Annotated in this window: 61 protein-coding genes and 3 pseudogenes (1 of these 64 cut by a window edge); 45 read left to right on the top strand and 19 right to left on the bottom strand. The window is 50.2% G+C overall.

The window, feature by feature from the left end:
• The first annotated feature begins 171 nt into the window (after window positions 1-171).
• Window positions 172-600 carry a MarR family winged helix-turn-helix transcriptional regulator gene (locus tag NP165_RS07105; RefSeq protein WP_257083286.1) on the top strand — a complete coding sequence of 143 codons (429 nt, stop codon included), beginning with the start codon at window positions 172-174 and terminating at the stop codon, window positions 598-600.
• Window positions 601-683: 83 nt separating this feature from the next.
• Here NP165_RS07105 and pilW read toward each other — a convergent pair whose 3' ends face one another.
• Window positions 684-1397, bottom strand: coding sequence for a type IV pilus biogenesis/stability protein PilW (gene pilW, locus NP165_RS07100; RefSeq protein WP_371133709.1), 714 nt, complete (start codon window positions 1395-1397; stop codon window positions 684-686).
• A gap of 158 nt (window positions 1398-1555) precedes the next feature.
• Window positions 1556-2497, bottom strand: a complete 942-nt coding sequence (metA, locus tag NP165_RS07095; RefSeq protein ID WP_257083284.1) for a homoserine O-acetyltransferase MetA — start codon at window positions 2495-2497, stop codon at window positions 1556-1558.
• Between the two features lie 131 nt (window positions 2498-2628).
• On the opposite strand from metA, the gene NP165_RS07090 reads away from it, so the two are divergent.
• From NP165_RS07090 to NP165_RS07080, 3 genes are all read left to right on the top strand, one after another.
• A complete protein-coding gene (locus tag NP165_RS07090) occupies window positions 2629-3030 on the top strand; it encodes an ATP-binding protein (RefSeq protein WP_257083283.1) in 402 nt (133 codons plus the stop codon).
• On the top strand, window positions 3000-3437 hold the full coding sequence (locus NP165_RS07085; protein WP_257083282.1) for a DUF3859 domain-containing protein: 438 nt from the start codon (window positions 3000-3002) through the stop codon (window positions 3435-3437). Before NP165_RS07090 ends, NP165_RS07085 begins: the two co-directional genes overlap by 31 nt.
• Window positions 3438-3644: 207 nt before the next feature.
• The gene (locus tag NP165_RS07080; RefSeq protein WP_257083281.1) at window positions 3645-4265 is read left to right on the top strand and encodes a porin family protein; all 621 of its coding nucleotides are present in this window, start codon (window positions 3645-3647) and stop codon (window positions 4263-4265) included.
• A 134-nt stretch (window positions 4266-4399) separates the two neighbouring features.
• On the opposite strand, the gene NP165_RS07075 is transcribed toward NP165_RS07080, so the two are convergent.
• Window positions 4400-4921: a DUF2058 domain-containing protein gene (locus NP165_RS07075; protein ID WP_257083280.1), complete on the bottom strand. Its 522-nt coding sequence runs from the start codon at window positions 4919-4921 to the stop codon at window positions 4400-4402.
• Between the two features lie 146 nt (window positions 4922-5067).
• Here NP165_RS07075 and NP165_RS07070 point away from each other — a divergent pair, with 146 nt between their 5' ends.
• Window positions 5068-5331 (top strand): Rho-binding antiterminator, encoded by a 264-nt coding sequence (locus tag NP165_RS07070; RefSeq protein ID WP_257083279.1) that lies wholly within the window; start codon window positions 5068-5070, stop codon window positions 5329-5331.
• Between the two features lie 213 nt (window positions 5332-5544).
• On the opposite strand, the gene NP165_RS07065 is transcribed toward NP165_RS07070, so the two are convergent.
• The 3 genes from NP165_RS07065 to cspE all read right to left on the bottom strand — a co-directional run bounded on the left by NP165_RS07065 (window position 5545) and on the right by cspE (window position 6492).
• Window positions 5545-5745 carry a hypothetical protein gene (locus NP165_RS07065; protein ID WP_257083278.1) on the bottom strand — a complete coding sequence of 67 codons (201 nt, stop codon included), beginning with the start codon at window positions 5743-5745 and terminating at the stop codon, window positions 5545-5547.
• Window positions 5746-5758: 13 nt separating this feature from the next.
• On the bottom strand, window positions 5759-5908 hold the full coding sequence (locus tag NP165_RS07060; protein ID WP_257083277.1) for a hypothetical protein: 150 nt from the start codon (window positions 5906-5908) through the stop codon (window positions 5759-5761).
• Between the two features lie 371 nt (window positions 5909-6279).
• Complete coding sequence (gene cspE / locus NP165_RS07055) at window positions 6280-6492, bottom strand: transcription antiterminator/RNA stability regulator CspE (RefSeq protein WP_257083276.1); 213 nt, start codon at window positions 6490-6492, stop codon at window positions 6280-6282.
• A 324-nt stretch (window positions 6493-6816) separates the two neighbouring features.
• Here cspE and NP165_RS07050 point away from each other — a divergent pair, with 324 nt between their 5' ends.
• Window positions 6817-7218 carry a hypothetical protein gene (locus NP165_RS07050; protein ID WP_257083275.1) on the top strand — a complete coding sequence of 134 codons (402 nt, stop codon included), beginning with the start codon at window positions 6817-6819 and terminating at the stop codon, window positions 7216-7218.
• Window positions 7219-7603: 385 nt separating this feature from the next.
• Here NP165_RS07050 and NP165_RS07045 read toward each other — a convergent pair whose 3' ends face one another.
• Window positions 7604-7936: a hypothetical protein gene (locus NP165_RS07045; protein ID WP_257083274.1), complete on the bottom strand. Its 333-nt coding sequence runs from the start codon at window positions 7934-7936 to the stop codon at window positions 7604-7606.
• 246 nt (window positions 7937-8182) lie between these two features.
• Here NP165_RS07045 and NP165_RS07040 point away from each other — a divergent pair, with 246 nt between their 5' ends.
• On the top strand, window positions 8183-8566 hold the full coding sequence (locus tag NP165_RS07040) for a hypothetical protein (RefSeq protein ID WP_257083273.1): 384 nt from the start codon (window positions 8183-8185) through the stop codon (window positions 8564-8566).
• 183 nt (window positions 8567-8749) lie between these two features.
• Here NP165_RS07040 and NP165_RS07035 read toward each other — a convergent pair whose 3' ends face one another.
• The 8 genes from NP165_RS07035 to NP165_RS07000 form a co-directional block, all read right to left on the bottom strand.
• A complete protein-coding gene (locus tag NP165_RS07035; protein ID WP_257083272.1) occupies window positions 8750-9901 on the bottom strand; it encodes an ABC transporter permease in 1152 nt (383 codons plus the stop codon).
• Complete coding sequence (locus NP165_RS07030) at window positions 9898-11094, bottom strand: ABC transporter permease (RefSeq protein WP_257083271.1); 1197 nt, start codon at window positions 11092-11094, stop codon at window positions 9898-9900. Before NP165_RS07030 ends, NP165_RS07035 begins: the two co-directional genes overlap by 4 nt.
• Window positions 11095-11105: 11 nt before the next feature.
• Complete coding sequence (locus tag NP165_RS07025; protein WP_257083270.1) at window positions 11106-12083, bottom strand: HlyD family secretion protein; 978 nt, start codon at window positions 12081-12083, stop codon at window positions 11106-11108.
• A 9-nt stretch (window positions 12084-12092) separates the two neighbouring features.
• Window positions 12093-13499 (bottom strand): TolC family protein, encoded by a 1407-nt coding sequence (locus tag NP165_RS07020; protein WP_371133708.1) that lies wholly within the window; start codon window positions 13497-13499, stop codon window positions 12093-12095.
• 137 nt (window positions 13500-13636) lie between these two features.
• Window positions 13637-15163 carry a tripartite tricarboxylate transporter permease gene (locus NP165_RS07015; protein WP_257083268.1) on the bottom strand — a complete coding sequence of 509 codons (1527 nt, stop codon included), beginning with the start codon at window positions 15161-15163 and terminating at the stop codon, window positions 13637-13639.
• 15 nt (window positions 15164-15178) lie between these two features.
• A complete protein-coding gene (locus NP165_RS07010; RefSeq protein ID WP_257083267.1) occupies window positions 15179-15700 on the bottom strand; it encodes a tripartite tricarboxylate transporter TctB family protein in 522 nt (173 codons plus the stop codon).
• Between the two features lie 196 nt (window positions 15701-15896).
• Window positions 15897-16868, bottom strand: a complete 972-nt coding sequence (locus NP165_RS07005; protein WP_257083266.1) for a tripartite tricarboxylate transporter substrate binding protein — start codon at window positions 16866-16868, stop codon at window positions 15897-15899.
• Between the two features lie 274 nt (window positions 16869-17142).
• Entirely contained in the window at window positions 17143-18927 is a 1785-nt protein-coding gene (locus tag NP165_RS07000) for a M28 family peptidase (RefSeq protein WP_257083265.1), read from the bottom strand.
• 365 nt (window positions 18928-19292) lie between these two features.
• Here NP165_RS07000 and NP165_RS06995 point away from each other — a divergent pair, with 365 nt between their 5' ends.
• The 11 genes from NP165_RS06995 to queC all read left to right on the top strand — a co-directional run bounded on the left by NP165_RS06995 (window position 19293) and on the right by queC (window position 33517).
• Window positions 19293-19997: a GntR family transcriptional regulator gene (locus NP165_RS06995; RefSeq protein WP_257083264.1), complete on the top strand. Its 705-nt coding sequence runs from the start codon at window positions 19293-19295 to the stop codon at window positions 19995-19997.
• A gap of 12 nt (window positions 19998-20009) precedes the next feature.
• Complete coding sequence (gene prpB, locus NP165_RS06990; protein WP_257083263.1) at window positions 20010-20906, top strand: methylisocitrate lyase; 897 nt, start codon at window positions 20010-20012, stop codon at window positions 20904-20906.
• 132 nt (window positions 20907-21038) lie between these two features.
• Window positions 21039-22166 carry a bifunctional 2-methylcitrate synthase/citrate synthase gene (gene prpC / locus NP165_RS06985; protein ID WP_257083262.1) on the top strand — a complete coding sequence of 376 codons (1128 nt, stop codon included), beginning with the start codon at window positions 21039-21041 and terminating at the stop codon, window positions 22164-22166.
• Window positions 22167-22240: 74 nt separating this feature from the next.
• Window positions 22241-24826: a Fe/S-dependent 2-methylisocitrate dehydratase AcnD gene (acnD, locus tag NP165_RS06980; protein ID WP_257083261.1), complete on the top strand. Its 2586-nt coding sequence runs from the start codon at window positions 22241-22243 to the stop codon at window positions 24824-24826.
• Between the two features lie 11 nt (window positions 24827-24837).
• Complete coding sequence (gene prpF / locus NP165_RS06975; protein ID WP_257083260.1) at window positions 24838-26025, top strand: 2-methylaconitate cis-trans isomerase PrpF; 1188 nt, start codon at window positions 24838-24840, stop codon at window positions 26023-26025.
• 53 nt (window positions 26026-26078) lie between these two features.
• On the top strand, window positions 26079-27956 hold the full coding sequence (locus tag NP165_RS06970) for a propionyl-CoA synthetase (protein WP_257083259.1): 1878 nt from the start codon (window positions 26079-26081) through the stop codon (window positions 27954-27956).
• 124 nt (window positions 27957-28080) lie between these two features.
• Window positions 28081-28545, top strand: a complete 465-nt coding sequence (locus NP165_RS06965) for a GNAT family N-acetyltransferase (RefSeq protein WP_257083258.1) — start codon at window positions 28081-28083, stop codon at window positions 28543-28545.
• A gap of 208 nt (window positions 28546-28753) precedes the next feature.
• A complete protein-coding gene (locus NP165_RS06960; RefSeq protein ID WP_257083257.1) occupies window positions 28754-30343 on the top strand; it encodes a trypsin-like serine protease in 1590 nt (529 codons plus the stop codon).
• A gap of 287 nt (window positions 30344-30630) precedes the next feature.
• Window positions 30631-32052 (top strand): bifunctional NUDIX hydrolase/phosphatase PAP2 family protein, encoded by a 1422-nt coding sequence (locus tag NP165_RS06955; protein ID WP_257083256.1) that lies wholly within the window; start codon window positions 30631-30633, stop codon window positions 32050-32052.
• Between the two features lie 107 nt (window positions 32053-32159).
• Window positions 32160-32810, top strand: coding sequence for a 7-carboxy-7-deazaguanine synthase QueE (gene queE / locus NP165_RS06950; protein WP_257083255.1), 651 nt, complete (start codon window positions 32160-32162; stop codon window positions 32808-32810).
• Window positions 32811-32821: 11 nt separating this feature from the next.
• Window positions 32822-33517: a 7-cyano-7-deazaguanine synthase QueC gene (queC, locus tag NP165_RS06945; RefSeq protein WP_257083254.1), complete on the top strand. Its 696-nt coding sequence runs from the start codon at window positions 32822-32824 to the stop codon at window positions 33515-33517.
• On the opposite strand, the gene NP165_RS06940 is transcribed toward queC, so the two are convergent.
• The 4 genes from NP165_RS06940 to NP165_RS06925 form a co-directional block, all read right to left on the bottom strand.
• Window positions 33489-35447: a tetratricopeptide repeat-containing diguanylate cyclase gene (locus NP165_RS06940; protein ID WP_257083253.1), complete on the bottom strand. Its 1959-nt coding sequence runs from the start codon at window positions 35445-35447 to the stop codon at window positions 33489-33491. The two genes, queC and NP165_RS06940, sit on opposite strands and share 29 nt — an antisense overlap.
• A gap of 151 nt (window positions 35448-35598) precedes the next feature.
• On the bottom strand, window positions 35599-35952 hold the full coding sequence (locus NP165_RS06935; protein WP_257083252.1) for a DUF2750 domain-containing protein: 354 nt from the start codon (window positions 35950-35952) through the stop codon (window positions 35599-35601).
• A gap of 90 nt (window positions 35953-36042) precedes the next feature.
• Window positions 36043-36654, bottom strand: a complete 612-nt coding sequence (locus NP165_RS06930) for an OmpA family protein (RefSeq protein WP_257083251.1) — start codon at window positions 36652-36654, stop codon at window positions 36043-36045.
• A 1-nt stretch (window position 36655) separates the two neighbouring features.
• Entirely contained in the window at window positions 36656-38017 is a 1362-nt protein-coding gene (locus NP165_RS06925) for a TolC family outer membrane protein (protein ID WP_503169881.1), read from the bottom strand.
• A gap of 362 nt (window positions 38018-38379) precedes the next feature.
• On the opposite strand from NP165_RS06925, the gene NP165_RS06920 reads away from it, so the two are divergent.
• The 27 genes and pseudogenes from NP165_RS06920 to NP165_RS06800 form a co-directional block, all read left to right on the top strand.
• Window positions 38380-39999: a VCBS domain-containing protein gene (locus tag NP165_RS06920; RefSeq protein WP_257083249.1), complete on the top strand. Its 1620-nt coding sequence runs from the start codon at window positions 38380-38382 to the stop codon at window positions 39997-39999.
• Entirely contained in the window at window positions 39936-47414 is a 7479-nt protein-coding gene (locus NP165_RS06915; protein WP_257083248.1) for a VCBS domain-containing protein, read from the top strand. Before NP165_RS06920 ends, NP165_RS06915 begins: the two co-directional genes overlap by 64 nt.
• A complete protein-coding gene (locus NP165_RS06910; protein ID WP_306439750.1) occupies window positions 47351-47755 on the top strand; it encodes a VCBS domain-containing protein in 405 nt (134 codons plus the stop codon). The genes NP165_RS06915 and NP165_RS06910 overlap by 64 nt, the downstream gene beginning before the upstream one ends.
• A complete protein-coding gene (locus tag NP165_RS06905) occupies window positions 47752-48027 on the top strand; it encodes a VCBS domain-containing protein (protein WP_257083247.1) in 276 nt (91 codons plus the stop codon). The genes NP165_RS06910 and NP165_RS06905 overlap by 4 nt, the downstream gene beginning before the upstream one ends.
• Window positions 47964-48328: pseudogene (locus tag NP165_RS06895) on the top strand (VCBS domain-containing protein). Before NP165_RS06905 ends, NP165_RS06895 begins: the two are co-directional and overlap by 64 nt.
• The gene (locus NP165_RS06890) at window positions 48292-48636 is read left to right on the top strand and encodes a VCBS domain-containing protein (protein ID WP_257083244.1); all 345 of its coding nucleotides are present in this window, start codon (window positions 48292-48294) and stop codon (window positions 48634-48636) included. Before NP165_RS06895 ends, NP165_RS06890 begins: the two are co-directional and overlap by 37 nt.
• Window positions 48600-48941 carry a VCBS domain-containing protein gene (locus NP165_RS06885; RefSeq protein WP_257083243.1) on the top strand — a complete coding sequence of 114 codons (342 nt, stop codon included), beginning with the start codon at window positions 48600-48602 and terminating at the stop codon, window positions 48939-48941. Before NP165_RS06890 ends, NP165_RS06885 begins: the two co-directional genes overlap by 37 nt.
• Entirely contained in the window at window positions 48878-50176 is a 1299-nt protein-coding gene (locus NP165_RS06880; protein WP_257083242.1) for a VCBS domain-containing protein, read from the top strand. Before NP165_RS06885 ends, NP165_RS06880 begins: the two co-directional genes overlap by 64 nt.
• Complete coding sequence (locus tag NP165_RS06875) at window positions 50113-50484, top strand: VCBS domain-containing protein (RefSeq protein ID WP_257083241.1); 372 nt, start codon at window positions 50113-50115, stop codon at window positions 50482-50484. Before NP165_RS06880 ends, NP165_RS06875 begins: the two co-directional genes overlap by 64 nt.
• Window positions 50421-50563 (top strand): annotated as a pseudogene (locus tag NP165_RS20075) (VCBS domain-containing protein); the annotation flags it as partial. The gene NP165_RS06875 and the pseudogene NP165_RS20075, both read left to right, overlap by 64 nt.
• Window positions 50543-51100 (top strand): VCBS domain-containing protein, encoded by a 558-nt coding sequence (locus NP165_RS20070; protein ID WP_371133707.1) that lies wholly within the window; start codon window positions 50543-50545, stop codon window positions 51098-51100. The pseudogene NP165_RS20075 and the gene NP165_RS20070, both read left to right, overlap by 21 nt.
• On the top strand, window positions 51037-51408 hold the full coding sequence (locus NP165_RS20065; RefSeq protein WP_257083241.1) for a VCBS domain-containing protein: 372 nt from the start codon (window positions 51037-51039) through the stop codon (window positions 51406-51408). Before NP165_RS20070 ends, NP165_RS20065 begins: the two co-directional genes overlap by 64 nt.
• The gene (locus NP165_RS20060) at window positions 51345-51812 is read left to right on the top strand and encodes a VCBS domain-containing protein (RefSeq protein WP_371133662.1); all 468 of its coding nucleotides are present in this window, start codon (window positions 51345-51347) and stop codon (window positions 51810-51812) included. Before NP165_RS20065 ends, NP165_RS20060 begins: the two co-directional genes overlap by 64 nt.
• A complete protein-coding gene (locus NP165_RS20055) occupies window positions 51730-52329 on the top strand; it encodes a VCBS domain-containing protein (RefSeq protein WP_503169890.1) in 600 nt (199 codons plus the stop codon). The genes NP165_RS20060 and NP165_RS20055 overlap by 83 nt, the downstream gene beginning before the upstream one ends.
• Window positions 52248-52601 (top strand): hypothetical protein, encoded by a 354-nt coding sequence (locus NP165_RS20155; RefSeq protein ID WP_503169880.1) that lies wholly within the window; start codon window positions 52248-52250, stop codon window positions 52599-52601. The genes NP165_RS20055 and NP165_RS20155 overlap by 82 nt, the downstream gene beginning before the upstream one ends.
• 154 nt (window positions 52602-52755) lie before the next feature.
• On the top strand, window positions 52756-52890 hold the full coding sequence (locus NP165_RS06860) for a VCBS domain-containing protein (protein ID WP_306439749.1): 135 nt from the start codon (window positions 52756-52758) through the stop codon (window positions 52888-52890).
• On the top strand, window positions 52854-53141 hold the full coding sequence (locus NP165_RS06855; protein WP_257083239.1) for a VCBS domain-containing protein: 288 nt from the start codon (window positions 52854-52856) through the stop codon (window positions 53139-53141). Before NP165_RS06860 ends, NP165_RS06855 begins: the two co-directional genes overlap by 37 nt.
• A 56-nt stretch (window positions 53142-53197) precedes the next feature.
• A pseudogene (locus NP165_RS20150) lies at window positions 53198-53787 on the top strand (VCBS domain-containing protein).
• Window positions 53684-53941 carry a VCBS domain-containing protein gene (locus NP165_RS06840; RefSeq protein ID WP_257085605.1) on the top strand — a complete coding sequence of 86 codons (258 nt, stop codon included), beginning with the start codon at window positions 53684-53686 and terminating at the stop codon, window positions 53939-53941. The pseudogene NP165_RS20150 and the gene NP165_RS06840 overlap by 104 nt, the downstream one beginning before the upstream one ends.
• Window positions 53938-54114: a VCBS domain-containing protein gene (locus tag NP165_RS06835; RefSeq protein WP_257083238.1), complete on the top strand. Its 177-nt coding sequence runs from the start codon at window positions 53938-53940 to the stop codon at window positions 54112-54114. Before NP165_RS06840 ends, NP165_RS06835 begins: the two co-directional genes overlap by 4 nt.
• Before the next feature lie 2 nt (window positions 54115-54116).
• On the top strand, window positions 54117-54452 hold the full coding sequence (locus tag NP165_RS06830; protein WP_257083237.1) for a VCBS domain-containing protein: 336 nt from the start codon (window positions 54117-54119) through the stop codon (window positions 54450-54452).
• On the top strand, window positions 54370-54642 hold the full coding sequence (locus tag NP165_RS06825; RefSeq protein ID WP_503169889.1) for a VCBS domain-containing protein: 273 nt from the start codon (window positions 54370-54372) through the stop codon (window positions 54640-54642). Before NP165_RS06830 ends, NP165_RS06825 begins: the two co-directional genes overlap by 83 nt.
• On the top strand, window positions 54552-54950 hold the full coding sequence (locus NP165_RS06820) for a VCBS domain-containing protein (RefSeq protein WP_257083235.1): 399 nt from the start codon (window positions 54552-54554) through the stop codon (window positions 54948-54950). The genes NP165_RS06825 and NP165_RS06820 overlap by 91 nt, the downstream gene beginning before the upstream one ends.
• Window positions 54914-55204, top strand: a complete 291-nt coding sequence (locus tag NP165_RS06815; protein ID WP_257083234.1) for a VCBS domain-containing protein — start codon at window positions 54914-54916, stop codon at window positions 55202-55204. The genes NP165_RS06820 and NP165_RS06815 overlap by 37 nt, the downstream gene beginning before the upstream one ends.
• A complete protein-coding gene (locus NP165_RS06810) occupies window positions 55167-55286 on the top strand; it encodes a VCBS domain-containing protein (RefSeq protein ID WP_257083233.1) in 120 nt (39 codons plus the stop codon). The genes NP165_RS06815 and NP165_RS06810 overlap by 38 nt, the downstream gene beginning before the upstream one ends.
• Before the next feature lie 12 nt (window positions 55287-55298).
• Window positions 55299-57368 (top strand): VCBS domain-containing protein, encoded by a 2070-nt coding sequence (locus NP165_RS06805; RefSeq protein WP_257083232.1) that lies wholly within the window; start codon window positions 55299-55301, stop codon window positions 57366-57368.
• On the top strand, window positions 57305-57671 hold the start of the coding sequence (locus NP165_RS06800) for a VCBS domain-containing protein (RefSeq protein WP_306439746.1). The gene runs 2693 nt beyond the window's last position; the window shows 367 of its 3060 coding nt (coding positions 1-367); it begins with the start codon at window positions 57305-57307; the stop codon falls past the right edge of the window. The genes NP165_RS06805 and NP165_RS06800 overlap by 64 nt, the downstream gene beginning before the upstream one ends.

The following is a 57671-nucleotide window of genomic DNA, read 5'->3' as shown; positions in this document are numbered from 1 at the left end:
AATTAGGTATTATTAGCTGGCAAATAATTTGCGCACAAACAATTTGCAGATAAGTTAACTGGGATGAAAAGAGAATTCAATAGGTTTGCTCAAAAATATTTTGCGCACAAAGTATTTTAAACTTATCAAAATTTGATAACATGGCGGGACGATAAAAGATTGGACTAACTCATGACCCAGAAACTCTCTGACAACGTGTGCTTTGCTTTATATACCGCGACGAATTCCTTGGTACGTGCGTTCCGCCCTATTCTGGATGAGTATGATTTGACCTATCCTCAGTACATCGTGATGCATTCGCTTTGGTGTGAGAACAATGTGAGCTTAAAAGAGTTATCTAATGATACGCACTTGGACTCAGGGACATTAACGCCAATCGTTAAGCGACTGGAATCAAAAAACTTGTTGACGAGAAAAGTGTCTGAGCTAGATGAGCGCAAAAAGGTCATCTCGTTGACTGATAAAGGCTGCCAACTACAGGAAGAAGCACAACAGTTGACAGCGAAATTGGAGTCTCGATCCAGCATGAAAGCAGAGAGTATTGAAGCGTTAAGAGCGTTGTGTTTGGAGTTGGATAAAAACTTGCGAAAGAGTGACTAACTAACTTCCTCAGATCACCCTTTGTTTTAGCCGTTTTGCCTTAGCAACATAGACACTTAAACAAGCGCTGACGTTAAAAACGCTTAGCTCATTTGTTTGATCTTTTGGCGATATTTTTCTTCTAACGCCTCGTTGCCAGCTTTGGCTTCAAGTTCCGCAAGCAGTTCAAGAGAAGTTTTTTGAACACCGTAACGCTGGTGGAATTTCATTAAGCGAATTCTTGCTTTAACAAAATCGCCATCTTCAATTTCTAACTTAGCAAGGTGAAGAAGTGCCCTCGCGCGGTGCGGGTCATGGTCAAGTGTTCGCATGAAGTAGGTTTTCGCTTGTGCAGTATCACCGGATTTTAGCGCACAGAAAGCGGCATTCTCATAACTAGCGGAAGTGAGATAGTAGTAGGGTTGATCAATGGCTTTATTGAAGAACTTGTCGGCTCTTTCATAATTCCCATGTTTACAAAGAAATGTTCCGTAGTTGTTTAACACATTTCCGTTTTGCGGGTGTTGCTTTAGGGCCGTTTCATAGATTTCGGTAGCCGCGTCTTTTTCTCCCACTTTTTCGAAGTAATGCGCCATGGAAAGTTGTGCGCGATAGTAGCCCGGGTAGTGAGTGAGCGCTTTCTCTAGATTCTCTCGTGCTTTGACCATGTTGCCTTGATTTAGGTAACCAATCCCAAGCTCTATACGTGCTTCTGCTCGCTCCTTAGGTGACGCTGAGCTTCCTGGATTTTGCGTAGATTCAACGGTAACACAACCTGTCAGCGTAATAGCGAAAAGTATGGATAGACGGCGCATAATATCTTTCTTATTGAACAACGTGACTGCATGTATAACGTAAAGAAAGGGCGGTGGTGAGTTGCAACCAGAAACAATGCGACTGAGTCGGCAATTATAACTTTTGACCCGTTTGATATAAAAACGAAAGGGTTCAAATTGAACCCTTTCTCAAACACTTCTTAATCATCTTTGGTGAAATTAGCTTCACTAAAGTGCTCAAGATCATAAGGCGTTTGCTGGTAAACACAGTAATTGAGCCAATTTGCAAAAAGCAGGTGACCGTGACTACGCCAACTCGCCACGGGTTTATTCTCTGGATCGTTGTTTGGGTAGTAGTTGACGGGAATAGCAGGCTCCATTCCTTCACTCAAGTCACGAACATACTCGTGATGTAATGTAAGAGGATCGTACTCTGGGTGGCCTGTAACAAATACGTTTCGTTTATCTTTTGTGGCGGCTAAGTAGACACCAGCGACATCAGATGTGGCTAAGATGTCAAGATCCGTATGTTCTTCAAGGAACTGAGGAGAAAAGTCCGCATACCTAGAATGCGGTGCTAAGAAGGTGTCATCAAATCCTCGTAAAACAGGATGATACTGGTGGTGAATTTGGTGGTGATATACACCAGATAATTTCTCTTTACGCGTTCGCTTTGGCAAATTGTAAAGCAGTTTTAGCCCGGCTTGAGCTGCCCAACAAACGTAGAGTGTAGAGGTAACGTGTTCTTTCGCCCAATTCATGATGGTCTGCAAGTGATCCCAGTAGAGCACATCTTCAAATTGAACCAAACCAAGTGGTGCACCAGTGATAATCAGGCCGTCGAAGTTACGCTTTTTTACCATCTCGAATTGGCGATAAAAGTTATCAAGGTGCTCAGTCGGTGTGTTTTTACTTGGCCTGTCGTCAATTCTTAGCAGCTCAATATCGACTTGTAGAGGGCTATTCGACAATAGACGCAAAAACTGAGTTTCCGTCTCAATTTTTTTAGGCATCAGATTGAGGATCAGTACCTTTAGTGGGCGGATCTCCTGAGTTGACGCGCGAGACTCGGGCATCACAAAGATATGTTCCTGTCGCAATACGTCGGATGCAGGTAACTGATCGGGGATCTTAATTGGCACGGCTTACTCCCTAAGCATTTCTTATAGACGTCTATACATCTAAACTTAACTCAATCTAACTGGCTTGTCGATAGCAATTTAGGGCCATTTCGTATTAAGATCTCGTCATACCTCCCTAAATAATGACAACAATGACATTCAAATTGACTCTAATACGAGGATTGCCTGGTTCAGGAAAAAGTACGCTTGCTAAATCACTCAATGTGAATCACTACGAAGCCGATATGTATTTTATGGATGAAGCGGGTAGCTACTGTTTTAAGTCAGATGAAATCGCTCAAGCTCATCAATGGTGTCAAACGATGACGTCAAAAAGCCTAGCTAAAAAGCAGAGTGTTGTTGTTTCTAATACTTTTGTTCGACGCTGGGAGATGACTCCTTACTTGAAGTTGGCGAACCGATACGGAGCCAAATTTGAAGTGATTGAATGTAAAAATGATTTTGGCAATATCCATGGCGTGGAGCCAGCAACAATTCAACAAATGAAAAAACGGTGGCAAGAATGGCAAAGCGTTCCCCAATTGTCGAAATGACCTCTTATGGAATCTATTCAAACTGGGACTCTAACTCTCGGCATTTACCTAAAATTCAAGAGTTCACGACACAAGTTCCAGCAGATGAAGAGGTGGAATTTGGCTACATCATAAATATTAAAAAAGCCAAAGGACGTGTAATCGAGTATTGCATTTCGCATCCCGGGGTATTAGGAAAGAAAGGGCAAGTTTTAGAACCGTTTACCGGTGACATCCACGTAGGAAGCAATGATTGGGACTTTTACTTAGGAGATACAATCCAACTACTTGACCCCATCAATGGCTATGAGTCGAATATAGGTAAATGGCGTATGACGGTCAAAATGGATGGATCAGTCATTGCAGATAAAACGTTCGATGTCTATGCCCGCGACGAAGGAGAATTTTGGAAGCGTAGGGGGTTTTGAGTATTCAGAGTTCGAGTGCTCAGAGGTGAATAAGCACCTCGATGATTATACAACTTTTCTCATAAATCAAGTCTTTATTTCTATTTGTATCAATAATATTACGTACTTCTTGTTTCTAGACCTTAAGGGTGAGTGTTAGGAGAAATGCACTAATATTTAATTACCAGTTTCATATTGGTTTTTTACTACAAGAAATAAGGAAATGCGATGAAGTTAGCAGTGAAAGTTGGGACTTTTTTATCCGTACTCGCCATGTCGAGCAGCGCGTTGGCGAATAACCACTATGTAAAATCAGATGGGTATAATGACTTTTATTTTGGTGTAGGTGGTTACTTTCTAGATATCGATGCTGACGCCAAGCTTTATGACGCGAATGGCGATCCATTGATGTCTACTAAAGAGAACATCTCCGATGTATCAATGATTGGTGGACTCGCGGGCTACAGGTTTAATCCTTGGTTGTCAGTAGAGGCTCGAGGCGCTTTTAATAGTAGTGATGGCGACTTTTTAGATGAGTCTATGGAAATTAGCAAGTACTTTGGTGTATATGCTCGTCCTACTTTTCCTTTCCATGAGCACTTTTCTCTTTATGGTCTTCTTGGTTATGGGAGAGCAACTGCAGAATTGGGAGGAGCGAGTGACACTGAAAGTGGTTTTGCCTACGGCCTGGGTATGGAAATTGGAAATGGGAACCAAGTGAGACTGCAAGTAGAGTGGGCAGTGCTACAGGATGAGACATTTTCATATAGCTATGCTGGTGGCGAAAAATTGTCTGCGGATTTTGAGATAAATAGCATAAACGCGAATTTAGTTTGGTATTTTAATTAGAGCCAAACTGTCGCAAACACTATGCTTGATGTTTGAAAGCCCGTAGAACATTGTTCAATTTTTCATTATGAACTCCAGAAGCTAACATTAACGCTTCTGGAGCTCTCAGTATTTGGGCAATACGCTTTAGGCGATTACCACATTAAATCATCTGGCACGACAAAGTCAGCGTATGGATCATCTTCAGCGACCACATCCGCTTCAGCTGTTTTCTGCTCGATGATCGTTTGTTCATCACGTTGCGCTATTTTGTTTGCTACGCTGCTTGGAATAACCACGTAAGTTTCTTCATATCGAGCAATGGCCAATATGCCTTTTGCCAACTGGTCACGAACCATTGAAGGAACATAGAGAGATTTAACAAGCGTACCGTCGGTGAAATTGTATTTAATATCGCCGTCTGCGAGATCCAGTTTGTTCATTTCGATTAGCTGTTTGATCTGCGCTTGGATTTCTTTCGTCAAACGCTGCTCTTTTTGCTGTGTGCTCAGCTCTTTGTCACGCTCTTGCTGTAAACGCTTGTTTTCTTCAACGGCTGCTTTTACCTCACGCGCTTGTACACGAGATTTCTTTGAACCTTTCTTCGCCTTTTTTAGTTTTTTCTCATTCACTAGGCCAGCTTTTAGCATTTGCTCTTGAAGGGTTAGTTTTGCCATGATATTTCCGTACTAATCAATTTTGTAGCATTGTATAAGTTCGTACCTGTCAAATAAAGAATAGTAGTTAGGAATCTTTGACGCAGCGGTTGTGCTCTTTACTACGGATAGGGCTATACCATGTATAGGAGAGAAAGGAGACGCTCATGATCAGTTGCAGCGAATACGATTATATTGAAATCGTCTGTATGTACCAATACCCAATTCGGCTCACGTTGAAATCAGGAAAAGTGATGGAATGTAAAGCGCTTGATACCGCGCGAAACCAGAATCGGGAGGAGTGCATTAAAGTCGAACTACAAGGTCTGGAAACGCTTGTTGAGTTAAGTCAGCTTTCTGTGATGGAAGTGCTGATTGATAATCCTCACTTTCGTGAAGTTCGTTTTGGGCCTTCTATTCTAACCAAGTAACTCTATGGCAGTAGCGGTAATGATCCTGAGTAGCACGGTCAGTGACGAAAGCATTGACTGATGAGCGGTATTTGGATTTTTAAAGTTAACTGGATTCAGATGTTTTCATTAGCTAACACTTATAGAGCACCTAATGATTGTGGTGTGCCCCCTTGCCTAGGAATAGTTCAAATAAGAATGTTATACAAAGCAGAGGGATACCATTGAGACTCGTTAATTTTTATTAATATATCGTTCAGCACTAGCAAATAGCTTGTCACATACTTTTTTCTGAGTTTGATACTCTGAAGTACCTTCTGGCATAGAATCAAGAACGTCTTTCGCCTTTTGATACTCTCCAACCATCAGAGCAAATCGCTCTTCAAAGTTGTTTTTTTGTGTTTTTTTGCTCGATTTTCTTACTGGCTTTCTCATATAGTTCTCTACTTTATAGATCCCAAAGTTTTTTTTGTTCTCGTTCTAACAAAATGTTTTCGATTTTTTTTCTTATCTTATGAATGCTATCAGAGCTTTCATCTTTACTAGGATCTTTGACTTTGACAGTCTTGGATTTAGAACCAGTTGATGGCTTTTTCAAAGTTCAATTTCCTTCTTTCATTGGATAGTAAAACCCCAAAAATTCTTCCTTTATCCATCTTTAATTTCACTAGTGTTTCTCAACTCGAAAAATGAAAAAATCAGATTAAAAAGATAGATGCTTATGCTAGGTAGAATATGACGTCTTAATACATCGCTATTTAACAGATGCATGGTAGCAGACCAAGAAGTCTTACTATGATGAAGGCAATATTTTATTGTGAACAATTAAATTTTGTCCTTTGATTGTTCTCTGAACAAGCAGGGCATCAACCAATATACCTTTCGATTGGTTTTTCGAGTCATTTGACTCCTTGGTAAGTATCTAAATAAAAAGATCTCACCAATGAGGAGAGATCTTTTTAGAGATTCTTATACTAAAGTAACGTTGCCAGCTTGTGGGCCTTTGTTACCTTGTTCCACATTGAATGAAACTTTTTGCCCATCAGCTAATGTTTTGAAACCTTCGCTAGCAATTGATTTGAAATGAACAAATAGATCTGCACCACCGTTATCAGGTGTGATAAACCCAAAACCTTTTGTTTCATTAAACCATTTTACTGAACCAGTTGTTTTATTTGACATATATATCTCGATACATTGATTAAATTAAAAAGAAAGCTACTAAATAAGGAATGAAGAAAAAGGTATCGCAGGATAGATATGACGAATTTAATCGAAAAAAAACTGAGAAGATCTTGAACTAAATATTCTATCAATAGCTCACTACTAGAGCTGACGCCACTATACACTATGTACACATAATAGATACGTATTTCGCAACTAAATTTTATTTTTTATTAAATCAAATAGTTAACAGGATTGCTCTAGTGAAAAGTAAATTTTAGTGCACTTCAGTTCGTCAGCATCATTAGAATAATTATTGCAAAACTGAAGTTCGATGTGACGATGACACCAGATAAATACCTGAATGTGACAGCAGGCATGCGTTTTATTAATGAGTTTGACGAGCAAAACGTCTATAGCCTGAACGATGCGGTGAGCGAGAGTGATAAGCATATTGCGGCGGAAGAACACTATGGAAAAATTCTGTTTTCAGAGCCTGTCAGCTACAAAAAGCTCGCAAGCCTAATCAACCAAGGTGCCGAAATAAAACACACTAAGATCAGCGACGCATTCAGTTTTGATGACTACCAAAGTCAATATAAAAACTCGCATTTGTTACCGCTATTTGTGGTTGATGCTCGAAACAACGTGCGGATCTTCAGCACATCAAACCAACCAGAGATCGCTCCCGGCTCGACGGTGGTTGCTCGCGTAAAAGATAACGAGAGCAAAGAAAACGCATAGGGCGGGATAGGGTAAGGAGATTGCTCTATTTGCTTGCTATTCTCTGACGGGCAATGAAGGTGAAAAGGCTTGGAGAGTTTCTAAGCCTTTTGAAAGATGGTGGTTGAGGCATTGTTTTGGATAAAAGTTTGCTATCGACTTTGCTAAATTGGCAGTTTGTTAATAACTACAGATATGGAAGAATGGGGTTAATGAATGTTCAATATTGAGGGTGTAGATCACGCACGTTGTGAAGCGAATACTATCGTTCAAATGTCAAAAAGCCTCCAATTTGAAGGCTCATTTAAAGTTTTTTAAGGTTTCGTCTAACTCCGATTGAGCTTGCAATACATAGAAACTATAGCCACCATCAGTATGCACCTAATCGTAAAAGTACCGTTTCAGCTTAACTTTTAACATACCCATTTCTTTTCATGATCTCTTTGCCTTTAGGAGTATCAATAGGTATCAGAGCCTTTCGGTCACACTTTTTACAGTATGTTGCCGTTGCCATCGTGGCGAATCCAAAAAAGGCGCTTTTATTTTCAAAGGCAGGAGAAAAACAAGATTTACAAACATGAGTAAAATACTCCGTTCCATCAGCCCCTTTTGGATTCTGACCACCTTGAGTTTCCTCTTGCCATTGCTGAGCTTTCTTGTCTGAACATACGTTACAAATGTCCATCGGGTTACTATCCCATCCTGGTAATGTTGGTAAACCACAATGTTTACATGTCATAAAATCGAACCTTAATCTACTTCAGTAGCCTAATTTTATCACTTGGAATAATCATACATCCAACAATTGAAAAGTCATTATAATTCAACTGAATGCGACTTCTATTGTAGGAATATTCCAAAAAGAAAATAGAAAATATTATTTCGGTAGCATTCTACATTATGCTGCCAGACTAAAAGCTAACCATATGATATAGCTGTGATTTGTTATTTTCCCACAAGTAATTCTCACAGGATAGTAAATCCAATGATATTTTTAAAAAAATCTATCGCATTTTCACTTATCGTGATGATGGCTGGTTGCTCGATGACACCAAATGAACCGGCAGTAATGGCCCAGGAATATGAACAATCATTTGTCGATTATGATCTGTCTGAAACGAACCATAGCGATGCTATGCAAGTGATGCATCTTGTCTCCCAACGGGCTGTAGCAAGCGCTAATAACATTGATGCGTTTACCAAGCAAAACCACAACATGTTTCTTTCTGCTACTCAAGGCGTCGCTGTAGGTGCCGCTGTAGCAGGATCTCTCAACCCGTTTCAGTTAGCGACGAAATTTATTGGACTTGAGGCTACCAAAAGTAGCATTGACTACCAATACTCTGATCTCGCTTATTCCAGTAAATAACTCTCGAGATACCAATCAGCTTAGAGAATTAATTGAGACATATCGTTTTGAACAGCTACCAGCAAGATAAACACTTCATTCCATACTAGTGGTATTAGATTAATTAAGCCAAAATATGACTTGTGCGTTTATTGGAAGTGATAGCTCTAGCAAGAAAAGGGGCATAAACTTCAGCCCCCCAACTCAACCCTGATACTCTCTAAAATCTTCCCTTAAACTTCTTCGATACGCGAGATAAGCAAATACGCTCCACACAACCGCCAAAAACCAAATCTGAAGATAACCTTCGCGGATTTGTGTCCAGTCAGCGCCCATTTGATTTAAAGCCAGAAAACTCTGTATTGCTGGCGTGCTTGGGAACAGTTTAGACAGCCAGACGATAGGTGACGGGATCATTTCGACTGGCCAGATAAACCCGGCGCTGAAGATAAGGGGCATGGAGCTAATCAAAACCACTAACGTGACTAACTCGCGCCTTGGGGTGACAGAGCCTAGCCAAATACCGATCGCGCACGATGCTATTAAAAACGGCAGAAGTAGCGTTAATAACTGGCCTGCATGCGCGAGCTGATTCACGCCTTGCATGGTAAAGCTTGCACCAAAATAGTACATGCTGAGTAGGTAATAGATAACGATCAAAACAGTAAAACGTACGGCGAGCAATTGAGCTGGTGGTACGTTACGCCAGTAGCCTTTGCCGAGCTTTTGTGTGCCAACCATCAAGCCTGCCGCCATCGCCATAGTTTGTTGCAGAATAAGCACAAATACCGCAGGAACAACGTAATCCACATAACCCATGCGAGGGTTAAATGTCGGTTTTAAGTTGAGTTTGGTTGCGGCGTATTGCTCTTCTGCCAGTGAAAGAGGTTGGCCTTCTAAAAGCAGTTTGGAGACAGTGGTTTGCGCGGCTAGCGTACCGCCTGCTTTCGCTAACCCTTCAACAATGGTTCCGTAAACCAAGAAGTAGGAAGCGTCACCTGCGTAGGCAAGGGTGGGGCTTTTACCTAATAAAATGTCTTTGTAGAAGTGTTCTGGGATAACCAAAATACCGCTGATTTCACCGTTTAAGAATGCGTTACGGGCTTGTTCGAGTGAGTGGTCTCGCCGAACAACGTTGACTTGTGGCGTGGCATCTACCATGCGTTCCAGTTTAAAGCTGGTTTGGCTCATATCCAAGTTAACGACACTGATTGGTTGTTCGCGTGGCGTTTGGTTGCTGTACGGCAGTGGGTAGAGAAATGAATAAAACACCACACCACCGAACACGGTGAGTACCACAACAGGATTGCTCAGCAGTGCTTTCAGTTCTGACTTTATCAATGTAAGCAAGTTCATACTGACTCCTCCAGCGCTGCTTGTTTGCTGGCTTTTACGTGCTTACTGGCTGCAGAGTGTTGGCTAGATTGTAAATGCTTGTGGATCAATAACACGCTGATTGCCAATGGAAGAATATACCCCAGCATAGGAACTAAATGAGTGAGAGATTGAACCCAAGTATGACCATAACTCACTTGGCTCACTTGAACCTCTATATAGTGGCTAGCGGGTAAAAGACTCCGCCACCATTGCGCCAGACTGCTCATATCGGTAACTGGGAAGGTGATTCCCATGAATGCAAAGCTTGGAGCAGTAAATGCACCTGCAAAACTCATTGCACGCGCTGGATCTAAGGTGAGGAAGAAGAACGCACTCCCCATGATCATACACGCGATTAGGGTAATCCACTGCGCAAACAAAATGACTGCAAAACTGCCATTCATTGGCCATTTAAACCCAAGGTAAAACCACACTAAAAACGCAAACCCTTGCAGAGCAAATACAATTGTGTACGGGAGCAGGGTATGTACGACTGACTTTACTGGGGATGAACCAAGCCATGGTTGCAGCCCTTTATCTCTATGATTAGCGGCCAACACCAAAATAGTGCTGACTACCACAACGATTTGCCAGAGAGCAGGAATAATGGCAGGCACAAGAAACTGTGCGTAGTTGGAGTTTTTGTTAAACAGTGGCGTGATTTGAGTGCGAACCGGCACCGCTTTACCCATGGCAGACAGTAGTGTGGCGTCGCCTTTTGAAAGGTGGCCTAAGGTGCTTAGTTGTGCGTTAAAGGTTCCTTGCGCTTGGGTAAAAGCAGAGCTTAGCAGCTTACCAACCAAAATCATCTGGCTGTTGTAATATACGCTCACTTGCGGTGCGAGTTGTTTATAGATTGACTTGTCAAACTGAGATGGGATGACCGCATAGGCGTAAATCTCGCCGCGAACGAGTGCACCTTTTGCTTGGGCGACATCTGAATATTGCTTGTGCACTCGCATGGTTGATGTGGCGTCATAGTAACGGATCAACTGCTGAGAGAGTGTTCCCGGTGTTAAGTTGACCACGCCAATAGGCAAGTCTCGGGCAATCCCTTGTGAAAAGATCGCCCAAATCATGATCGCCAAAGTAACCGGTATCCAAGTTAAGCAGGAGAGTAACCATTTATCGCGGCGGATTATCGCAACCTGTGAGGTAATAAGTTCACGCATCGCTCTGCCAACTAGTTGAGTTGAACGGCTAAGCTCATACCCATTCTCAATCCATTAATAGCTTGAGTCGGGCGAGCTTCAACTTCAAAAGTACGCAGATCGAAGCCCTGAGAAGCATCTGTCGAGCGCCAAGTGGCGAAATCTCCCATTGCGGCAATGTGCGTGACTTTAAAATCCACATCTTTATCTAGCGCTGGTACGTAGGCGCTAAATGTGGTGTTCTTCTTAAAGTGTTTTAAGTAGTCTTCACGCACATTTAATACCGCCCAAGAGTCTTGAGTATCTATCACAGTGACAACGGGGAAGCCTTGTGGCGCTAACTCACCGCTTCGTAGCAATACCTGCGACACTTCACCGTTGAACCAGCTTTTGATTGAGGTATCTTTTGCGTAGGCTTCAACTTCTGCGACTGCGCCAGCGGCCATTCTCGCTTTTTCTGCGGCGGCGACTTTGGTTTCGTTACGCGCGCCTTCTTTCGACATTTGGTACATTTGAAGCGCAGCACTTTCGGTGTATTTAGCCGCATCCCACTGTGTTTTGGCTTCATCACGTTTTTGTTCCGCGACAACGCCATCTTTAAATAGGTTATTAACGCGAAGGTAAGTTTTCTCTCTCAACGCCGTCGCAGCTTTTGCTTTCAACCACTGATCTTTCGCAGCTTGTACCTGTTGAATACGCGCACCTTTTTCTGCCTCCATCGCGAGTGCATCAGCGGCTTTTTCTCCCGCTTTCGCTTGCTCTAACTTCGCTTCAATCTCTGGGCTGTGAATGGTAAAAATCAGCTGGCCTTTTTCAATAGCATCGCCTTTACGAACGAGGACTTCATCAATTCGTCCCGGGACTTTCGACGAAATACTGTATTGCTGAGATTCAATCTGTCCTTGCAAACGAATCGGCTTAGGTTGATAAGCCTGATAAAAGCTGTATCCAACCCAAGATGCAAGGGCTAACGCAGCAGCCGTGAGTACAAGTGGTTTTGCATTGTTCATCTTGGGTCCTTACTGGTTTGAAATCGTGATTGCGTTGTTTTGATACTGGCTAAATGCGTCCATTTCACTGGAAAGGGCAAGTAGCTTTGAGAGCGACAGTAAATAGTGAAAACTGGCGGCGGCTTTTTGAGTTTGTACTTTGGCAACGTAGAGCTGGGCATCAACAACATCAGTTGATGTAGACAACCCCTGCGAGAAGGCTTTTTGTCTCAGTTTGAGATTCTCATCAGCCAGCAAAATAGAAGATGCTAGTCCTTTGACCTCTTCTTGTGCTTGTTGAGCTTCAAGATAGGTTTTTTGAACCAGCACGTTTAAGTCCTGCTTGGCTTGCGCTTTTAAGTACTTCACTTGTGAAACGGCACTGTGTGCAGCGCGAACTTGGTCGGTTCGTCCACTTGATTCAATCAACGGAATACTCACACCGACGCCCACCAGCCAATCAGGCTTCATTTGGCTGGCAAGAGAGTCATCTTCATGCAGGCTATAATCGCCATACAGGTACACTTCGGGGTAGTACTTGCCTTTTTCTGCTTTGATTAGGCTGTTCGCTTGCTGTTCTTTGGCGTCCAGTAAATCAAGGCCGGGATAGGTTTCTAATGTGCGATCGACGAACACATCCAATGGTGGAAGTGTTGAGTTGATGAACAGGGTGTCTGAAGGCTCCACCGCAGATGTTTGATTTAAGATTTGGGTGAGGGCAGCCTTAGTGATCTCAAGGTCTTTTTCCGCTTTTTTTCGCTCGATGGTTGCCTGATCCAACGAGGATTCTGCTTGCAAGCGTTCCACGCGGGCGATTTGGCCTTGTTGTTCTAGTTTAAGTGCGTTATCTCTGTGTTTTGTTAGCCCTTGTTCAACCAATTGGCGTGTTTGAACCACCTCTTCAGCGAGCAAAACGGAGAAGTAATATTTGCTTAAATCTTCAAATCGGGCTTGCGTTTCCATCGCCAGTTCACTTTGCGCTTGGGCTTTTTTACCCTCAGCTGCGGATTGCGCGGCATTAATGCGACCACCCGTGAATATCGGCCAAATCGCTCTGATTGAAGAGGTGAAAATATTGCGCTCGGTAATCGTCGATGTGGTTGCCGCCGCGCCGGCGATCAGATTCGCTATACCGGGAATGGGGATAGCACTTACGTCCGGCAGAGAGCCACCAGTGCTTTCAAAAAGTTGTTTACCGGAGACAGTCACATCGGTGTCTAGGCGCGTGTAGTTTGCACCAACAGTAATAGAAGGAAGGTTAAGATTGTCGGTCGCGTTTTGCAGATGTTGGTAGCGCTCAACATTGGAACGCTGTGCTGCCAGTGAGTTGTTTTCTTGCTGCAAGACTTGCCAAGCTTGAACGAAACTGATTTCTGCGCCTTGCGTAAATGGCGCATAACACCCTAAGCAACCAATCAACAAAGCAATAGGACGCATCGACATGGAATTGTTCTCTAATTGTGAAAAATTAGAGTATATGCTCTATTGGTTTGTGGAGCAATATGATTCAAAGGAATCAAAGGCACAAAAAAAGGGACCGAAGTCCCTTTAGTCATTAGTTATTGTTGAAAAGCTTACTGTTCCACTTTCACCGGTGTCGGTTTTAGTTTTTGAAATACTTTAACCAAAATAGGGCTTGCGAGTACTAATACCGCCAATACAGTGAATGTGAACGTGATTGGGCGTTCCCAAAGGAAGCTTAGCTCACCATCGCTGATCATTAACGCACGACGTAGGTTTTCTTCCATCAATCCACCTAAGATAAAACCAAGTAGTAGCGGAGCCAGTGGGAAGTTAGCCAGTCTGAGCGCGATGGCCGCCATCGCAATCAACAACATGATAAATACATCCATGGTGTTGAACGAGACGAGGTAAACGCCAGTGATCGAGAAGAACAAAATCATCGGAAGCAATACTGTTCTTGGCACAGCCAACAGCTTAGAGATGTACGGAATAAGCGGCAGGTTCAAAATCACCAGTACGATGTTACCAAAGTACATAGAGATGATGACCGACCAGAAGACATCTGGGTGCTCAACAAACAGGCGTGGACCTGGTTGAATACCGTACGCGATAAGTGCGCCAAGCATAATAGCGGTCGTACCTGAACCTGGGATACCCAGTGTCAGTAGTGGTACGAATGAGCCGCTTGAAGCTGCGTTGTTTGCCGATTCAGGCGCAACCAGACCGCGAATGCTGCCTTTACCGAATTCTTCTTTTTTACCTTTTGGCGCTAGGTTACGCTCCATACCGTAGCTCAAGAACGCCGCGATCGTTGCACCTGCACCCGGAAGTACGCCTGTAAAGAAACCTAAAATCGAAGAACGGATAGACACAGGAGCCACTTCTTTGATCTCTTCTTTGGTGACTTTCATGCTGCCGATGTTGCTCATCTTCTGTTGCTCTTCAGCGCTGGTGTCTTTCTCAGGCTTTAGAATGCCCATTAAAGTTTCACCGAGTGCGAACGTCGCCATCGCAAGTAGCAAGAAGCTAAAGCCATCCATCAAATCCGTTAAACCAAAGGTAAAGCGTTCAACGCCGACGCCTTTATCAATACCAACGGTAGAAAGCATCAAACCAAGAATGGTCATCATCCAAGCTTTGATTACTTGACCAGGGCCTGCAAAAGCCGCTACAGCAGACAAGCCTAACAGCATAAGTGCAAAGTAGTCAGAAGACTGGAAGCTCAGTGACACACTTGCTAAAGCAGGTGCTGCAACAAGCAACATGATTGCCGACAGCGTACCACCAGTAAATGAAGAGTAGGCTGCCAGTGCGAGTGCTTTACCTGCCTGACCTTTTTGCGCCATTGGATAGCCGTCAAACGCTGTAACCACCGTTGAAGAACAACCCGGAGCGTTAATTAGGATTGAAGATGTAGATCCGCCGAATACCGCGCCGTAATAGACACCTGCCATTAGGATAAGACCGGAAGAAGGGTCTAAGCCGTAAGTGATTGGGATCATCAACGCGATAGCAGATATAGGCCCCAGACCCGGAAGCATACCGATGAAGGTACCCACGAAACAGCCAACGATCACCATCATGATGTTCATTGGCATTACTGCGGTCGAAAGACCTTGTAAGATTCCATCTAACATATTGTGTTCCTTACCTTAGTTCGACCACATAGTGAAAATAATGCCCGGCTCAAGATAGATATCCAAACCCTGAGTCAGCAGTAGGTAAAACGCAATGACAAACGGGAATGAAGCGCCAAACAGAATGTTTTTACGTCTTTCACCAAGGATGTAAAAGCCAGCCAGCAAAAAGAAGCCAGTTGCCAGAACAAAACCTAAATAGGTTAGGCCAACGCCATACAAAGCCATCAACACTAAGAAACCAATAAGCAGCTTCCAGTTGAAGCCCATTACAGCGCCGCTTTGTTTATCAGGTTTGCCTGTGACAAGCAGTAAAAGTGACAATCCAATACCGGCAAAGGTCAGTAGAGTGGGTAACGTGCGTGCGGTAAAGGGTTCGTACTCATCGCCGGGAAATAGTGGGATTTGTGTCGTTTGGTAGCCATAGCATAGGCAGACGATCAGGAATATCATCGCACCAACACGATCGCGGCATAGGAGGTTCTCTTTGGAAAAGAAATTTCCTGTATTGAAAGAGTTCGTTGGCAAGTCTGACATATCCAACTCCATTTGCTTCTAGGTAATAAAAGGCCGCGTACGAAGATTAATGAGCATGTTTCATTAACAAGGTAGCCAATTTGCTGCTAGTCAAACCAGCTAGTTTGCTTATATAAAGCCATAAACAAGGAGATTGAAGTTATCTCGAACGCGGCGAAAGGGTATGGGCAGCGTTTGTCTGCCCATGTTTACTGGGTTACTTCAGGAAACCAAGCTCGCGCATCAGGTCGCCCATCTGCTTCTCTTGGTCTTCCAGGAATGCGTAAAAATCTTTATCCGCTTTGTAGTTGTCAATCCAACCATTGCGGTCACGAACCACTTTCCACTCATCCGTTTTGTACATCTTCGTCAGAGCCGCATTCCATTCGTCGATCTTTTCTTGGCTTGCACCTGGAGCGGCAAAGAAACCACGCCAGTTCGCAAATACGGTTTCGTTACCGTATTCAGTCAGAGTCGGAATATCTGGTGCTGCTTCCAAGCGCTTAGGTGCTGTCACAGCCAGTACTTTTAGCTGGCCAGACTTTGACATTTCCAGTACTTCACCTAGGCCAGTAGAGAGCAGTTGCGTTTCGCCAGACAGTAGGGCTGCCATTGCTTTGCCACCCGCATCATAGGCAATGTAGCGGACTTGCTTAGCGTCAAAACCTTCGCCTTTAAACGCCGCTGCTACGACCAAATGGTCCATACTACCGCGAGCAGAACCGCCAGCGATTTTGACTTTGCGAGGGTTAGATTCAAAATCTTTTACCACGTCTTCCCACGTGTTGTACTTTGAGTCAGCAGACGCCACGATTGCGCCGTAATCAGCGATGGTTGTAGCAACCGGAGTCAGGTCGCGGAAAGATTGAGGGAAAATACCTGTTAGAGATCGAACCACGATTGGCGTTGAGTTGACCATTAAGGTGTCTTCTTGACGCTCTGCGGTTTCGATTAGGTGTGCGATTGCTTTACCGCCGCCGCCACCCGACAGGTTTTGGAAAGATACATTGTCAACAATCTCTGACTTGACCAGTACGTCACCCGTGCCACGCGCCGTCATATCCCAACCGCCACCAGCGCCACCAGGGATCAGAAAGTGGATTTTGTCTAAATCTGCTGCCAAAGCACTGAATGAAAATGTTGCGGCAATAATGGATGCTGCCAGAGTGGGTTTTAGTACCTTCATCATGATTCACGTTCCTTATGTAGGTGCTCGTTTCTCGTTGGAAACGCGCTTATCGTTATCTAGTGATCTGTCGACAGTGAGGGAGGGTTGTTAACAGATAGGATGAAGGTTAATAGAGTGTTAAATGTGTGTCTGTAATGCGTTGATAAAAACAATATTGGGTATTAAGTAGATTTTATTCATAAAGTTCACGCTGGGCGTGTCGGCGTGTAAGTGCCACCCAAGAAAAAGCCGCACTCGTGAATGTGCGGCTTTGAATTTGATAACCGTATTGCGTTTATTCGCGGTCTTGGTCAAAGTCACCGTGGAAATGATCGTGATCAGACACGCTGTCTGCGGCTTTTAGCTTCTCACCTATGCGAAGTCTTTCGCTTGGATCTTTGATGCCAAATGTACGTATCATAGGTGCTGCCTGAACTTGCTCTTCTGGGAATACAGGTTCGCTAAACGCATAGAAGGTGGTGACATAAGCGAGAGACTGCGTGTTCACATGAAGTGCTTTCTGGCTGATGTTGTTTAGGTCGTCACACGCTTGGTGGTAACAAACATCGTACGCAACGCCGGTATCACCGCCAAATAGGTCTGCTTGTTCTGCGGTTTTGGCTTTCTCTGCACCAGTGAATAGGCCACCGAATGCGACACCCCAATCCGCAAATCCAGCATAGTCTGAACGTTTTGATAGTGCTTGAGGAACGGTGCCTTCTTTCTTACTGCCGAAGAAATCATTGAATTTAGACTCAATATGAGAAGTACCGTAAGGAGGTTTAAAGTCACCCGTATAGGCGTTGTCTGGACTCTCTTTGGTATCAGATAAATCCCCATCCATAACGCCAAACACGTAGTTTGGTGATGCGATCATATCAAAGTTTAGGTAAAGCTTAACTTTGTTAAGTTCGTTGTAACGCTCTTCAACCAAATCAAGTTGTGTTGGCGTTAGCTGGCTTGGATCGCTAAGCTCAAATTGAGCCATGATTTCTTGCTGAGCTTGGTCGTAGAGTGGACCAAACAGCTCAGTAGTGTAGTACTCTGAACCAACCAGACCAGCTTCTTCCGCTGCCCACCACGCAAAGCGAATCTTGTTCTTCACTGGTGCACGAAGCTCCGCAAGTGTCACTGCGTATTCCAGTAGACCTGCTGTACCTGAGCCATTATCGTTAATACCCGGGCCTTCAGGAACAGAGTCTAAGTGCGCGCCAAGCATTACGATCTGGTTAGCATCGCCGCCTTTGGTTTCAGCGATGATGTTTTGAGTCAGTACCACTTCATCTTGAGCGCTGATATTGAGCACGACAGGCACACCAGAAGTCTCGCTGGCTGCATGCCATTGTTGACCTAATTCGAAACGAGCACCGAAAGCTGGAATCGTTGCTGTGCTGTCACTGCCCAGTGTGCCGTTTACTACTGCTGTTCTGCCTTCCGCATTGCCTTGGTTAAAGACGATAACACCGACTGCGCCAGCATCTTGTGCATTCACAACCTTAGCATTAAAGTTACAGCCACCGCGTTGAATGACCGCCACTTTTCCTGTCACATCTTTCCCATCAAAGTCAGACGCTTCACAACCATCAGTGCTGTCATAATCGGGTGCATCGAAGCGGAAATCTGGTGTAAGGAATACGGCTTCTGCTTTCAGTGGACCGTCTGAACTACCAGAGTAGGACATGACTGCAAAATCGGCTTCTGCGCCTTCACCAGCGGAGCGCACGCTGAGTAACTCGTGACCATCTACATTCAGTGTCGTACCTGCTAGTTCTTCCCACGCACGAAAATCAAACTCTTGAATATCTACTTTGTACCCATGGTTACGCATGGTTTCAATGATGTAGTCAACTGAGTATTGGTAGCCATCTGTGCCAGCTGCACGAGTGGTCGAATTGCCATCGGTTGTTGTAGATGCACGACCTTCTAATTCCACTAAATGTTCAACAACAGCCTTACGTTTAATTTGATTACTGACGTGTTTTGCTGCTTTTTCAGGATCGTCCCAGTAGCACCCTGATAAGAGCGTTGCGCTAACTACGCTAGCGAGGAGAGTTTTTGTTGTTGTGATGCTTACTTGCATTTGTGACTCCTTGTATTAATAAGCCACTCCATGGTTGCCGAAATTCCAGGTTAATAAAATGTTAAATTAAAGATGGATTTAAGATTAGGAATCCATATCAACGAAGTCTCATATAGCAGGGATGTCAATTACATTGTCGTTTGGCACACAATCACGTATTCAACAGGAACAATGGCTCTGCAGTAAAACGAGTGAGTGATGCACCTCACACAAGAAACCTGCTTTGGTACATTTATCCATCCGATGTCATACCTTAGTCTAAATTGTCGACAATACACTTGATTGTCGACAATTTATTGGTCTATTCTAAGTTCAAGTTAAAAGATTGTAGACACCTTAGGGTGGTGTAGAGCGAGTGCCTAGATATGAATGTTGAACTTAATGCTCGTCTTAAAGCGGTTGGCGCTGAAAAAGAAAACACAAAATCCGAGACGCTAACCGAGTCTTTGGTAGAAGCGATTGTAAATGGGGAGATTGCTCCAGGAAGTAAGATCTCCGAGCCAGAGCTGGCAAAGCGTTACCAAGTTAGCCGTGGGCCGCTGCGTGAAGCGATTATGCGCCTAGAGGGCTTGAGCCTTATAGAGCGAATCCCGCATGTGGGTGCCCGCGTGATTACATTCTCACCAGAAAAACTGATTGAACTCTATGCGGTTCGAGAAGCTCTAGAAGGCATGGCGGCGAGACTCGCTGCGCGCCATATCACTGAAGAAGAACTGATTGGTCTAAAACACTTATTGTCGACACATTCAAACCATATCGAAGAAGTCGAAGGGTCTTCTTACTTTCATCAGCACGGTGATTTTGACTTTCACTACCGCATTATCAAAGCCAGTCGCAACAGCAAGCTGATTTCACTGCTGTGCAACGAGCTTTACCACTTATTACGCATGTATCGTTACCAGTCGCCACGTTCTCAATCGAGACCAAAAGAAGCGTTAAACGAACATAAATTCATTCTACAAGCGATTGAAAACCGAGATGAGGAGCTGGCAGAAATGCTCATGAGAAGACACATTTCGGGCAGTCGAAGCTTGATAGAGCAACAAATATTAATTGCCGAAAATGACTAGAAGGAAAGTGTCATGAGTTTATCTCCGGGGGCGAAATTCAGACTCGCCATTGAGCAAAATGATCCGCTGCAAATTGTCGGTACGGTTAACCCATACTGCGCCATGATGGCGAAGAACTTAGGTCACCAAGCGATTTACTTATCAGGTGGTGGCATTGCGAACGCGTCTTACGGTTTGCCTGATCTGGGTATCACCACATTGAACGATGTACTGGTTGACGTTGACCGCATTACCAACGCGTGTGATCTGCCTTTGCTGGTGGATATCGATACTGGTTTTGGTGGCGCTTTCAACATTGCACGCACGATCAAATCGATGGAGAAAGCTGGTGCAGCGGCGGTTCACATGGAAGACCAAGTGGCACAGAAACGTTGTGGTCATCGCCCGAATAAAGCGATTGTCAGCCAACAAGAGATGGTTGACCGAGTGAAAGCGGCAGTGGATGCCCGCAACGATGAAAGCTTCGTGATTATGGCACGTACTGATGCGTTGGCCGTTGAAGGCATCGATAGCGCAATTGAACGCGCGATTGCGTGTGTTGAAGCAGGCGCAGACATGATCTTCCCTGAAGCGATGACCAAGCTTGAGCAATACGACCAGTTCTCTACCGCGCTGCAACAGGCAACTGGTAAGCACGTGCCAATTCTGGCCAACATTACAGAGTTTGGCGCCACACCGCTTTATGGCTGTGAAGAATTGGCGAAAGCAAAAGTGGACATGGTGCTTTACCCACTAAGTGCATTCCGCGCGATGAACAAAGCGGCAGAAATGGTCTACAAACATCTGCTTGAAGTGGGGAATCAGGAAGCTCTAATCGATTCGATGCAAACGCGTAAAGAGCTTTACGCACACCTGAATTACCACGACTACGAAGACAAACTCGACCAGCTTTTCTCAGAAGGGAAATAGCGGGACAAGAGATACGGAAGCCCAAGAAAGTTACTTAGAGAAGATAATCGGAAATTATCAAATCCAATAACGTGAATGATGTTTGGTTAAAAGACTCCAAAAAGGAGCGGCCAGACGGAAAAGGAGTTCAAAATGACGACTAAAGAATTAGGTGGCGCGGGTCTACGCGGCCAAAGCGCTGGAAGCACGGCTTTATGTACTGTCGGAAAAACGGGAACAGGTCTGACTTATCGTGGTTACGATATTACCGACCTAGCAAACAACGCTCAGTTTGAAGAAGTTGCGCACTTACTGTTGCGCGGCCATCTGCCAAATCAGAGCGAACTGGATTCATATAAAACGCGCTTGGTTGGCCTACGAGGCTTGCCTAAAGAGTTGAAACAAGCGCTGGAGCTTATTCCAGCAAGCGCGCACCCAATGGATGTGATGCGCACCGGCTGTTCTGTGCTTGGTAACCTAGAACAAGAGATGGATTTCTCTGAGCAGCTTGATGCGACGGAGCGCATGCTAGCGCTCTTCCCGGCGATCATCTGTTACTGGTACCGCTTCAGCCACGATGGCGTGCGTATCAATACTGAAGACCAATCTGAAGATTGCATTGGCGGTTACTTCCTAAAAATGCTGACCGACAAAGCGCCGAGTGAACTGCATAAGAAAGTGATGCACTGCTCATTGATTCTGTACGCTGAGCACGAGTTCAATGCCTCTACCTTTACCGCGAGGGTATGTGCGTCGACCTTATCTGATATTCACTCTTGCATTACCGGCGCAATCGGTACGCTGCGTGGCCCTCTACACGGTGGTGCAAACGAAGCGGCGATGGAGATGATCGAGAACTGGATGACCCCAGACGAAGCAGAAGCAAACATCATGCAGATGCTGGCAAACAAAGACAAGATCATGGGCTTTGGTCACGCTATCTATCGAGAAAGTGACCCGCGTAACGCACTGATCAAACGCTGGTCGAAGGAGCTATCTGAAGCGGTAGGTGATACCCATCTATACGCGGTCTCTGATCGTGTTGAAGCAGTAATGAAGCGTGAGAAAGGCTTGTTCTGTAATGCGGACTTCTTCCACGCGTCGGCTTACCACTTCATGGACATTCCAACGAAATTGTTCACGCCAATCTTTGTGATGAGTCGTCTGACAGGTTGGGCTGCGCACGTTTATGAGCAACGCGCGAACAACCGCATTATTCGTCCGAGCGCGGACTATGTTGGTCCAGATCACCAAGATTGGGTTCCAATCGAAGAACGATAGGCAAATGCCACATGCTGACGACCTCACTTTAGAGGTCGTCAGAGCCGCTGTATATTGTGAGTGGAAGCAAAATCATGACTATAAATACCCAATACCGCAAATCGCTTCCGGGAACCCATCTTGATTATTTTGATGCCCGAGAAGCTGTCGAAGAAATTTCACCGGGTGCTTACGACAAGCTCCCGTACACCTCTAAAGTGCTGGCAGAGCAGTTAGTACGTCGCTGTGAACCATCAACGTTAACCGACTCCTTAAAACAGATTATTGAACGCAAGCGAGATTTAGATTTCCCTTGGTATCCTGCGCGCGTCGTGTGCCATGACATTCTTGGTCAGACTGCGCTGGTGGACCTCGCTGGTCTGCGTGATGCGATTGCAGAGCAAGGTGGTGACCCTGCTAAAGTGAACCCTGTGGTAGAGACTCAACTGATTGTTGACCACTCGTTGGCGGTTGAACACGCAGGTTTTGATCCAGATGCGTTTGAGAAAAACCGCGCGATTGAAGAACGTCGTAACGAAGACCGCTTCCACTTTATCGAGTGGTGTAAAACTGCGTTTGAAAACGTCAGCGTGATTCCAGCGGGTAACGGCATCATGCACCAGATTAACTTGGAGAAAATGTCTCCAGTGGTGCAAGCAAAACAAGGCATCGCGTACCCAGATACCTGTGTAGGCACAGACAGCCACACGCCACACGTTGATGCACTTGGTGTGATCGCGATTGGCGTGGGCGGTTTGGAAGCTGAAACCGTGATGCTAGGTCGTCCATCGATGATGCGTTTGCCAGATATTGTCGGCGTGAAATTAACTGGTAAACGCCAGCCTGGCATTACTGCAACAGATATCGTTCTAGCGATTACCGAGTTCTTGCGCAATGAACGTGTTGTGTCGTCTTACCTTGAGTTCTTTGGTGAAGGTGCGAAAGATCTAACCATTGGTGACCGCGCGACTATCTCCAACATGACACCAGAATACGGTGCAACGGCAGGGATGTTCTACATTGATGAACAGACCATCAACTATCTAAAACTGACCGGTCGTGAAGATCAGCAAGTTGACTTGGTAGAGAAGTACGCCAAGCAAACTGGTCTATGGGCAGGCGATATGGTCGAAGCGCAATACGAGCGCGTACTTGAATTTGATCTATCGATTGTGACGCGCAACATGGCGGGGCCTTCGAATCCACACCGACGTTTGCCAACCTCAGAGCTGGCGGCGCGTGGCATTTCTGGTCAGTTCGAAGAGAAAGAGGGCGAATTGCCAGACGGCGCGGTCATTATCGCTGCGATCACGTCCTGTACCAACACCAGTAACCCACGTAACGTTGTTGCTGCTGGTTTGGTGGCGAAGAAAGCGAACGAGCTTGGCCTTGTGCGTAAACCTTGGGTGAAGTCGTCATTTGCGCCGGGTTCAAAAGTCGCTAAGTTGTACCTTGAAGAAGCGGGTCTACTTCCTGAGCTTGAGAAGCTTGGTTTCGGTATTGTCGCTTATGCGTGTACCACCTGTAACGGCATGAGCGGTGCGTTGGATCCAAAGATCCAGCAAGAGATTATTGACCGTGACCTTTACGCGACGGCGGTATTGTCGGGCAACCGTAACTTTGACGGTCGAATCCACCCATACGCGAAGCAAGCATTCCTTGCGTCGCCGCCATTGGTGGTGGCTTATGCTCTCGCGGGCACCATTCGCTTTGATATCGAGCGTGACGCGCTGGGTAAAGACGCGCAGGGCAATCCAATTTACCTCAATGATTTGTGGCCGACTGACGAAGAGATCGATGAAGTGGTCGGTAAGCACGTTAAACCTGAGCAGTTTAACCAAATCTACATTCAAATGTTCAAACTTGACGATGCTGAGCGTAATAGCAATCCGCTTTATGACTGGCGTCCAATGAGTACTTATATTCGCCGTCCGCCTTACTGGGAAGGGGCCCTGGCGGGCGAGCGAACCTTATCTGGCATGCGTCCATTAGCAGTCTTAGGTGACAACATCACCACCGACCACTTATCGCCTTCGAATGCGATTATGGTGAGCAGTGCTGCGGGTGAATACCTAGCGAAAATGGGTGTGCCGGAAGAGGACTTTAACTCTTACGCAACGCACCGAGGTGACCACCTAACTGCGCAGCGTGCCACCTTTGCGAACCCGAAACTGTTTAACGAAATGGTCAAGGAAAACGGCGAAGTCGTGCAGGGTTCTTATGCTCGTATTGAGCCAGAAGGAAAAGTGACACGCATGTGGGAAGCAATTGAAACCTACATGAATCGCAAGCAACCATTGATTGTGGTTGCGGGGGCAGACTACGGCCAAGGTTCATCACGTGACTGGGCAGCAAAAGGTGTGCGTTTGGCTGGGGTAGAAGCAATCGTTGCCGAAGGTTTTGAACGTATTCACCGTACTAACTTGGTCGGTATGGGCGTATTGCCGCTGCAGTTCAAAGATGGTGTAAACCGTAAAACGCTAGAGCTCGATGGCACCGAAACCTACGATGTAGTAGGGGATATCAAGCCTGGCGCTGATTTGGCTCTGGTGATTACGCGTGCGAATGGTGCAAAAATTGATGTGCCAGTAACATGTCGATTAGACACTGCCGACGAAGTACTCGTCTACAATGCTGGCGGTGTTCTACAGCGCTTTGCTCAAGACTTCTTGGCGCAGTGAGGAGAGTGGCAATGAATCAAGCAACTCAAAGTCAGCTCAAAGTGCCCGCCACCTATATGCGTGGCGGCACGAGCAAGGGTGTGTTCTTTAGCTTACAAGACTTACCAACAGAAGCTCAGGTTGCCGGAGAAGCGCGTGACAAATTGCTGATGCGCGTTATCGGCAGTCCCGACCCGTACGGCAAGCAGATTGATGGGATGGGCGCGGCGACATCGAGCACCAGCAAAACGGTGATTGTGTCGAAAAGCACTCAGCCGAATCACGATGTGGATTACCTGTTTGGCCAAGTGTCGATTGATAAACCGTTTGTCGATTGGAGTGGTAACTGCGGTAACTTGTCGGCGGCGATTGGTCCGTTTGCGATTCACGCAGGCTTAATTCCGGCGGAGCGCATTCCACAAAACGGCATTGTCACGGTCAAAGTGTGGCAAGCGAACATTAGCAAAACGATTCTGGTCCACGTGCCTATTGTGAACGGTTTTGTGCAAGAAACGGGCGAGTTTGAGCTCGATGGCGTTACCTTTCCAGCCGCGGAAATTCAGGTCGATTTTATGGACCCAGCAGACGGTGACGGAAGTATGTTCCCAACCGGTAATCTGGTGGACGACATTGAAGTGCCGGGAGTGGGCACATTCAACGCAACACTGATTAACGCAGGCATCCCAACCATTTTTATTGATGCCGACGCAATCGGCTATCAAGGCACTGAGCTGCAAGACGACATCAATAATGACGAGCAAGCATTGGCAAAATTCGAAACCATCCGTGCTTACGGCGCTTTGAAAATGGGTTTGATTGAACGTTTGGAAGAAGCAGAAACGCGTCAACATACACCGAAAGTCGCGTTTGTTGCTAAACCGAAGAGCTATCTTTCATCGAGTGGTAAACCTGTTGAGCAAGGCGAGGTCGATATCTTAGTTCGTGCGCTTTCAATGGGTAAACTGCACCACGCGATGATGGGTACGGCTGCGGTCGCCATTGCGTCTGCGGCTTGTGTACCGGGCACGCTAGTTAACTTAGCCGCTGGTGGCGGTGATAAAGATTCGGTCACCTTTGGTCATCCGTCAGGGACGCTAAAAGTCGGAGCCAAAGCCAATAATACCAATAACGGTTGGGTGGTTGAAAAAGCCATTATGAGTCGAAGCGCTCGTATCTTGATGGAGGGCTTTGTGCGTGTTCCCTCCGATGTCTTTGAATAAAACATTTCGTAAGCTGCATCTATGCAATGTCGAGACATACTGGAGGAAGCAATATGTCTGCATATCAAAAAGAATATCAATGGGCACAGAATGAACCTGAGTCATTCTGGAAAGCTCAAGCTGAAAACATCGATTGGTTTGAAGCACCAAAAACCATTCTGAAAACGGATGAGAATGGTATCGAACGCTGGTTCCCTGATGGCGTGCTAAACACTTCGTGGTTGGCACTCGATTATCACTGTGAACAGGGCCGTGGAGATAAAACTGCGCTGATTTATGATTCGCCAGTGACAGAGACAAAACGCACTTATACCTATTATGAGATGCGAGACCAAGTTGCCAAAATTGCTGGAATGCTGGCAGCACAAGGCGTGACCAAAGGCGACCGTGTGGTTATTTACATGCCGATGATCCCAGAAGCGGCGATGGCGATGCTTGCGTGTGCTCGTTTAGGTGCGATTCACTCGGTTGTATTTGGTGGTTTTGCGCCGAACGAACTGGCAGTACGTATCGAAGATGCGGAACCTAAGGTGATTATGACCGCTTCATGTGGTGTTGAAGTGAAAAAAATCATCCCGTATAAGCCAATGGTCGACAAAGCGATTATGGACAGCCGCTGGAAACCGGAAAGTGTGTTTGTATTGCAGCGTCCTGAGTGTGAAGCGGAGCTAGGGCAAGAGCGCGATATCGACTGGGCTCAGGCTTATGAAAACGCGCTTCCGCATGCGTGTGTACCAGTGCTCGCGACCGATCCCCTTTATATTTTGTATACATCAGGCACTACGGGTAAACCAAAGGGTGTGGTTCGTGATAACGGTGGCCATGCCGTGGCGATGAAGTACTCAATGGGTACGATTTACAACATGCCACAAAATGGCGTTTACTGGGCGGCATCCGATGTAGGCTGGGTAGTCGGGCACTCATATATTGTGTACGCACCGCTGATCCACGGTTGTACAACGATTCTGTATGAAGGTAAGCCTGTAGGCACACCGGACCCAGGTGCATTCTGGAGAGTGTGTGAAGAATATTCCGTCGATGTGATTTTCTCTGCCCCCACAGCTTTTCGAGCTATCAAGAAACAGGATCCAAATGGAGAGTTTCTAGAAAAGTACGATCTGTCTAAATTGCAAACCATCTTCATGGCTGGTGAGCGCCTAGATCCACCAACATTGGAATGGGTACAAAGCAAAACCGACAAGCCTGTTATTGACCACTGGTGGCAGACAGAAACGGGTTGGGCGATTTCAGGAAACCCAACCGGTGTTGAGTTAATGCCAGTTAAAGCGGGTTCTTCAACCAAGCCGATTCCGGGTTATCAAGTGGAAATCTTGAACGAACTGGGTGAACCTGTTGGTCCAAATCAGCAAGGTTTTGTGGCGTTGAAACGACCTCTACCACCATGCTGCTTGCCAACAGTTTGGCGCAACCACGACCGCTTCGAATCGGGCTATTTAAGCCAGTTCCCAGGTTATTACGTGTCGGGTGATGGTGGTTACTTGGATGAAGACGGTTATCTGTTCATCATGGGGCGTATTGATGATGTGATTAACGTTGCCGGTCACAGATTGTCAACGGGTGAGATGGAAGAGATCGTTGGCGGTCACCCAGCTATAGCAGAATGTGCCGTTGTTGGGGTTCACGATGAATTGAAAGGTCAATTGCCACTTGGATTCGTGGTGCTGAAAGATGGCGTTAAGGTCGACGCACACGAATTAGAAGTTGAGTTGGTTGGCAAAGTACGTTCAGAAATCGGCGCGGTCGCGTGTTTTAAACATGCTCTGGTCGTAGAACGCTTGCCTAAGACGCGTTCAGGCAAAATTCTACGTAGAACGATTCGTCAGATAGCGGATGGTGAGCAATACACAGTACCATCTACCATTGATGATCCAACCAGCTTGGATGAGATCGAAAAAGTTCTGAATTCCTAGTCTCTAAAATTGGAATATCTATCTTTAAGCCTCCTGACACGGAGGCTTTCTTGTTGATAAATATCGTCTGAACCATCACACTACTGTTTTACTCGCCCCCTTAACATATTGATGTTTCCCCTTGATGATCAGAGCCGCTAACCAATCAGATTTAGACCAGCTAAATGAACTGATGTACCTCTTGCATGCTGAGCACCATCAGCAGTGCCCAGAACACTTTAAAACCGCAGAAGAGATTGAACAGGAAAAAAGTATCGCTCGCTATTTGGATAACCCAGAGTGCTTGGTGTTTGTTGCGTGTGAGCATGATCAAATCGTAGGTTTTGTCTCAGGTCATTTTTGTGAATTGGTATCGGTAGTCAGTAAACCCGTTCAAATGGGCAGTATTGATGAATTGTATGTTTTGCCTGAGTCTAGGAAGCAGGGAACCGCAAAAGCACTGCTTGAGAAAATGGAATCAACCTTTATCGACTATGGTGTTCAGCAGATGTTTGTTGAAGTCTGGCACTTTAACCAGAATGCGCTGGCACTCTACGAGAATCAGGGTTTCGGACATCACATACATTGGTTGAGGAAACCATTAAATTAAGGGAAGAGTTCATTCCTCTAATCAGACGGTAATTGAGTGATGAAACCCATGTCATATTGAAACGGCTCAGTTCATTGCTTGCCGTTTACGTTTAAGTGGGTCGCAATGCACGCACACTGATTAATAACCTCATTGGTATCACTGTTTTTTTCTGCTTGTTTATTGAGTAGCACGAGTATCGTGCTAACAAAAATAAGAGGAAATAACTTTGAAACTATCCAAATCGTTACTTGCTTTGGCCATGCTGCCAATGTTCGCAAGTGCTGATGATTTATCACAGACGCAAAATCACATCTTTCAACCTAAAATCGTCGGCGGCGTGACAGCCGATCCGAATGATTGGCAGTTCTACACCCAAATCGTAAGTCGATATGGCAACCGTTCATACTGTGGTGCGAGCTACATCGGTAATGGCTATGTATTGACGGCAGCCCACTGTGTGGAAGGCGATCTGCCTAGCCAAATCGCAGTGAAAATTGGTGGCTCTATCTACAACGGAACCGATGGTGTTCGCGCTAATGTGAGCGAAATCCACATGCATCCGGCGTATCGCCGCGCAACACTTTCTCATGATATTGCCGTTTTGAAACTCTCTTCTGTTCCACAAGGTGTTTCTGCAGTTGAAATTGCTGAAGGTAGTTTGACTCAATACGCGAGCGTGGGCGACTGGTTAACGGTTGCGGGCTTGGGAAGAACATCGGAAGGGGGAATATCTCCTACAAGGTTGCAAGAGGTCGATGTACCGCTGGTTTCTGACGCAACATGTCGTCAAACTGGTGGGAACTACACCACGGTTGGTGATGCTGCATTCTGTGCGGGCGTACCACAAGGTGGTATCGATTCGTGTCAAGGTGACAGTGGTGGTCCAATCGTGATTAATCGCGGTGGAGTAGTCACGCAGCTTGGCGTGGTCAGCTGGGGTATTGGGTGTGCGCGTCCAGGTCAGTATGGCGTGTACAGTGATATCGCTGCATTGCGTAACTTTGTTGATGGCGTGATTGGTACGTCAACTCAACCCGTTGATAACGTATCGGTCGGCTATACTGCGAATCAGGCTCTATCTTCGTTCAATGTTGGTGAGATCAAACAGCACAGCTTTGTGATTAGTAACACGGGTAATACAGCATTCACAGTCGAGAATATCAATTTGGTTGGTTCTGGTGTGACGGACGCGGTTGTTGTTGCTAACGATCAGTGTAGCCAGTCAACGCTAGCAGAGAACACGACGTGTCGTGTGGATGTGGAATTTGGTGCTGCACAAGCTGGCGAAGCATCAGCTACACTGAATTTTGCGATTGATAAGACCAGCACACAATATCAAGCCGTTGCGAAAGCTCAAGCAAAATCCGTTACTGCGCCACCATCAGGTAGCTGCGCAAGTGAGTGGCAAGTGAGCACAGTGTACAACCAAGGTGATAAGGCCTCTTGGAATGGACAATTGTGGCAAGCGCAATGGTGGACGCGAGGTGATAACCCAGCTGAATCTGGTCCTTGGGGTGTTTGGCAATCTATCGACAGTGCGACTTGTTCAGCTAACCAGCTGCCAGTCGAAACACCAATTGAGCCGTTGTTACCTACGCAGTCCACACAACCAGTACAACCAACACAGCCATCACAACCTGCTTCTGGGGATGCCTATCAAGCGGGTAACTTGTACCTAGCGGGAGATGTTGTGACTAACCATGGTTCGACTTACCAGTGTTTATCTTGGCCAAACAGCCTTTGGTGCAGTGCAACGCCTAGCGCGTATGAGCCGGGTGTTGGTTCTGCTTGGAGTCACGCTTGGTTGAAACTCTAAGTAAGTCACTTCAGCTTGGGCTAATTTAAGTCATAATCGTAAAGAGGGCTCATTGTTTATGAACAATGAGCCCTTATTTGTTGGTCTAGCCATATGAATTTGTAAAGTACAACGGTCTTTAACGTGATGGCTACCTTTGTTAAACATTACATGACTCGTATTTTTCAGTGATTCTTAGACTTGTGAACTATGAGTAGCATAGGTTTACACTTAATTTATGATGAAAAATATTCACTTTGCTGCCATCATGCGTTGGTCATTGTACTTTTTGTTAAAGGTTAGATTCTGTGTTGAGACAGTTGTTTTTTCTCATTCTCTGTTCTGCTTTATTCTCCACTTCTCCGCTATCCGTAGCGAAGACAACATACGACGGAGTGAAAGGGGCTGCATGCATTATTCGCGTGGACGACAAGTTGGTGTTGGTACATGAGGTATTAACGCAAAAGTTGTCTTTGCCTGCGGGTAGAGTTGAGCCTGGTGAAAACCCAGCTATTGCTGCCCAACGAGAAACATGGGAAGAGGCTGGGTTGGTGGTCAGCGTCAAGGGTGAGCTTGGTCGTGCAGAAGATGCCATCTTTTATGACTGTGTTTCAGACTCGGACATCATCTCATTTCAATTCAACAATAGTTACAATGGCTTAGAATTACCGATTTGGTTTGCACCACATTATGGTGTTGAAACTTCTTCCGCTATGCTTGTTGACCCAACGAACATTCCTTTGGAGCAGTACCGATTTCCAGAGCAAAGAGATCTGCTGGTAAAACTTCTTCATCAAGCGAGTAACCAGCATGTTACCTATGTTGGTACCTTGATTGACGCTGCGCCAAGCTTTAATCAGATTGAGTTGGGCTGGTTATTACAATTTCAGAGCACAATACACTCGTTGTCTTATGGATTAAGTGAGGCAGTGCATCGTGCCATCATCAGTGGCAATCTGTTGGCGGAGCCTGTTCTGCTCATTATTTTTATCCCTCTGGTTTATATGTTTTACGGTAAGGGTTTTCTTTGTAGAGCACTGTTTGTGACAAGTATTACGGCACTAATGACGTCAATAGCTCAACAAGGCTTTGCGTTTCCGCGTCCGCATGTTTACCTACCAGCTACTGATTTAATGCAAACTTACGGTTTCAGCTTCCCCAATACACCAGCCGCGCTTTGGGTTGCTTTGGGTGTGCTTATTCTCAATGAGAGTAAGAAGCTGGGCATGAATCGATATACGTTTTCTTTCATGATATTGGTCGCTTGGCTAGGCTTAGCACAGTTCTATACCGGTTCATCGTTCATCATCGACGTTGCATCAGGCGCGCTCGTTGGTTTTCTTACTTCATGGCATGCTGTTCGATTGGAAAGCAAACAAAATGTTGACGCCGTATCCCTTCTCTCTTCGCGTTATGTTTGGATCATGCTGTTACTTATTGGTGGAGGGATGCTAATTGCTTGGCCAAGCCTTACAGTCGGGTACTGGTTTTCCTTTATTTTCGCGTCTTTTATACTCCTGAATTCGATTGAAAAATATCGTTCAACGATAAAACCAGTGACGGCTCTGTTTTTGATTATTGCCTTGTTAGTCGTGAACTTCGCTATTTCCATTGCAGGAACCTATGTCTCCCATAGCTCTGCTTTAAGCTTAGTATTTGAGATTCTACGCTACCCATTACTGATGGCGTTGTTTGCACTATCAATACGAACAAAGGCCTTAGATCAATGATCAATTTACGATTTAGTTGACCTTCTTCCATCACTCCTTTATCGTCACGACCCTGTAAATTTTTGATCACGAGTCAGGTTGAGAGTAAGTTGTATAAAGTTAACGAAATGTTCGAAACTATCCAAGGTGAAGGGGTGTTTACTGGTGTCCCTTCAGTATTTGTCCGATTGCAGGAATGCCCTGTAGGGTGCGCGTGGTGTGACACTAAACAAACTTGGGATGCACTTCCAGAAGACGAACGCGACTTTGGCGAAATCATTGTAAAAACTGAAGATTCACCAACTTGGTGCCGTGCATCCGCTGAATCGATCGTTAACGAGTACCAAAAGCAAGCTTACACCGCGAAGCACATTGTGATCACAGGTGGAGAGCCTTGTATATACGACTTACGCCCACTGACGGCTGCATTTGAGGCCATTGGTTGCCAATGCCAAATCGAGACAAGTGGCACCTCGGAAGTGCTTGCGACTGACTCGACGTGGGTGACAGTGTCACCAAAAGTGGCGATGAAAGGAAAGTTGCCTGTTTTGGACTCTGCCCTTCAGCGTGCAAACGAGGTAAAGCACCCTGTTGCAACAGAGAAAGACATAGAGCAATTGGATGAGCTACTGGAGCGTGCAAACGTCTCTTCAAACACGACCATTGCGCTTCAACCTATCAGTCAAAAGCCAAGAGCGACACAGCTGTGTATTGATGTGTGTGTTAAACGCAATTGGCGTCTCTCCATCCAGACACATAAATACCTTAGCATTGCATAAAGGACCCTATCATGAGAAAAGCCGTTGTTGTATTTAGTGGTGGTCAGGACTCGACGACCTGTCTTGTAAAAGCACTAAAAGAGTTCGATGAAGTCCATGCAATTACGTTTGATTATGGTCAGCGCCATAAGCTCGAAATTGAAGTTGCACAAAGCCTAGCGAAAGAGCTCGGTGTAAAGGCGCATAAGGTCATGGATGTTGGTTTACTCAATGAGTTGGCTATCAGCTCACTAACGCGTGACGACATTCCCGTTTCTCATGAGTTACAGGAAAATGGTTTACCGAACTCATTTGTGCCAGGGCGCAATATTTTGTTCCTGACACTGGCAGGTATCTATGCGTATCAAATTGGCGCACAGACCATCATCACTGGCGTATGCGAAACGGACTTTTCAGGATACCCAGATTGCCGTGATGCGTTTGTCAAAGCGATGAATACCGCATTAGTACAAGGTATGGATCGCGACTTGGATATCGCTACTCCACTTATGTGGCTTAATAAAGCGGAGACATGGGCACTTGCAGACCAGAATGATGCTTTGCAACTGGTACGTGAAAAAACGTTAACTTGTTACAACGGCATTATCGGCGATGGCTGTGGTGATTGTCCGTCGTGTGAACTTCGAAAAATAGGTCTTAACGACTACCTCAACGATCGCAAAGCTGTCATGGCTGAGCTTATACGTAAGCAGCAGTCGACAAAGTAATGGGTTCATTGAAAGCGTCGATAATTTGATTTTTGCCCGATTTTTTCACTTGGTATAGCGCTTGATCCAAAATAGAGTAGAGATCATCAAAATCAGCCAACGATTTTGAAGTACTCAGGTATGAGAAACTCGCAGTAATGTTGAGTTTCTCGTGGTTCTCCGCTTCGAAGGCCGTTTGAGCGATCGCTGCATGCAGGTTTTCGACTTTTTCTTTTACATCCAACTCATCTATGTTTTTAATCACAACGGCAAATTCTTCCCCACCTAAGCGCGCAAAAATATCACGAGGCGATAATTGACCTTTCACCAATTTCGACACATGTGATAACGCGATATCCCCAGTCGGGTGTCCATAAGCATCATTGATTTGTTTAAAATCGTCTAAATCGAACAGAATGACGAGGTGTTTATGGTTGTCATCGCGGGTTCTTGGTAGCTTTTTAATGTTGCGGATAGCAGCAGCGCGAGTCCATGCTCCCGTCAACAGATCCATCTCAGCCACTTTGACCATTTTGCGACGGGTATAATAAGAGCCGAATAGCAGCAGTATTAAACAAGCGATAACTAAATAAAGGAGTTTGTTTTCTGAGCTCATTTGCTCAATTTTTTGTTTCTGTTCCAGGTTTTTTTGGGTGAAAGCGATGTCTTGCTGTATGCGGGCGTATTTTTGTCTTTCTGAGTCCAGAGCGAGATACGCTGATTGGTGCTTCTTATCTCGTTTGTCTAATTCGATCTTAACAAACTCTTGGTAGTGGGTTAGGGCTTGGCGGTATTTGCCCTGATCTTCAGCGATACTGGCGAGACTCTGTAATGCCAATCCCTTTAGGTGCTCGCTGTTAATACGATCTGCGAGGGCGTTAGCATTGCTAGAAAAGTCCTCGGCCAAAATGTATTTGTTTTGTTTTTGATGCCCTTTGGCTAGAGCGAGATATATTTCGCCTCTAATCTGATCATTTCCTTGGATAGATGCGGATTCTAAGGCATCAAGTAAGTATTTATTGCCAGAGTTAAATTTGCCCAACTCTATGTGCGCTTTTCCCAAGCCTAACTGAGCATAAGTTAACCCGTAGAGATAATTAAAATACTGGACGATACTTTCTGTTTTTTGAAAGTGTTCAATAGCGTCTTCAAAGTCACCTTCAGCGAGTAAAATATCTCCCATATTGTAATGAGATTGTGCCAGTTCTAGCTGTGAGGCTGTTTCCGTTCTTTGATTAATTGCGACTTGCAGATATTCTTTTGCCAACTCAATCTTGCCCAAATTACTCAGTACCAGTGCAGAGTCGTTGTATACCCCAGACGGATCGACGTGTTCTGGTATGCTTGATAGGTATTCTTTAAAGACGTCTAACGCTTTTTGGTATTCCCCAGTAAAGTCATAGTTGTTTCCAATGACGTGGAGTGCGCGGTAGCGGGGCAAAATAGAAAAGGAAGTATTATTTAGGTGATCGTGCAATGACGTGCAATATAACGAGGCTTGGCTAAATTGGCCGCGACGGTTTAAAACTCGGCAAAGGTGGTATTCGAAAAGTACTTCACCTTCGAGTTGTTGGGATTCAATAGAGTACTTAAGTAATGAAACGTATTCTTTAATTGCGGCGTCAAAATCTAATTGTTCTTCTTTGTTTAACGCCTCTATTAAGCTTTGCTCTAAACCGGAGTATTCCGGATCATAGGTAAGTGCATTACCAAAATATGGCTGACCTCTTAAGGTCATATACCCATGGATTTTCGAACTTATGTAGAGTTTTTCGATCCCCGGAGGTAGCGCGTTATACCGATCTTGTAACATGGCCAATGCACGTTGCTCGTCTTGAGCTAAGACTTCATGATAAGCAGCCTCCCAGTTGCTCAAATCATCTTGTGCAGATGTAGTTAAAGAGATGGAAAGTAGGGCAGCAGCTAAAATTCTAATAGATAGACGTTTCATAATTCATTACTTATTTAATTTGTCTACATTCTAGAGTTTTTTCGTTTTGTTTTTCAATAGGTTAATAAGGGTAAAATCGGAAGATTTGCGAAGTGTTTATTGTTACGTGTCTTAAGAATGAGAAAGCGCTCCGAAGAGCGCTGACGGGAAATTAATCCAGATACATTTTAGCAAGGTCAGACGGTTCCATTTCTCGGCCTTCAAGCTGTGCATTCCAGTTTGTGCCAACTAGCACTCCATCTTCAGACAGAGTTAAAAGCCAATCTTCAACAAAAATATCTAAAGGAATCTCTAGCACTTTAAAGTCTGCCCATTCTTCGACATTATGTGCTTCGGCATCTTCTTTGGCAGACCAGAAAGGCATCACTTCACTATTTTCAAACTCAGTAGAATCGCATGACAACCAGCCTTCTTCGTTACGTAAGCCCCAAACCAAATTGTTTTCTTTGGTTTCAGCAACGAATAGTTCCAAGTTTGCTTGAATGTCTGAAGTTAATTTGCTCATTAGGTTTATCTCTTGATTAGTGTCGTCTCTAGGGTAGCACTGATGCTCGAAAAGAAAAAACAAAAAGGGGATTTACACCCCCTTAATGACTTAATTACCTAGTTTAGTAAAGATGGTCCATTCTTCTTTAACGTGGCCTTTATGACCCACGACCGAAGCAACGACCTTTCTGTTTTGTGCTTGAGTCGCTTCGTCATCTACTTCACCGGATGTTCGAGTATCACCATAACCGACAATAGAAACTCGTTCAGGCGATACACCATTATTAATTAGCATGCGTTGAACCGCTTCTGCACGTCTTTTGGAAAGTGCTAAATTATACTCTGCACGACCGACTTTGCTTGCGTAACCTTGTAACTCGATGGATGTTGATGGGTATGATTCCAAAAACTCAGACATATCTCTAATTTGTCTCGAAAACATAGGTTGTACCACACTAGAGTCGTTCGCGAACAAAATATGCAGATTCATTTTATCTGATGACTTGATATATGTTCCGCATCCATCGTTGTCGACTTCAGCGCCTACCGCTGTTTTTGGGCAAAGATCGCGGGCGTTAATAACGCCATCGTCATCTTCGTCACGTAAATCATCAATCTGTGTGGCAACGGGCGTCGCAATATAGTCGTACTTATCTTCTGCCAACGCAGAACCACTACAAATCAAAGCACTAATTAGTATAGGAATTGAGAACTTATTCATATTAATACTCTATTGCCTCGTTCCATTCTTTAGGTGTATCCACTCTCAAAGCATCCAGCAAATTACCAGTCGCATTCATTACGCGATATTTGGCGTACTGCTCATCGTATTTTGCATCTAGGTAATTTTTACGCGCTTCAAACAACTCATTTTCTGTATTCAGTAGATCGAGTAACGTACGCTTACCGATGCGATATTGTTTTCTGTATGCAACAACAGTATCTGAAGCTGAATCTACATGGTTGGCTAAGAACTCTTTCTGTTGCGTGGTCATATAGAGCGCGCTCCAAGAAAGGTTTAACCCTTCTTCTACTGAACGAAATGTTCTGTCACGCAGATCTTTTGCTTTATTCAATTGATAAGCCGTGCTCTTAGAACGATTGGCATCAGAGCCACCGTTGTAAAGGTTGTAGCGCATTCGTAACATTGCGGATAGCTCTTCACTAGAGCCCTCAATCCCGCCTGCATCATCACGCCATGTCTGATTAGCTTCTATGGAGAACGTTGGGAGGTTAGCGCTTTTTGATTGCTGATGCTGGAATCTTGCTGAGTCAACATCGACTTGAGAAATTTTAATCACAGGGTGATTCTGAAACGCTAATTGCGTTGCTTGCTCTACTGATAGGGGCAGCGCGGTTTGATCGGCACGAGGAAATGTGAGGTCTTCAGGTGCTTGACCAACAAGGCGTTTAAATTGTGTCTTTACGTCTAGCAAGTTGTTTTGAGCGGCGATCAGATTACTTTTGGCTCTAGCAAGACGACCGTCAACTTGGGACATATCTGCGGTCGATCCTATACCTGACTCGACACGCCTTTTTATGTCACTGTGAATATCTTCGTGTACAGTGAGATTGTTTTCTGACAAAGAAAGGACTTCTTCCGCTTTAATGACATCTAAATATGTTTTAGACACTTGGAGTGCAATGTCTTGCGCGTCAGATAGCAGTTGATAACGTACTGATTCCGCTTCTGCAGCGGTGCGGTCGATGTCGTTTATTGTGTTAGAACCATCCCAAATCAATTGAGTAAGAGAAAGCGTTGCCTCTTTACGAGTTAATTCGTTTTCTGTCCCAGACGCGAGATCGACATCTTCGTAGCCAATACCAGCATCAAGATCTAATTGAGGCAAGTAAGCGCCTGTCGAAGCACTTGACTCATAAACTTTAGTTTTAAATTCATTGTAAGCAGCTTTAATTTCAGGGCTGTGGGTAATGGTGTATGCGACCGACTGCTCTAACGTTTGACTAAAGGCAGGAAAGCTAAGTGCCACTGCGCAACTTAGTACTTTCAACTTAATCAACTTCACTCTAACTCTCCTATAAACTTTTACGCTAGTAAAATAATAGCAAATGTTTTGTCTCATTTTTGAGTAAAAATAGTGCTAACCGTCAATAAAATAACATCAGTTGAATAAAAACACTAACCGAAATGCGGAATAAACGTTTGCTTTAGAAAAAAGAGATTCTATATAAAGAAAATATAGGAAATAAAAATAACAGAATGGTAAGAAGTTGTTGCATTTGAGCTGGTTTTTTTATCTAAGTTACTGGTTTTTCGAGTTTGAAGATTGTGACCGAAACGAAAAGAATTAAGCGAAATAAAGAAAAATTGGTTCAGATGAAAGAACGAAAATGTTATTTTATGCGGTTATTGAATATAATAAATGCCAAATTATTGTCGCAGGTTTTTTGGGCGGCTGTATTGTAAAGGGTTATAGGCGTGGTTATGAGTGCATACGTAGCTTTAGTTAGTTTAGCAAGTGGTCAAAAAGTAGTAGTTGATACTAATGGTGTAGTTCGGACTTTGTTGGAGGGTGAACTTCCAAAACCAGGAGAAGTGATTCTGGATAGAGGCCAAGAACTCGGTCATGAATCTACCCTAAATGTAGAGCTTATCGGTGAAGATGGAGTGCCTCAGGGTATTTCTGATGACGTTGAAGAAATTTTTGCCGCTCTTGAACAAGGACAAGATCCGACTCAACTAGGAGAGGATTTTGCTGCCGCAGCAGGACAGCAAGTCAGTTCAAGTGCGACCTTAGCTGGTACTATTGTACGAAATGGCGAAGAAACCATTGCATCCACAGAATTCTCAACAGAAGGCTTGTTAGCCCTTGGCCTTTCTGAAACTCAAAGCGTCTCACTCATTGCACAATACCCGCTTCTTCAAGAAAACGTTGTCGCTGTTGAAACCAACTCAAACCCAGATGGCTTAGATCTAAGCCTGACAACATTGGAAGACCAACCCATTACAGGCAAACTGACTGCTAGTGACACTGATGGTGACAATGTCACCTTTTCAGAAGGGAACCCGCCAAGTAATGGTTTGCTTGCCGTTGATGAAAATGGCAATTGGACCTATACGCCGAACCCAAACTTTAATGGTGAAGACAGCTTTACAGTAATTGTGTCTGACGGTAACGGTGGTACAGACACCATTGTTGTGAATGTTGGGGTTACGCCTGTCGATGACGACTCAGACATCACCATCGATTCCGACGCTGGCAACCGCGATACAGGCAGCGTGACGGAAGACGTTGCGGTGACTGGCGGCAACCTAACCACGACGGGCACCGTGACTCTGAACGATGCGGACGGCGATGGCGCGTTCGGCACGCCAGTGTTCGATGCGGCCAACTCAACCGTGACGGAAGAGCTGGGCAGCTTAAGCATCGACGAGAATGGCGAGTGGACCTACACCGTGAATAACGACGCGGTGCAGTACCTGGATGCGAATGAAAGCGAGACGGTGACGTACACCATCCCGACGGCGGATGGCGCAGATACACAAACCATCACCATCACCATCCATGGTGCGAACGACGGCGCGAAAATCACAGGCGATGATAGCGGCAGCGTGACCGAAGACGCGGCGGAGACCACCGCGACGGGCACCTTGCTCGCAAGCGACGTGGACAACACCGACAACGTGTTCCAGGCGCAAGCCGATGCGGCGGGCCAGTACGGCACGTTCCGTGTGGATGCGAACGGCAAGTGGACCTACGTGCTGGATAACGGCAACGAGACGGTCGATGCGTTGAACGTGGACGAGACACTGACAGAAACCTTCACGGTGAAATCGGAAGACGGCACCGAGCAGGTGGTGACCATCACCATCCATGGTGCGAACGACGGCGCGAAAATCACAGGCGATGATAGCGGCAGCGTGACCGAAGACGCGGCGGAGACCACCGCGACGGGCACCTTGCTCGCAAGCGACGTGGACAACACCGACAACGTGTTCCAGGCGCAAGCCGATGCGGCGGCCAGTACGGCACGTTCCGTGTGGATGCGAACGGCAAGTGGACCTACGTGCTGGATAACGGCAACGAGACGGTCGATGCGTTGAACGTGGACGAGACACTGACAGAAACCTTCACGGTGAAATCGGAAGACGGCACCGAGCAGGTGGTGACCATCACCATCCATGGTGCGAACGACGGCGCGAAAATCACAGGCGATGATAGCGGCAGCGTGACCGAAGACGCGGCGGAGACCACCGCGACGGGCACCTTGCTCGCAAGCGACGTGGACAACACCGACAACGTGTTCCAGGCGCAAGCCGATGCGGCGGGCCAGTACGGCACGTTCCGTGTGGATGCGAACGGCAAGTGGACCTACGTGCTGGATAACGGCAACGAGACGGTCGATGCGTTGAACGTGGACGAGACACTGACAGAAACCTTCACGGTGAAATCGGAAGACGGCACCGAGCAGGTGGTGACCATCACCATCCATGGTGCGAACGACGGCGCGAAAATCACAGGCGATGATAGCGGCAGCGTGACCGAAGACGCGGCGGAGACCACCGCGACGGGCACCTTGCTCGCAAGCGACGTGGACAACACCGACAACGTGTTCCAGGCGCAAGCCGATGCGGCGGGCCAGTACGGCACGTTCCGTGTGGATGCGAACGGCAAGTGGACCTACGTGCTGGATAACGGCAACGAGACGGTCGATGCGTTGAACGTGGACGAGACACTGACAGAAACCTTCACGGTGAAATCGGAAGACGGCACCGAGCAGGTGGTGACCATCACCATCCATGGTGCGAACGACGGCGCGAAAATCACAGGCGATGATAGCGGCAGCGTGACCGAAGACGCGGCGGAGACCACCGCGACGGGCACCTTGCTCGCAAGCGACGTGGACAACACCGACAACGTGTTCCAGGCGCAAGCCGATGCGGCGGGCCAGTACGGCACGTTCCGTGTGGATGCGAACGGCAAGTGGACCTACGTGCTGGATAACGGCAACGAGACGGTCGATGCGTTGAACGTGGACGAGACACTGACAGAAACCTTCACGGTGAAATCGGAAGACGGCACCGAGCAGGTGGTGACCATCACCATCCATGGTGCGAACGACGGCGCGAAAATCACAGGCGATGATAGCGGCAGCGTGACCGAAGACGCGGCGGAGACCACCGCGACGGGCACCTTGCTCGCAAGCGACGTGGACAACACCGACAACGTGTTCCAGGCGCAAGCCGATGCGGCGGGCCAGTACGGCACGTTCCGTGTGGATGCGAACGGCAAGTGGACCTACGTGCTGGATAACGGCAACGAGACGGTCGATGCGTTGAACGTGGACGAGACACTGACAGAAACCTTCACGGTGAAATCGGAAGACGGCACCGAGCAGGTGGTGACCATCACCATCCATGGTGCGAACGACGGCGCGAAAATCACAGGCGATGATAGCGGCAGCGTGACCGAAGACGCGGCGGAGACCACCGCGACGGGCACCTTGCTCGCAAGCGACGTGGACAACACCGACAACGTGTTCCAGGCGCAAGCCGATGCGGCGGGCCAGTACGGCACGTTCCGTGTGGATGCGAACGGCAAGTGGACCTACGTGCTGGATAACGGCAACGAGACGGTCGATGCGTTGAACGTGGACGAGACACTGACAGAAACCTTCACGGTGAAATCGGAAGACGGCACCGAGCAGGTGGTGACCATCACCATCCATGGTGCGAACGACGGCGCGAAAATCACAGGCGATGATAGCGGCAGCGTGACCGAAGACGCGGCGGAGACCACCGCGACGGGCACCTTGCTCGCAAGCGACGTGGACAACACCGACAACGTGTTCCAGGCGCAAGCCGATGCGGCGGGCCAGTACGGCACGTTCCGTGTGGATGCGAACGGCAAGTGGACCTACGTGCTGGATAACGGCAACGAGACGGTCGATGCGTTGAACGTGGACGAGACACTGACAGAAACCTTCACGGTGAAATCGGAAGACGGCACCGAGCAGGTGGTGACCATCACCATCCATGGTGCGAACGACGGCGCGAAAATCACAGGCGATGATAGCGGCAGCGTGACCGAAGACGCGGCGGAGACCACCGCGACGGGCACCTTGCTCGCAAGCGACGTGGACAACACCGACAACGTGTTCCAGGCGCAAGCCGATGCGGCGGGCCAGTACGGCACGTTCCGTGTGGATGCGAACGGCAAGTGGACCTACGTGCTGGATAACGGCAACGAGACGGTCGATGCGTTGAACGTGGACGAGACACTGACAGAAACCTTCACGGTGAAATCGGAAGACGGCACCGAGCAGGTGGTGACCATCACCATCCATGGTGCGAACGACGGCGCGAAAATCACAGGCGATGATAGCGGCAGCGTGACCGAAGACGCGGCGGAGACCACCGCGACGGGCACCTTGCTCGCAAGCGACGTGGACAACACCGACAACGTGTTCCAGGCGCAAGCCGATGCGGCGGGCCAGTACGGCACGTTCCGTGTGGATGCGAACGGCAAGTGGACCTACGTGCTGGATAACGGCAACGAGACGGTCGATGCGTTGAACGTGGACGAGACACTGACAGAAACCTTCACGGTGAAATCGGAAGACGGCACCGAGCAGGTGGTGACCATCACCATCCATGGTGCGAACGACGGCGCGAAAATCACAGGCGATGATAGCGGCAGCGTGACCGAAGACGCGGCGGAGACCACCGCGACGGGCACCTTGCTCGCAAGCGACGTGGACAACACCGACAACGTGTTCCAGGCGCAAGCCGATGCGGCGGGCCAGTACGGCACGTTCCGTGTGGATGCGAACGGCAAGTGGACCTACGTGCTGGATAACGGCAACGAGACGGTCGATGCGTTGAACGTGGACGAGACACTGACAGAAACCTTCACGGTGAAATCGGAAGACGGCACCGAGCAGGTGGTGACCATCACCATCCATGGTGCGAACGACGGCGCGAAAATCACAGGCGATGATAGCGGCAGCGTGACCGAAGACGCGGCGGAGACCACCGCGACGGGCACCTTGCTCGCAAGCGACGTGGACAACACCGACAACGTGTTCCAGGCGCAAGCCGATGCGGCGGGCCAGTACGGCACGTTCCGTGTGGATGCGAACGGCAAGTGGACCTACGTGCTGGATAACGGCAACGAGACGGTCGATGCGTTGAACGTGGACGAGACACTGACAGAAACCTTCACGGTGAAATCGGAAGACGGCACCGAGCAGGTGGTGACCATCACCATCCATGGTGCGAACGACGGCGCGAAAATCACAGGCGATGATAGCGGCAGCGTGACCGAAGACGCGGCGGAGACCACCGCGACGGGCACCTTGCTCGCAAGCGACGTGGACAACACCGACAACGTGTTCCAGGCGCAAGCCGATGCGGCGGGCCAGTACGGCACGTTCCGTGTGGATGCGAACGGCAAGTGGACCTACGTGCTGGATAACGGCAACGAGACGGTCGATGCGTTGAACGTGGACGAGACACTGACAGAAACCTTCACGGTGAAATCGGAAGACGGCACCGAGCAGGTGGTGACCATCACCATCCATGGTGCGAACGACGGCGCGAAAATCACAGGCGATGATAGCGGCAGCGTGACCGAAGACGCGGCGGAGACCACCGCGACGGGCACCTTGCTCGCAAGCGACGTGGACAACACCGACAACGTGTTCCAGGCGCAAGCCGATGCGGCGGGCCAGTACGGCACGTTCCGTGTGGATGCGAACGGCAAGTGGACCTACGTGCTGGATAACGGCAACGAGACGGTCGATGCGTTGAACGTGGACGAGACACTGACAGAAACCTTCACGGTGAAATCGGAAGACGGCACCGAGCAGGTGGTGACCATCACCATCCATGGTGCGAACGACGGCGCGAAAATCACAGGCGATGATAGCGGCAGCGTGACCGAAGACGCGGCGGAGACCACCGCGACGGGCACCTTGCTCGCAAGCGACGTGGACAACACCGACAACGTGTTCCAGGCGCAAGCCGATGCGGCGGGCCAGTACGGCACGTTCCGTGTGGATGCGAACGGCAAGTGGACCTACGTGCTGGATAACGGCAACGAGACGGTCGATGCGTTGAACGTGGACGAGACACTGACAGAAACCTTCACGGTGAAATCGGAAGACGGCACCGAGCAGGTGGTGACCATCACCATCCATGGTGCGAACGACGGCGCGAAAATCACAGGCGATGATAGCGGCAGCGTGACCGAAGACGCGGCGGAGACCACCGCGACGGGCACCTTGCTCGCAAGCGACGTGGACAACACCGACAACGTGTTCCAGGCGCAAGCCGATGCGGCGGGCCAGTACGGCACGTTCCGTGTGGATGCGAACGGCAAGTGGACCTACGTGCTGGATAACGGCAACGAGACGGTCGATGCGTTGAACGTGGACGAGACACTGACAGAAACCTTCACGGTGAAATCGGAAGACGGCACCGAGCAGGTGGTGACCATCACCATCCATGGTGCGAACGACGGCGCGAAAATCACAGGCGATGATAGCGGCAGCGTGACCGAAGACGCGGCGGAGACCACCGCGACGGGCACCTTGCTCGCAAGCGACGTGGACAACACCGACAACGTGTTCCAGGCGCAAGCCGATGCGGCGGGCCAGTACGGCACGTTCCGTGTGGATGCGAACGGCAAGTGGACCTACGTGCTGGATAACGGCAACGAGACGGTCGATGCGTTGAACGTGGACGAGACACTGACAGAAACCTTCACGGTGAAATCGGAAGACGGCACCGAGCAGGTGGTGACCATCACCATCCATGGTGCGAACGACGGCGCGAAAATCACAGGCGATGATAGCGGCAGCGTGACCGAAGACGCGGCGGAGACCACCGCGACGGGCACCTTGCTCGCAAGCGACGTGGACAACACCGACAACGTGTTCCAGGCGCAAGCCGATGCGGCGGGCCAGTACGGCACGTTCCGTGTGGATGCGAACGGCAAGTGGACCTACGTGCTGGATAACGGCAACGAGACGGTCGATGCGTTGAACGTGGACGAGACACTGACAGAAACCTTCACGGTGAAATCGGAAGACGGCACCGAGCAGGTGGTGACCATCACCATCCATGGTGCGAACGACGGCGCGAAAATCACAGGCGATGATAGCGGCAGCGTGACCGAAGACGCGGCGGAGACCACCGCGACGGGCACCTTGCTCGCAAGCGACGTGGACAACACCGACAACGTGTTCCAGGCGCAAGCCGATGCGGCGGGCCAGTACGGCACGTTCCGTGTGGATGCGAACGGCAAGTGGACCTACGTGCTGGATAACGGCAACGAGACGGTCGATGCGTTGAACGTGGACGAGACACTGACAGAAACCTTCACGGTGAAATCGGAAGACGGCACCGAGCAGGTGGTGACCATCACCATCCATGGTGCGAACGACGGCGCGAAAATCACAGGCGATGATAGCGGCAGCGTGACCGAAGACGCGGCGGAGACCACCGCGACGGGCACCTTGCTCGCAAGCGACGTGGACAACACCGACAACGTGTTCCAGGCGCAAGCCGATGCGGCGGGCCAGTACGGCACGTTCCGTGTGGATGCGAACGGCAAGTGGACCTACGTGCTGGATAACGGCAACGAGACGGTCGATGCGTTGAACGTGGACGAGACACTGACAGAAACCTTCACGGTGAAATCGGAAGACGGCACCGAGCAGGTGGTGACCATCACCATCCATGGTGCGAACGACGGCGCGAAAATCACAGGCGATGATAGCGGCAGCGTGACCGAAGACGCGGCGGAGACCACCGCGACGGGCACCTTGCTCGCAAGCGACGTGGACAACACCGACAACGTGTTCCAGGCGCAAGCCGATGCGGCGGGCCAGTACGGCACGTTCCGTGTGGATGCGAACGGCAAGTGGACCTACGTGCTGGATAACGGCAACGAGACGGTCGATGCGTTGAACGTGGACGAGACACTGACAGAAACCTTCACGGTGAAATCGGAAGACGGCACCGAGCAGGTGGTGACCATCACCATCCATGGTGCGAACGACGGCGCGAAAATCACAGGCGATGATAGCGGCAGCGTGACCGAAGACGCGGCGGAGACCACCGCGACGGGCACCTTGCTCGCAAGCGACGTGGACAACACCGACAACGTGTTCCAGGCGCAAGCCGATGCGGCGGGCCAGTACGGCACGTTCCGTGTGGATGCGAACGGCAAGTGGACCTACGTGCTGGATAACGGCAACGAGACGGTCGATGCGTTGAACGTGGACGAGACACTGACAGAAACCTTCACGGTGAAATCGGAAGACGGCACCGAGCAGGTGGTGACCATCACCATCCATGGTGCGAACGACGGCGCGAAAATCACAGGCGATGATAGCGGCAGCGTGACCGAAGACGCGGCGGAGACCACCGCGACGGGCACCTTGCTCGCAAGCGACGTGGACAACACCGACAACGTGTTCCAGGCGCAAGCCGATGCGGCGGGCCAGTACGGCACGTTCCGTGTGGATGCGAACGGCAAGTGGACCTACGTGCTGGATAACGGCAACGAGACGGTCGATGCGTTGAACGTGGACGAGACACTGACAGAAACCTTCACGGTGAAATCGGAAGACGGCACCGAGCAGGTGGTGACCATCACCATCCATGGTGCGAACGACGGCGCGAAAATCACAGGCGATGATAGCGGCAGCGTGACCGAAGACGCGGCGGAGACCACCGCGACGGGCACCTTGCTCGCAAGCGACGTGGACAACACCGACAACGTGTTCCAGGCGCAAGCCGATGCGGCGGGCCAGTACGGCACGTTCCGTGTGGATGCGAACGGCAAGTGGACCTACGTGCTGGATAACGGCAACGAGACGGTCGATGCGTTGAACGTGGACGAGACACTGACAGAAACCTTCACGGTGAAATCGGAAGACGGCACCGAGCAGGTGGTGACCATCACCATCCATGGTGCGAACGACGGCGCGAAAATCACAGGCGATGATAGCGGCAGCGTGACCGAAGACGCGGCGGAGACCACCGCGACGGGCACCTTGCTCGCAAGCGACGTGGACAACACCGACAACGTGTTCCAGGCGCAAGCCGATGCGGCGGGCCAGTACGGCACGTTCCGTGTGGATGCGAACGGCAAGTGGACCTACGTGCTGGATAACGGCAACGAGACGGTCGATGCGTTGAACGTGGACGAGACACTGACAGAAACCTTCACGGTGAAATCGGAAGACGGCACCGAGCAGGTGGTGACCATCACCATCCATGGTGCGAACGACGGCGCGAAAATCACAGGCGATGATAGCGGCAGCGTGACCGAAGACGCGGCGGAGACCACCGCGACGGGCACCTTGCTCGCAAGCGACGTGGACAACACCGACAACGTGTTCCAGGCGCAAGCCGATGCGGCGGCCAGTACGGCACGTTCCGTGTGGATGCGAACGGCAAGTGGACCTACGTGCTGGATAACGGCAACGAGACGGTCGATGCGTTGAACGTGGACGAGACACTGACAGAAACCTTCACGGTGAAATCGGAAGACGGCACCGAGCAGGTGGTGACCATCACCATCCATGGTGCGAACGACGGCGCGAAAATCACAGGCGATGATAGCGGCAGCGTGACCGAAGACGCGGCGGAGACCACCGCGACGGGCACCTTGCTCGCAAGCGACGTGGACAACACCGACAACGTGTTCCAGGCGCAAGCCGATGCGGCGGGCCAGTACGGCACGTTCCGTGTGGATGCGAACGGCAAGTGGACCTACGTGCTGGATAACGGCAACGAGACGGTCGATGCGTTGAACGTGGACGAGACACTGAAACCTTCACGGTGAAATCGGAAGACGGCACCGAGCAGGTGGTGACCATCACCATCCATGGTGCGAACGACGGCGCGAAAATCACAGGCGATGATAGCGGCAGCGTGACCGAAGACGCGGCGGAGACCACCGCGACGGGCACCTTGCTCGCAAGCGACGTGGACAACACCGACAACGTGTTCCAGGCGCAAGCCGATGCGGCGGCCAGTACGGCACGTTCCGTGTGGATGCGAACGGCAAGTGGACCTACGTGCTGGATAACGGCAACGAGACGGTCGATGCGTTGAACGTGGACGAGACACTGACAGAAACCTTCACGGTGAAATCGGAAGACGGCAGGTGGTGACCATCACCATCCATGGTGCGAACGACGGCGCGAAAATCACAGGCGATGATAGCGGCAGCGTGACCGAAGACGCGGCGGAGACCACCGCGACGGGCACCTTGCTCGCAAGCGACGTGGACAACACCGACAACGTGTTCCAGGCGCAAGCCGATGCGGCGGGCAGTACGGCACGTTCCGTGTGGATGCGAACGGCAAGTGGACCTACGTGCTGGATAACGGCAACGAGACGGTCGATGCGTTGAACGTGGACGAGACACTGACAGAAACCTTCACGGTGAAATCGGAAGACGGCACCGAGCAGGTGGTGACCATCACCATCCATGGTGCGAACGACGGCGCGAAAATCACAGGCGATGATAGCGGCAGCGTGACCGAAGACGCGGCGGAGACCACCGCGACGGGCACCTTGCTCGCAAGCGACGTGGACAACACCGACAACGTGTTCCAGGCGCAAGCCGATGCGGCGGCCAGTACGGCACGTTCCGTGTGGATGCGAACGGCAAGTGGACCTACGTGCTGGATAACGGCAACGAGACGGTCGATGCGTTGAACGTGGACGAGACACTGACAGAAACCTTCACGGTGAAATCGGAAGACGGCACCGAGCAGGTGGTGACCATCACCATCCATGGTGCGAACGACGGCGCGAAAATCACAGGCGATGATAGCGGCAGCGTGACCGAAGACGCGGCGGAGACCACCGCGACGGGCACCTTGCTCGCAAGCGACGTGGACAACACCGACAACGTGTTCCAGGCGCAAGCCGATGCGGCCAGTACGGCACGTTCCGTGTGGATGCGAACGGCAAGTGGACCTACGTGCTGGATAACGGCAACGAGACGGTCGATGCGTTGAACGTGGACGAGACACTGACAGAAACCTTCACGGTGAAATCGGAAGACGGCACCGAGCAGGTGGTGACCATCACCATCCATGGTGCGAACGACGGCGCGAAAATCACAGGCGATGATAGCGGCAGCGTGACCGAAGACGCGGCGGAGACCACCGCGACGGGCACCTTGCTCGCAAGCGACGTGGACAACACCGACAACGTGTTCCAGGCGCAAGCCGATGCGGCGGGCCAGTACGGCACGTTCCGTGTGGATGCGAACGGCAAGTGGACCTACGTGCTGGATAACGGCAACGAGACGGTCGATGCGTTGAACGTGGACGAGACACTGACAGAAACCTTCACGGTGAAATCGGAAGACGGCACCGAGCAGGTGGTGACCATCACCATCCATGGTGCGAACGACGGCGCGAAAATCACAGGCGATGATAGCGGCAGCGTGACCGAAGACGCGGCGGAGACCACCGCGACGGGCACCTTGCTCGCAAGCGACGTGGACAACACCGACAACGTGTTCCAGGCGCAAGCCGATGCGGCGGGCCAGTACGGCACGTTCCGTGTGGATGCGAACGGCAAGTGGACCTACGTGCTGGATAACGGCAACGAGACGGTCGATGCGTTGAACGTGGACGAGACACTGACAGAAACCTTCACGGTGAAATCGGAAGACGGCACCGAGCAGGTGGTGACCATCACCATCCATGGTGCGAACGACGGCGCGAAAATCACAGGCGATGATAGCGGCAGCGTGACCGAAGACGCGGCGGAGACCACCGCGACGGGCACCTTGCTCGCAAGCGACGTGGACAACACCGACAACGTGTTCCAGGCGCAAGCCGATGCGGCGGGCCAGTACGGCACGTTCCGTGTGGATGCGAACGGCAAGTGGACCTACGTGCTGGATAACGGCAACGAGACGGTCGATGCGTTGAACGTGGACGAGACACTGACAGAAACCTTCACGGTGAAATCGGAAGACGGCACCGAGCAGGTGGTGACCATCACCATCCATGGTGCGAACGACGGCGCGAAAATCACAGGCGATGATAGCGGCAGCGTGACCGAAGACGCGGCGGAGACCACCGCGACGGGCACCTTGCTCGCAAGCGACGTGGACAACACCGACAACGTGTTCCAGGCGCAAGCCGATGCGGCGGCCAGTACGGCACGTTCCGTGTGGATGCGAACGGCAAGTGGACCTACGTGCTGGATAACGGCAACGAGACGGTCGATGCGTTGAACGTGGACGAGACACTGACAGAAACCTTCACGGTGAAATCGGAAGACGGCACCGAGCAGGTGGTGACCATCACCATCCATGGTGCGAACGACGGCGCGAAAATCACAGGCGATGATAGCGGCAGCGTGACCGAAGACGCGGCGGAGACCACCGCGACGGGCACCTTGCTCGCAAGCGACGTGGACAACACCGACAACGTGTTCCAGGCGCAAGCCGATGCGGCGGCCAGTACGGCACGTTCCGTGTGGATGCGAACGGCAAGTGGACCTACGTGCTGGATAACGGCAACGAGACGGTCGATGCGTTGAACGTGGACGAGACACTGACAGAAACCTCACGGTGAAATCGGAAGACGGCACCGAGCAGGTGGTGACCATCACCATCCATGGTGCGAACGACGGCGCGAAAATCACAGGCGATGATAGCGGCAGCGTGACCGAAGACGCGGCGGAGACCACCGCGACGGGCACCTTGCTCGCAAGCGACGTGGACAACACCGACAACGTGTTCCAGGCGCAAGCCGATGCGGCGGGCCAGTACGGCACGTTCCGTGTGGATGCGAACGGCAAGTGGACCTACGTGCTGGATAACGGCAACGAGACGGTCGATGCGTTGAACGTGGACGAGACACTGACAGAAACCTTCACGGTGAAATCGGAAGACGGCACCGAGCAGGTGGTGACCATCACCATCCATGGTGCGAACGACGGCGCGAAAATCACAGGCGATGATAGCGGCAGCGTGACCGAAGACGCGGCGGAGACCACCGCGACGGGCACCTTGCTCGCAAGCGACGTGGACAACACCGACAACGTGTTCCAGGCGCAAGCCGATGCGGCGGCCAGTACGGCACGTTCCGTGTGGATGCGAACGGCAAGTGGACCTACGTGCTGGATAACGGCAACGAGACGGTCGATGCGTTGAACGTGGACGAGACACTGACAGAAACCTTCACGGTGAAATCGGAAGACGGCACCGAGCAGGTGGTGACCATCACCATCCATGGTGCGAACGACGGCGCGAAAATCACAGGCGATGATAGCGGCAGCGTGACCGAAGACGCGGCGGAGACCACCGCGACGGGCACCTTGCTCGCAAGCGACGTGGACAACACCGACAACGTGTTCCAGGCGCAAGCCGATGCGGCGGCCAGTACGGCACGTTCCGTGTGGATGCGAACGGCAAGTGGACCTACGTGCTGGATAACGGCAACGAGACGGTCGATGCGTTGAACGTGGACGAGACACTGACAGAAACCTTCACGGTGAAATCGGAAGACGGCACCGAGCAGGTGGTGACCATCACCATCCATGGTGCGAACGACGGCGCGAAAATCACAGGCGATGATAGCGGCAGCGTGACCGAAGACGCGGCGGAGACCACCGCGACGGGCACCTTGCTCGCAAGCGACGTGGACAACACCGACAACGTGTTCCAGGCGCAAGCCGATGCGGCGGGCCAGTACGGCACGTTCCGTGTGGATGCGAACGGCAAGTGGACCTACGTGCTGGATAACGGCAACGAGACGGTCGACACTGACAGAAACCTTCACGGTGAAATCGGAAGACGGCACCGAGCAGGTGGTGACCATCACCATCCATGGTGCGAACGACGGCGCGAAAATCACAGGCGATGATAGCGGCAGCGTGACCGAAGACGCGGCGGAGACCACCGCGACGGGCACCTTGCTCGCAAGCGACGTGGACAACACCGACAACGTGTTCCAGGCGCAAGCCGATGCGGCGGGCCAGTACGGCACGTTCCGTGTGGATGCGAACGGCAAGTGGACCTACGTGCTGGATAACGGCAACGAGACGGTCGATGCGTTGAACGTGGACGAGACACTGACAGAAACCTTCACGGTGAAATCGGAAGACGGCACCGAGCAGGTGGTGACCATCACCATCCATGGTGCGAACGACGGCGCGAAAATCACAGGCGATGATAGCGGCAGCGTGACCGAAGACGCGGCGGAGACCACCGCGACGGGCACCTTGCTCGCAAGCGACGTGGACAACACCGACAACGTGTTCCAGGCGCAAGCCGATGCGGCGCCAGACGCACGTTCCGTGTGGATGCGAACGGCAAGTGGACCTACGTGCTGGATAACGGCAACGAGACGGTCGATGACGTTGAACGTGGACGGACACTGACACCTTCACGAAATCGGAAGACGGCACCGAGCAGGTGTGACCATCACCAGGCGAACGAGCCGAAAATCACAGGCGATGATAGCGGCAGCGTGACCGAAGACGCGGCGGAGACCACCGCGAAGGCACCTTGCTCGCAAGCGACGTGGACAACACCGACAACGTGTTCCAGGCGCAAGCCGATGCGGCGGGCCAGTACGGCACGTTCCGTGTGGATGCGAACGGCAAGTGGACCTACGTGCTGGATAACGGCAACGAGACGGTCGATGCGTTGAACGTGGACGAGGCGGAAACCTTCACGGTGAAATCGGAAGACGGCACCGAGCAGGTGGTGACCATCACCATCCATGGTGCGAACGACGGCGCGAAAATCACAGGCGATGATAGCGGCAGCGTGACCGAAGACGCGGCGGAACCACCGCGAAGACGGTGCTCGCAAGCGACGTGGACAACACCGACAACCAGGCGCAAGCCGATGCGGCGGGCCAGTACGGCACGTTCCGTGTGGATGCGAACGGCAAGTGGACGTGCTGGATAACGGCAACGAGACGGTCGATGCGTTGAACGTGGACGAGACACTGACAGAAACCTTCACGGTGAAATCGGAAGACGGCACCGAGCAGGTGGTGACCATCACCATCCATGGTGCGAACGACGGCGCGAAAATCACAGGCGATGATAGCGGCAGCGTGACCGAAGACGCGGCGGAGACCACCGCGACGGGCACAAGCGACGTGGACAACACCGACAACGTGTTCCAGGCGCAAGGCGCAACGGCACGTTCCCGACGGCAAGTGGACCTACGTGCTGGATAACGGCAACGAGACGGTCGATGCGTTGAACGTGGACGACACTGACAGAAACCTTCACGGTGAAATCGGAAGACGGCACCGAGCAGGTGGTGACCATCACCATCCATGGTGCGAACGACGGCGCGAAAATCACAGGCGATGATAGCGGCAGCGTGACCGAAACGCGGCGGAGACCACCGCGACGGGCACCTTGCTCGCAAGCGACGTGGACAACACCGACAACGTGTTCCAGGCGCAAGCCGATGCGGCGGACGTACGGCACGTTCCGTGTGGATGCGAACGGCAAGTGGACCTACGTGCTGGATAACGGCAACGAGACGGTCGATGCGTTGAACGTGGACGAGACACTGAAACCTTCACGGTGAAATCGGAAGACGGCACCGAGCAGGTGGTGACCATCACCATCCATGGTGCGAACGACGGCGCGAAAATCACAGGCGATGATAGCGGCAGCGTGACCGAAGACGCGGCGGAGACCACCGCGACGGGCACCTTGCTCGCAAGCGACGTGGACAACACCGACAACGTGTTCCAGGCGCAAGCCGATGCGCGGGCACCTTGCCAGTACGGCAGGCGCAAGCCGTGTGCGGCGGGCAAGTGGCACGTTCCGTGTGGATGCGAACGGCAAGTGGACCTACGTGCTGGATAACGGCAACGAGACGGTCGATGCGTTGAACGTGGACGAGACACTGACAGAAACCTTCACGGTGAAATCGGAAGACGGCACCGAGCAGGTGGTGACCATCACCATCCATGGTGCGAACGACGGCGCGAAAATCACAGGCGATGATAGCGGCAGTTGAGACGCGGCGGAGACCACCGCGACGGGCACCTTGCTCGCAAGCGACGTGGACAACACCGACAACGTGTTCCAGGCGCAAGCCGATGCGGCGGCCAGTACGGCACGTTCCGTGTGGATGCGAACGGCAAGTGGACCTACGTGCTGGATAACGGCAACGAGACGGCGATGCGTTGAACGTGACTGACAGAAATCACGGTGAAATCCAGGTGGTGACCATCACCATCCATGGTGCGAACGACGGCGCGAAAATCACAGGCGATGATAGCGGCAGCGTGACCGAAGACGCGGCGGAGACCACCGCGACGGGCACCTTGCTCGCAAGCGAGACCGACAACGTGACAGGGCAACCGATTGCCAGTACGGCAATGCGACGTGGACACGAGACGGTCGATGCGTTGAACGTGGACGAGACTGACAGAAACCTTCACGGTGAAATCGGAAGACGGCACCGAGCAGGTGGTGACCATCACCATCCATGGTGCGAACGACGGCGCGAAAATCACAGGCGATGATAGCGGCAGCGTGACCGAAGACGCGGCGGAGACCACCGCGTGGCACCTTGCTCGCAAGCGACGTGGACAACACCGACAACGTGTTCCAGGCGCAAGCCGATGCGGCGGCCAGTACGCACGTTCCGTGTGGATGCGAACGGCAAGTGGACCTACGTGCTGGATAACGGCAACGAGACGGTCGATGCGTTGAACGTGGACGAGACACTGACAGAAACCTTCACGGTGAAATCGGAAGACGGCACCGAGCAGGTGGTGACCATCACCATCCATGGTGCGAACGACGGCGCGAAAATCACAGGCGATGATAGCGGCAGCGTGACCGAAGACGCGGCGGAGACCACCGCGACGGGCACCTTGCTCGCAAGCGACGTGGACAACACCGACAACGTGTTCCAGGCGCAAGCCGATGCGGCGGCCAGTACGGCACGTTCCGTGTGGATGCGAACGGCAAGTGGACCTACGTGCTGGATAACGGCAACGAGACGGTCGATGCGTTGAACGTGGACGAGACACTGACAGAAACCTTCACGGTGAAATCGGAAGACGGCACCGAGCAGGTGGTGACCATCACCATCCATGGTGCGAACGACGGCGCGAAAATCACAGGCGATGATAGCGGCAGCGTGACCGAAGACGCGGCGGAGACCACCGCGACGGGCACCTTGCAAGCGACGTGGACAACACCGACAACAGGCGCAAGACGGCACGTTCCGTGTGGATGCGAACGGCAAGTGGACCTACGTGCTGGATAACGGCAACGAGACGGTCGATGCGTTGAACGTGGACGAGACACTGACAGAAACCTTCACGGTGAAATCGGAAGAACGAGCGTGACCATCACCATCCATGGTGCGAACGACAGGCGATGATAGCGGCAGCGTGACCGAAGACGCGGCGGAGACCACCGCGACGGGCACCTTGCTCGCAAGCGACGTGGACAACACCGACAACGTGTTCCAGGCGCAAGCCGATGCGGCGGGCCAGTACGGCACGTTCCGTGTGGATGCGAACGGCAAGTGGACCTACGTGCTGGATAACGGCAACGAGACGGTCGATGCGTTGAACGTGGACGAGACACTGACAGAAACCTTCACGGTGAAATCGGAAGACGGCACCGAGCAGGTGGTGACCATCACCATCCATGGTGCGAACGACGGCGCGAAAATCACAGGCGATGATAGCGGCAGCGTGACCGAAGACGCGGCGGAGACCACCGCGACGGGCACCTTGCTCGCAAGCGACGTGGACAACACCGACAACGTGTTCCAGGCGCAAGCCGATGCGGCGGGCCAGTACGGCACGTTCCGTGTGGATGCGAACGGCAAGTGGACCTACGTGCTGGATAACGGCAACGAGACGGTCGATGCGTTGAACGTGGACGAGACACTGACAGAAACCTTCACGGTGAAATCGGAAGACGGCACCGAGCAGGTGGTGACCATCACCATCCATGGTGCGAACGACGGCGCGAAAATCACAGGCGATGATAGCGGCAGCGTGACCGAAGACGCGGCGGAGACCACCGCGACGGGCACCTTGCTCGCAAGCGACGTGGACAACACCGACAACGTGTTCCAGGCGCAAGCCGATGCGGCGGGCCAGTACGGCACGTTCCGTGTGGATGCGAACGGCAAGTGGACCTACGTGCTGGATAACGGCAACGAGACGGTCGATGCGTTGAACGTGGACGAGACACTGACAGAAACCTTCACGGTGAAATCGGAAGACGGCACCGAGCAGGTGGTGACCATCACCATCCATGGTGCGAACGACGGCGCGAAAATCACAGGCGATGATAGCGGCAGCGTGACCGAAGACGCGGCGGAGACCACCGCGACGGGCACCTTGCTCGCAAGCGACGTGGACAACACCGACAACGTGTTCCAGGCGCAAGCCGATGCGGCGGGCCAGTACGGCACGTTCCGTGTGGATGCGAACGGCAAGTGGACCTACGTGCTGGATAACGGCAACGAGACGGTCGATGCGTTGAACGTGGACGAGACACTGACAGAAACCTTCACGGTGAAATCGGAAGACGGCACCGAGCAGGTGGTGACCATCACCATCCATGGTGCGAACGACGGCGCGAAAATCACAGGCGATGATAGCGGCAGCGTGACCGAAGACGCGGCGGAGACCACCGCGACGGGCACCTTGCTCGCAAGCGACGTGGACAACACCGACAACGTGTTCCAGGCGCAAGCCGATGCGGCGGGCCAGTACGGCACGTTCCGTGTGGATGCGAACGGCAAGTGGACCTACGTGCTGGATAACGGCAACGAGACGGTCGATGCGTTGAACGTGGACGAGACACTGACAGAAACCTTCACGGTGAAATCGGAAGACGGCACCGAGCAGGTGGTGACCATCACCATCCATGGTGCGAACGACGGCGCGAAAATCACAGGCGATGATAGCGGCAGCGTGACCGAAGACGCGGCGGAGACCACCGCGACGGGCACCTTGCTCGCAAGCGACGTGGACAACACCGACAACGTGTTCCAGGCGCAAGCCGATGCGGCGGGCCAGTACGGCACGTTCCGTGTGGATGCGAACGGCAAGTGGACCTACGTGCTGGATAACGGCAACGAGACGGTCGATGCGTTGAACGTGGACGAGACACTGACAGAAACCTTCACGGTGAAATCGGAAGACGGCACCGAGCAGGTGGTGACCATCACCATCCATGGTGCGAACGACGGCGCGAAAATCACAGGCGATGATAGCGGCAGCGTGACCGAAGACGCGGCGGAGACCACCGCGACGGGCACCTTGCTCGCAAGCGACGTGGACAACACCGACAACGTGTTCCAGGCGCAAGCCGATGCGGCGGCCAGTACGGCACGTTCCGTGTGGATGCGAACGGCAAGTGGACCTACGTGCTGGATAACGGCAACGAGACGGTCGATGCGTTGAACGTGGACGAGACACTGACAGAAACCTTCACGGTGAAATCGGAAGACGGCACCGAGCAGGTGGTGACCATCACCATCCATGGTGCGAACGACGCTCCCACAATAGAATTGAACAAACAAGTGCCAATTGCGACAACCGAAGACACTTCTGTATTCATTGAATGGAACTCCTTCGGAATTTCAGACGCAGATTCTCTAGACTCTGCTCTCGGTGTCGAAATTACTGACATACCAGATGATGGTAAGCTTGAGTATTTGGATAGTGATGGAGATTGGCAGCAGGTAAGTATTGGTCAGGTATTGA

This window comes from Vibrio japonicus (assembly GCF_024582835.1).
In the GTDB taxonomy this organism is placed as follows: Bacteria; Pseudomonadota; Gammaproteobacteria; order Enterobacterales; family Vibrionaceae; genus Vibrio; species Vibrio japonicus.
This window is presented reverse-complemented; position numbering and strand designations above follow the sequence as displayed.

Coding starts and splice junctions, on each gene's coding strand:
- NP165_RS06820 (WP_257083235.1), top strand. CDS start 54,552: ATGCGGCGGCCAGTACGCACGTTCCGTGTGGATGCGAACGGCAAGTGG.
- queC (WP_257083254.1), top strand. CDS start 32,822: ATGAGAAAAGCCGTTGTTGTATTTAGTGGTGGTCAGGACTCGACGACC.
- NP165_RS07045 (WP_257083274.1), bottom strand. CDS start 7,936: ATGACATGTAAACATTGTGGTTTACCAACATTACCAGGATGGGATAGT.
- NP165_RS07020 (WP_371133708.1), bottom strand. CDS start 13,499: ATGCGTCCTATTGCTTTGTTGATTGGTTGCTTAGGGTGTTATGCGCCA.
- NP165_RS07015 (WP_257083268.1), bottom strand. CDS start 15,163: ATGTTAGATGGAATCTTACAAGGTCTTTCGACCGCAGTAATGCCAATG.
- queE (WP_257083255.1), top strand. CDS start 32,160: ATGTTCGAAACTATCCAAGGTGAAGGGGTGTTTACTGGTGTCCCTTCA.
- NP165_RS06935 (WP_257083252.1), bottom strand. CDS start 35,952: ATGAGCAAATTAACTTCAGACATTCAAGCAAACTTGGAACTATTCGTT.
- NP165_RS07030 (WP_257083271.1), bottom strand. CDS start 11,094: ATGCGTGAACTTATTACCTCACAGGTTGCGATAATCCGCCGCGATAAA.
- NP165_RS07080 (WP_257083281.1), top strand. CDS start 3,645: ATGAAGTTAGCAGTGAAAGTTGGGACTTTTTTATCCGTACTCGCCATG.
- NP165_RS06970 (WP_257083259.1), top strand. CDS start 26,079: ATGTCTGCATATCAAAAAGAATATCAATGGGCACAGAATGAACCTGAG.
- NP165_RS06930 (WP_257083251.1), bottom strand. CDS start 36,654: ATGAATAAGTTCTCAATTCCTATACTAATTAGTGCTTTGATTTGTAGT.
- NP165_RS07035 (WP_257083272.1), bottom strand. CDS start 9,901: ATGAACTTGCTTACATTGATAAAGTCAGAACTGAAAGCACTGCTGAGC.
- NP165_RS06925 (WP_503169881.1), bottom strand. CDS start 38,017: ATGAGACAAAACATTTGCTATTATTTTACTAGCGTAAAAGTTTATAGG.
- NP165_RS07025 (WP_257083270.1), bottom strand. CDS start 12,083: ATGAACAATGCAAAACCACTTGTACTCACGGCTGCTGCGTTAGCCCTT.
- NP165_RS07105 (WP_257083286.1), top strand. CDS start 172: ATGACCCAGAAACTCTCTGACAACGTGTGCTTTGCTTTATATACCGCG.
- NP165_RS07005 (WP_257083266.1), bottom strand. CDS start 16,868: ATGATGAAGGTACTAAAACCCACTCTGGCAGCATCCATTATTGCCGCA.
- NP165_RS06965 (WP_257083258.1), top strand. CDS start 28,081: ATGATCAGAGCCGCTAACCAATCAGATTTAGACCAGCTAAATGAACTG.
- NP165_RS06940 (WP_257083253.1), bottom strand. CDS start 35,447: ATGAAACGTCTATCTATTAGAATTTTAGCTGCTGCCCTACTTTCCATC.
- acnD (WP_257083261.1), top strand. CDS start 22,241: ATGACTATAAATACCCAATACCGCAAATCGCTTCCGGGAACCCATCTT.
- NP165_RS07085 (WP_257083282.1), top strand. CDS start 3,000: ATGGCAAAGCGTTCCCCAATTGTCGAAATGACCTCTTATGGAATCTAT.
- cspE (WP_257083276.1), bottom strand. CDS start 6,492: ATGTCAAATAAAACAACTGGTTCAGTAAAATGGTTTAATGAAACAAAA.
- NP165_RS07090 (WP_257083283.1), top strand. CDS start 2,629: ATGACATTCAAATTGACTCTAATACGAGGATTGCCTGGTTCAGGAAAA.
- NP165_RS07000 (WP_257083265.1), bottom strand. CDS start 18,927: ATGCAAGTAAGCATCACAACAACAAAAACTCTCCTCGCTAGCGTAGTT.
- NP165_RS07050 (WP_257083275.1), top strand. CDS start 6,817: ATGACACCAGATAAATACCTGAATGTGACAGCAGGCATGCGTTTTATT.
- NP165_RS07040 (WP_257083273.1), top strand. CDS start 8,183: ATGATATTTTTAAAAAAATCTATCGCATTTTCACTTATCGTGATGATG.
- NP165_RS06805 (WP_257083232.1), top strand. CDS start 55,299: ATGGTGCGAACGACAGGCGATGATAGCGGCAGCGTGACCGAAGACGCG.
- NP165_RS07070 (WP_257083279.1), top strand. CDS start 5,068: ATGATCAGTTGCAGCGAATACGATTATATTGAAATCGTCTGTATGTAC.
- NP165_RS06995 (WP_257083264.1), top strand. CDS start 19,293: ATGAATGTTGAACTTAATGCTCGTCTTAAAGCGGTTGGCGCTGAAAAA.
- prpF (WP_257083260.1), top strand. CDS start 24,838: ATGAATCAAGCAACTCAAAGTCAGCTCAAAGTGCCCGCCACCTATATG.
- NP165_RS06840 (WP_257085605.1), top strand. CDS start 53,684: ATGCGCGGGCACCTTGCCAGTACGGCAGGCGCAAGCCGTGTGCGGCGG.
- prpB (WP_257083263.1), top strand. CDS start 20,010: ATGAGTTTATCTCCGGGGGCGAAATTCAGACTCGCCATTGAGCAAAAT.
- NP165_RS07075 (WP_257083280.1), bottom strand. CDS start 4,921: ATGGCAAAACTAACCCTTCAAGAGCAAATGCTAAAAGCTGGCCTAGTG.
- prpC (WP_257083262.1), top strand. CDS start 21,039: ATGACGACTAAAGAATTAGGTGGCGCGGGTCTACGCGGCCAAAGCGCT.
- NP165_RS07010 (WP_257083267.1), bottom strand. CDS start 15,700: ATGTCAGACTTGCCAACGAACTCTTTCAATACAGGAAATTTCTTTTCC.
- NP165_RS06920 (WP_257083249.1), top strand. CDS start 38,380: ATGAGTGCATACGTAGCTTTAGTTAGTTTAGCAAGTGGTCAAAAAGTA.
- NP165_RS07065 (WP_257083278.1), bottom strand. CDS start 5,745: ATGAGAAAGCCAGTAAGAAAATCGAGCAAAAAAACACAAAAAAACAAC.